This window comes from Pseudomonas sp. WC2 (assembly GCF_050586545.1).
In the GTDB taxonomy this organism is placed as follows: domain Bacteria; phylum Pseudomonadota; class Gammaproteobacteria; order Pseudomonadales; family Pseudomonadaceae; genus Aquipseudomonas.
Genome location: NZ_JBOBDR010000029.1, coordinates 1 through 54,499 on the forward strand (window position 1 = coordinate 1; position 54,499 = coordinate 54,499).

General features: G+C 59.8%; 59 protein-coding genes (1 of these 59 cut by a window edge). 22 read left to right on the forward strand and 37 right to left on the reverse strand.

What is annotated here, in order from left to right; all coding sequences use genetic code 11:
• Positions 1–46: 46 nt before the first annotated feature.
• The gene (locus ACQ4OE_RS25645) at positions 47–1,930 is read left to right on the forward strand and encodes a TonB-dependent receptor domain-containing protein (RefSeq protein ID WP_430948347.1); all 1,884 of its coding nucleotides are present in this window, start codon (positions 47–49) and stop codon (positions 1,928–1,930) included.
• Between the two features lie 110 nt (positions 1,931–2,040).
• On the opposite strand, the gene ACQ4OE_RS25650 is transcribed toward ACQ4OE_RS25645, so the two are convergent.
• The 12 genes from ACQ4OE_RS25650 to nrdR form a co-directional block, all read right to left on the reverse strand.
• On the reverse strand, positions 2,041–2,841 hold the full coding sequence (locus tag ACQ4OE_RS25650) for a cobalamin-binding protein (protein WP_430948348.1): 801 nt from the start codon (positions 2,839–2,841) through the stop codon (positions 2,041–2,043).
• Positions 2,841–3,260, reverse strand: a complete 420-nt coding sequence (locus ACQ4OE_RS25655; protein ID WP_430948349.1) for an MFS transporter — start codon at positions 3,258–3,260, stop codon at positions 2,841–2,843. Before ACQ4OE_RS25655 ends, ACQ4OE_RS25650 begins: the two co-directional genes overlap by 1 nt.
• Entirely contained in the window at positions 3,257–3,874 is a 618-nt protein-coding gene (gene ribA, locus ACQ4OE_RS25660) for a GTP cyclohydrolase II (protein ID WP_122592660.1), read from the reverse strand. The genes ACQ4OE_RS25655 and ribA overlap by 4 nt, the downstream gene beginning before the upstream one ends.
• A 222-nt stretch (positions 3,875–4,096) precedes the next feature.
• Positions 4,097–4,849, reverse strand: coding sequence for a substrate-binding periplasmic protein (locus ACQ4OE_RS25665; protein WP_430948350.1), 753 nt, complete (start codon positions 4,847–4,849; stop codon positions 4,097–4,099).
• Positions 4,850–4,886: 37 nt separating this feature from the next.
• Positions 4,887–5,390, reverse strand: a complete 504-nt coding sequence (locus tag ACQ4OE_RS25670; protein WP_007910933.1) for a phosphatidylglycerophosphatase A family protein — start codon at positions 5,388–5,390, stop codon at positions 4,887–4,889.
• The gene (gene thiL / locus ACQ4OE_RS25675) at positions 5,387–6,352 is read right to left on the reverse strand and encodes a thiamine-phosphate kinase (protein ID WP_430948351.1); all 966 of its coding nucleotides are present in this window, start codon (positions 6,350–6,352) and stop codon (positions 5,387–5,389) included. Before thiL ends, ACQ4OE_RS25670 begins: the two co-directional genes overlap by 4 nt.
• A gap of 27 nt (positions 6,353–6,379) precedes the next feature.
• Positions 6,380–6,880: a transcription antitermination factor NusB gene (nusB, locus tag ACQ4OE_RS25680; protein ID WP_122592657.1), complete on the reverse strand. Its 501-nt coding sequence runs from the start codon at positions 6,878–6,880 to the stop codon at positions 6,380–6,382.
• A complete protein-coding gene (ribH, locus tag ACQ4OE_RS25685) occupies positions 6,877–7,353 on the reverse strand; it encodes a 6,7-dimethyl-8-ribityllumazine synthase (protein ID WP_003228649.1) in 477 nt (158 codons plus the stop codon). Before ribH ends, nusB begins: the two co-directional genes overlap by 4 nt.
• Positions 7,354–7,444: 91 nt before the next feature.
• A complete protein-coding gene (gene ribBA / locus ACQ4OE_RS25690; RefSeq protein WP_008081846.1) occupies positions 7,445–8,536 on the reverse strand; it encodes a bifunctional 3,4-dihydroxy-2-butanone-4-phosphate synthase/GTP cyclohydrolase II in 1,092 nt (363 codons plus the stop codon).
• Between the two features lie 16 nt (positions 8,537–8,552).
• Positions 8,553–9,218 (reverse strand): riboflavin synthase, encoded by a 666-nt coding sequence (locus ACQ4OE_RS25695; protein ID WP_122592656.1) that lies wholly within the window; start codon positions 9,216–9,218, stop codon positions 8,553–8,555.
• Positions 9,219–9,265: 47 nt separating this feature from the next.
• Positions 9,266–10,399, reverse strand: coding sequence for a bifunctional diaminohydroxyphosphoribosylaminopyrimidine deaminase/5-amino-6-(5-phosphoribosylamino)uracil reductase RibD (ribD, locus tag ACQ4OE_RS25700; protein ID WP_430948352.1), 1,134 nt, complete (start codon positions 10,397–10,399; stop codon positions 9,266–9,268).
• A complete protein-coding gene (nrdR, locus tag ACQ4OE_RS25705; RefSeq protein WP_007910946.1) occupies positions 10,396–10,860 on the reverse strand; it encodes a transcriptional regulator NrdR in 465 nt (154 codons plus the stop codon). The genes ribD and nrdR overlap by 4 nt, the downstream gene beginning before the upstream one ends.
• A 128-nt stretch (positions 10,861–10,988) precedes the next feature.
• Here nrdR and ACQ4OE_RS25710 point away from each other — a divergent pair, with 128 nt between their 5' ends.
• The 3 genes from ACQ4OE_RS25710 to trxA all read left to right on the forward strand — a co-directional run bounded on the left by ACQ4OE_RS25710 (position 10,989) and on the right by trxA (position 13,138).
• The gene (locus ACQ4OE_RS25710; RefSeq protein ID WP_122592817.1) at positions 10,989–11,453 is read left to right on the forward strand and encodes a YbaY family lipoprotein; all 465 of its coding nucleotides are present in this window, start codon (positions 10,989–10,991) and stop codon (positions 11,451–11,453) included.
• Positions 11,450–12,103: a class I SAM-dependent methyltransferase gene (locus tag ACQ4OE_RS25715; protein ID WP_430948353.1), complete on the forward strand. Its 654-nt coding sequence runs from the start codon at positions 11,450–11,452 to the stop codon at positions 12,101–12,103. The genes ACQ4OE_RS25710 and ACQ4OE_RS25715 overlap by 4 nt, the downstream gene beginning before the upstream one ends.
• Before the next feature lie 162 nt (positions 12,104–12,265).
• Positions 12,266–13,138 (forward strand): thioredoxin, encoded by an 873-nt coding sequence (trxA, locus tag ACQ4OE_RS25720; RefSeq protein WP_430948354.1) that lies wholly within the window; start codon positions 12,266–12,268, stop codon positions 13,136–13,138.
• A 4-nt stretch (positions 13,139–13,142) separates the two neighbouring features.
• Here the strand turns inward: trxA and ACQ4OE_RS25725 are convergent, their stop codons facing one another.
• Positions 13,143–13,502: a hypothetical protein gene (locus ACQ4OE_RS25725; protein WP_430948355.1), complete on the reverse strand. Its 360-nt coding sequence runs from the start codon at positions 13,500–13,502 to the stop codon at positions 13,143–13,145.
• 135 nt (positions 13,503–13,637) lie between these two features.
• Between ACQ4OE_RS25725 and ACQ4OE_RS25730 the strand changes: the two genes are divergently transcribed.
• The 5 genes from ACQ4OE_RS25730 to ACQ4OE_RS25750 all read left to right on the forward strand — a co-directional run bounded on the left by ACQ4OE_RS25730 (position 13,638) and on the right by ACQ4OE_RS25750 (position 17,805).
• On the forward strand, positions 13,638–14,237 hold the full coding sequence (locus tag ACQ4OE_RS25730; RefSeq protein ID WP_430948356.1) for a DUF2796 domain-containing protein: 600 nt from the start codon (positions 13,638–13,640) through the stop codon (positions 14,235–14,237).
• Between the two features lie 139 nt (positions 14,238–14,376).
• A complete protein-coding gene (locus ACQ4OE_RS25735; protein WP_430948357.1) occupies positions 14,377–15,087 on the forward strand; it encodes an ABC transporter ATP-binding protein in 711 nt (236 codons plus the stop codon).
• Between the two features lies 1 nt (position 15,088).
• Complete coding sequence (locus ACQ4OE_RS25740) at positions 15,089–16,354, forward strand: ABC transporter permease (RefSeq protein WP_122592648.1); 1,266 nt, start codon at positions 15,089–15,091, stop codon at positions 16,352–16,354.
• A gap of 11 nt (positions 16,355–16,365) precedes the next feature.
• A complete protein-coding gene (locus ACQ4OE_RS25745) occupies positions 16,366–16,884 on the forward strand; it encodes a DUF3299 domain-containing protein (RefSeq protein WP_430948358.1) in 519 nt (172 codons plus the stop codon).
• A gap of 222 nt (positions 16,885–17,106) precedes the next feature.
• Positions 17,107–17,805, forward strand: coding sequence for an OmpW family outer membrane protein (locus tag ACQ4OE_RS25750; protein WP_122592647.1), 699 nt, complete (start codon positions 17,107–17,109; stop codon positions 17,803–17,805).
• Positions 17,806–18,191: 386 nt separating this feature from the next.
• Here ACQ4OE_RS25750 and ACQ4OE_RS25755 read toward each other — a convergent pair whose 3' ends face one another.
• Together ACQ4OE_RS25755 and ACQ4OE_RS25760 are read right to left on the reverse strand one after the other, a co-directional pair.
• Positions 18,192–19,124, reverse strand: a complete 933-nt coding sequence (locus ACQ4OE_RS25755; RefSeq protein ID WP_430948359.1) for an NAD-dependent epimerase/dehydratase family protein — start codon at positions 19,122–19,124, stop codon at positions 18,192–18,194.
• On the reverse strand, positions 19,117–20,001 hold the full coding sequence (locus ACQ4OE_RS25760; protein ID WP_045123148.1) for a sugar nucleotide-binding protein: 885 nt from the start codon (positions 19,999–20,001) through the stop codon (positions 19,117–19,119). Before ACQ4OE_RS25760 ends, ACQ4OE_RS25755 begins: the two co-directional genes overlap by 8 nt.
• A 308-nt stretch (positions 20,002–20,309) precedes the next feature.
• Between ACQ4OE_RS25760 and ACQ4OE_RS25765 the strand changes: the two genes are divergently transcribed.
• Complete coding sequence (locus ACQ4OE_RS25765) at positions 20,310–24,596, forward strand: DEAD/DEAH box helicase (protein WP_430948360.1); 4,287 nt, start codon at positions 20,310–20,312, stop codon at positions 24,594–24,596.
• Positions 24,597–24,710: 114 nt separating this feature from the next.
• On the opposite strand, the gene ACQ4OE_RS25770 is transcribed toward ACQ4OE_RS25765, so the two are convergent.
• Entirely contained in the window at positions 24,711–26,804 is a 2,094-nt protein-coding gene (locus ACQ4OE_RS25770) for a mechanosensitive ion channel family protein (protein ID WP_430948361.1), read from the reverse strand.
• A gap of 221 nt (positions 26,805–27,025) precedes the next feature.
• On the opposite strand from ACQ4OE_RS25770, the gene ACQ4OE_RS25775 reads away from it, so the two are divergent.
• Genes ACQ4OE_RS25775 through ACQ4OE_RS25790 form a run of 4 tightly spaced genes read left to right on the forward strand, consistent with a single transcriptional unit; the run spans position 27,026 to position 31,000 of the window.
• Complete coding sequence (locus ACQ4OE_RS25775) at positions 27,026–27,952, forward strand: DUF72 domain-containing protein (protein ID WP_430948362.1); 927 nt, start codon at positions 27,026–27,028, stop codon at positions 27,950–27,952.
• On the forward strand, positions 27,949–28,746 hold the full coding sequence (locus tag ACQ4OE_RS25780) for an endonuclease/exonuclease/phosphatase family protein (RefSeq protein WP_122592641.1): 798 nt from the start codon (positions 27,949–27,951) through the stop codon (positions 28,744–28,746). The genes ACQ4OE_RS25775 and ACQ4OE_RS25780 overlap by 4 nt, the downstream gene beginning before the upstream one ends.
• On the forward strand, positions 28,743–30,017 hold the full coding sequence (gene clsB, locus ACQ4OE_RS25785) for a cardiolipin synthase ClsB (protein WP_430948363.1): 1,275 nt from the start codon (positions 28,743–28,745) through the stop codon (positions 30,015–30,017). Before ACQ4OE_RS25780 ends, clsB begins: the two co-directional genes overlap by 4 nt.
• The gene (locus ACQ4OE_RS25790) at positions 30,014–31,000 is read left to right on the forward strand and encodes a lysylphosphatidylglycerol synthase domain-containing protein (protein ID WP_122592639.1); all 987 of its coding nucleotides are present in this window, start codon (positions 30,014–30,016) and stop codon (positions 30,998–31,000) included. The genes clsB and ACQ4OE_RS25790 overlap by 4 nt, the downstream gene beginning before the upstream one ends.
• Positions 31,001–31,114: 114 nt before the next feature.
• Here ACQ4OE_RS25790 and ACQ4OE_RS25795 read toward each other — a convergent pair whose 3' ends face one another.
• From ACQ4OE_RS25795 to ACQ4OE_RS25805, 3 genes are all read right to left on the reverse strand, one after another.
• Positions 31,115–31,873, reverse strand: a complete 759-nt coding sequence (locus ACQ4OE_RS25795; protein ID WP_064118866.1) for an alpha/beta hydrolase family protein — start codon at positions 31,871–31,873, stop codon at positions 31,115–31,117.
• Positions 31,863–32,972, reverse strand: coding sequence for a DUF3182 family protein (locus ACQ4OE_RS25800; protein ID WP_430948364.1), 1,110 nt, complete (start codon positions 32,970–32,972; stop codon positions 31,863–31,865). Before ACQ4OE_RS25800 ends, ACQ4OE_RS25795 begins: the two co-directional genes overlap by 11 nt.
• A gap of 280 nt (positions 32,973–33,252) precedes the next feature.
• Complete coding sequence (locus tag ACQ4OE_RS25805; protein WP_430948365.1) at positions 33,253–34,254, reverse strand: GlxA family transcriptional regulator; 1,002 nt, start codon at positions 34,252–34,254, stop codon at positions 33,253–33,255.
• Between the two features lie 101 nt (positions 34,255–34,355).
• On the opposite strand from ACQ4OE_RS25805, the gene ACQ4OE_RS25810 reads away from it, so the two are divergent.
• From ACQ4OE_RS25810 to ACQ4OE_RS25840, 7 genes are all read left to right on the forward strand, one after another.
• Entirely contained in the window at positions 34,356–34,910 is a 555-nt protein-coding gene (locus ACQ4OE_RS25810; RefSeq protein WP_430948366.1) for a cysteine hydrolase family protein, read from the forward strand.
• Positions 34,911–35,142: 232 nt separating this feature from the next.
• Complete coding sequence (locus tag ACQ4OE_RS25815; protein WP_240999193.1) at positions 35,143–35,724, forward strand: YjfI family protein; 582 nt, start codon at positions 35,143–35,145, stop codon at positions 35,722–35,724.
• Between the two features lie 17 nt (positions 35,725–35,741).
• Positions 35,742–36,440: a PspA/IM30 family protein gene (locus ACQ4OE_RS25820; protein ID WP_122592634.1), complete on the forward strand. Its 699-nt coding sequence runs from the start codon at positions 35,742–35,744 to the stop codon at positions 36,438–36,440.
• Between the two features lie 199 nt (positions 36,441–36,639).
• The gene (locus ACQ4OE_RS25825; RefSeq protein WP_122592633.1) at positions 36,640–37,290 is read left to right on the forward strand and encodes a DUF2491 family protein; all 651 of its coding nucleotides are present in this window, start codon (positions 36,640–36,642) and stop codon (positions 37,288–37,290) included.
• A 15-nt stretch (positions 37,291–37,305) separates the two neighbouring features.
• A complete protein-coding gene (locus tag ACQ4OE_RS25830) occupies positions 37,306–37,731 on the forward strand; it encodes a DUF350 domain-containing protein (protein WP_122592632.1) in 426 nt (141 codons plus the stop codon).
• Positions 37,732–37,748: 17 nt separating this feature from the next.
• Positions 37,749–38,438 (forward strand): DUF1190 domain-containing protein, encoded by a 690-nt coding sequence (locus tag ACQ4OE_RS25835; protein WP_430948367.1) that lies wholly within the window; start codon positions 37,749–37,751, stop codon positions 38,436–38,438.
• A 2-nt stretch (positions 38,439–38,440) separates the two neighbouring features.
• Positions 38,441–39,598, forward strand: coding sequence for a glutathionylspermidine synthase family protein (locus tag ACQ4OE_RS25840; RefSeq protein ID WP_430948368.1), 1,158 nt, complete (start codon positions 38,441–38,443; stop codon positions 39,596–39,598).
• Positions 39,599–39,775: 177 nt separating this feature from the next.
• On the opposite strand, the gene ACQ4OE_RS25845 is transcribed toward ACQ4OE_RS25840, so the two are convergent.
• Complete coding sequence (locus ACQ4OE_RS25845; protein WP_008081898.1) at positions 39,776–40,300, reverse strand: single-stranded DNA-binding protein; 525 nt, start codon at positions 40,298–40,300, stop codon at positions 39,776–39,778.
• A 9-nt stretch (positions 40,301–40,309) separates the two neighbouring features.
• Positions 40,310–41,707: an MFS transporter gene (locus ACQ4OE_RS25850; protein ID WP_430948369.1), complete on the reverse strand. Its 1,398-nt coding sequence runs from the start codon at positions 41,705–41,707 to the stop codon at positions 40,310–40,312.
• 191 nt (positions 41,708–41,898) lie between these two features.
• Here ACQ4OE_RS25850 and uvrA point away from each other — a divergent pair, with 191 nt between their 5' ends.
• Positions 41,899–44,733 (forward strand): excinuclease ABC subunit UvrA, encoded by a 2,835-nt coding sequence (gene uvrA, locus ACQ4OE_RS25855; protein WP_430948370.1) that lies wholly within the window; start codon positions 41,899–41,901, stop codon positions 44,731–44,733.
• A 65-nt stretch (positions 44,734–44,798) separates the two neighbouring features.
• On the opposite strand, the gene bfr is transcribed toward uvrA, so the two are convergent.
• From bfr to rpsN, 16 genes are all read right to left on the reverse strand, one after another.
• Positions 44,799–45,266: a bacterioferritin gene (gene bfr, locus ACQ4OE_RS25860; RefSeq protein ID WP_016983567.1), complete on the reverse strand. Its 468-nt coding sequence runs from the start codon at positions 45,264–45,266 to the stop codon at positions 44,799–44,801.
• Positions 45,267–45,415: 149 nt separating this feature from the next.
• Positions 45,416–46,870 (reverse strand): catalase, encoded by a 1,455-nt coding sequence (locus tag ACQ4OE_RS25865; RefSeq protein WP_430948371.1) that lies wholly within the window; start codon positions 46,868–46,870, stop codon positions 45,416–45,418.
• A 240-nt stretch (positions 46,871–47,110) separates the two neighbouring features.
• Positions 47,111–47,497 (reverse strand): 50S ribosomal protein L17, encoded by a 387-nt coding sequence (gene rplQ, locus ACQ4OE_RS25870; RefSeq protein WP_007918448.1) that lies wholly within the window; start codon positions 47,495–47,497, stop codon positions 47,111–47,113.
• A gap of 42 nt (positions 47,498–47,539) precedes the next feature.
• Entirely contained in the window at positions 47,540–48,541 is a 1,002-nt protein-coding gene (locus ACQ4OE_RS25875) for a DNA-directed RNA polymerase subunit alpha (RefSeq protein ID WP_003186012.1), read from the reverse strand.
• 22 nt (positions 48,542–48,563) lie between these two features.
• Positions 48,564–49,184, reverse strand: a complete 621-nt coding sequence (gene rpsD, locus ACQ4OE_RS25880) for a 30S ribosomal protein S4 (RefSeq protein ID WP_003176404.1) — start codon at positions 49,182–49,184, stop codon at positions 48,564–48,566.
• 18 nt (positions 49,185–49,202) lie between these two features.
• Complete coding sequence (rpsK, locus tag ACQ4OE_RS25885) at positions 49,203–49,592, reverse strand: 30S ribosomal protein S11 (protein WP_002555466.1); 390 nt, start codon at positions 49,590–49,592, stop codon at positions 49,203–49,205.
• A 30-nt stretch (positions 49,593–49,622) separates the two neighbouring features.
• On the reverse strand, positions 49,623–49,979 hold the full coding sequence (rpsM, locus tag ACQ4OE_RS25890) for a 30S ribosomal protein S13 (RefSeq protein WP_009045849.1): 357 nt from the start codon (positions 49,977–49,979) through the stop codon (positions 49,623–49,625).
• Positions 49,980–50,108: 129 nt separating this feature from the next.
• The gene (rpmJ, locus tag ACQ4OE_RS25895; RefSeq protein WP_002555468.1) at positions 50,109–50,225 is read right to left on the reverse strand and encodes a 50S ribosomal protein L36; all 117 of its coding nucleotides are present in this window, start codon (positions 50,223–50,225) and stop codon (positions 50,109–50,111) included.
• 27 nt (positions 50,226–50,252) lie between these two features.
• Positions 50,253–51,581, reverse strand: a complete 1,329-nt coding sequence (gene secY, locus ACQ4OE_RS25900; RefSeq protein ID WP_077574735.1) for a preprotein translocase subunit SecY — start codon at positions 51,579–51,581, stop codon at positions 50,253–50,255.
• Positions 51,582–52,019, reverse strand: a complete 438-nt coding sequence (rplO, locus tag ACQ4OE_RS25905) for a 50S ribosomal protein L15 (protein ID WP_003228720.1) — start codon at positions 52,017–52,019, stop codon at positions 51,582–51,584.
• Positions 52,020–52,022: 3 nt separating this feature from the next.
• Complete coding sequence (gene rpmD, locus ACQ4OE_RS25910) at positions 52,023–52,199, reverse strand: 50S ribosomal protein L30 (RefSeq protein WP_003176408.1); 177 nt, start codon at positions 52,197–52,199, stop codon at positions 52,023–52,025.
• A 2-nt stretch (positions 52,200–52,201) separates the two neighbouring features.
• Positions 52,202–52,702, reverse strand: coding sequence for a 30S ribosomal protein S5 (rpsE, locus tag ACQ4OE_RS25915; protein ID WP_064392263.1), 501 nt, complete (start codon positions 52,700–52,702; stop codon positions 52,202–52,204).
• 3 nt (positions 52,703–52,705) lie between these two features.
• The gene (gene rplR, locus ACQ4OE_RS25920; RefSeq protein WP_003186037.1) at positions 52,706–53,056 is read right to left on the reverse strand and encodes a 50S ribosomal protein L18; all 351 of its coding nucleotides are present in this window, start codon (positions 53,054–53,056) and stop codon (positions 52,706–52,708) included.
• A 10-nt stretch (positions 53,057–53,066) separates the two neighbouring features.
• Entirely contained in the window at positions 53,067–53,600 is a 534-nt protein-coding gene (gene rplF, locus ACQ4OE_RS25925; protein WP_003176412.1) for a 50S ribosomal protein L6, read from the reverse strand.
• A 12-nt stretch (positions 53,601–53,612) separates the two neighbouring features.
• Positions 53,613–54,005 (reverse strand): 30S ribosomal protein S8, encoded by a 393-nt coding sequence (rpsH, locus tag ACQ4OE_RS25930; protein WP_016772944.1) that lies wholly within the window; start codon positions 54,003–54,005, stop codon positions 53,613–53,615.
• Between the two features lie 209 nt (positions 54,006–54,214).
• Positions 54,215–54,499, reverse strand: the 3' portion of a protein-coding gene (gene rpsN, locus ACQ4OE_RS25935; RefSeq protein ID WP_003228726.1) for a 30S ribosomal protein S14. 21 nt of this gene lie beyond the right edge of the window; 285 of the gene's 306 nt are visible here — the last part of the coding sequence; its start codon lies off the right edge, out of view — the gene reads right to left on this strand; the stop codon is at positions 54,215–54,217.

Below are 54,499 nucleotides of genomic sequence, written 5' to 3' on the forward strand. Positions count from 1 at the left end.
TCCCACATTTGATTTGTGTACACCCGATATTCCCCGATGGATTGCCATGAAACTCTCGCGCCTCGCCCTGCCCTTCTTCCTGCTGCCATCCGCCAACGCCTTCGCCGACACTTTCGAGCGAGACCAAGCGCTGAAGCTGCCTGACGTGCTGATCTCCGCCAACCGTCAGGTCGAAGCCCGTAACGACAGCAGCGCCGCCAACACCGTGTTCACCCGCGAAGACATTGATCGCCTGCAACCGAGCGACGTGCCGGACCTGCTGCGGCGCGTGCCGGGCGTGCAAGTGGCGCAGACTGGCGGGCGCGGCAGTCTGCCGGGCATTTACATTCGCGGAACGCAATCGGCGCAGAGTCTGGTGTTGGTCGATGGCCAGCGCATCGGCAACTCGACGTCGGGCGACAGCAATCTGCAGCATCTGAATATCGAGCAGATCGAGCGCGTCGAAGTGCTGCGCGGCTCGCGCTCAGTGATTTATGGCAGCGATGCGATTGGCGGGGTGATTCAGATCTTCACTCGCCGCGGCAGCGAACAGGGCCTGCAGCCGCGCATGCACGTCGGCTTCGGCAGCAACCAGACCTGGGAGCGCAGCCTCGGTGTGTCCGGCGGCGATGAGAAAACCCGTTTCAATCTTGGCGCCAGCCTGGATGAAACTGCCGGGATTGATCGTACGCATGAGTCGTATCCAAGCGATGGCGATCATGATGCCTACCGCAACAAATCCGTCAGCCTGAGCCTCAGTCATGCCCTGACCGGTGACATCGAAGTCGGCGCCAACCTGCTGGATAACCGTGGCAAGAGCGAGTTCGACAACCCGTTCGGCCGCTTCGACATGAATACGTTCGAATCCGTGCAACAGCAGCCCTACAGCGACTTCAATGTCAGCAGCGTCAGCAGTTATTTCGATGCGCGGGTCAATGAAACCTGGAAAACCCGCGTCGAATTCGGCCACAGCGAAAACCGCGAGAAGACCTTCGACAAGCTCAGTGACGAGCGCACCGTGTTCAATACCTACCGCAATTCGGTGAACTGGCAAAATGACCTGACCCTGGATGCGCGCAACAGCCTGATCCTCGGCGGCGACTGGTACGAAGACCGGGTCAACAGCAGCACCGCGTTTGACGAGGACAGCCGCTGGAACCGCGCAGCGTTCATCCAGCATCGTTATCAGGCCGACAGTTTCTCCACTGAACTTGGTCTGCGTCACGACGACAATCAGCAGTTCGGCAGCCAGAACACCTGGAGCGGCACGCTCACCCTGCCGCTGAACCCGGACAACGATCTTTTGCTGAGCTACAGCGAAGGCTTCCGCGCGCCGACCTTCAACGACCTGTACTACCCGGATTTCAGCAACCCCGATCTGAAGCCAGAAACGTCGAAAAGTTATGAGCTGCAGTGGCGCAGCCAGTTGACCGATACCAGCCGTCTCGAAGCCTCGATCTACCGTACGGATCTGGAAGACGCGATTATTTTCGGTAGCAATTCACGCCCAGAGAACGTCGCTTCGGCACGTATCAACGGCTTTGAAGCAGCGCTCAAGCAGGAGCTGTTCGAATGGCAGAGCAATCTGGGCGTCGCGATCATTGATCCGCGTGATCGTGATTCCGGACATACCCTGGCGCGTCGCGCACGGCGCACGTTGAGTTGGGATCTGGATCGACAGTTCGAGCAGATCGGCGTCGGTGCGAGTTGGCAAGCGGTGAGCAGCAGTTACGACGACCGGGACAATCAGCAACCCTTGGGCGGCTATGCGTTGTTCGGCCTACGCAGCAGCTGGGCGGTGAACCGTGAGATCAAGCTGGATCTGAAGGTCGATAACGTTTTCGACAAGGGTTACAGCCGGGCGAATTACAGCTATGACGGCAGCCAGTATGGGTATCGCGAGGAAGGTCGGGTGTGGATGTTTGGGGTGACCTGGACTCCAGAGCTTTGACCTGAATCTTCGGTGATCTGACTTCCCCCTTCGCGAGCAGGCTCGCTCCCACAATTTGAAATGCAATCCCCTGTGGGAGCGAGCCTGCTCGCGAAGAAGCCACCTCGGTTTCAGCGCTCAGGCGCAATCAACTGGCAGAGCTTGGCGGTGGCGCTGATCATCTGCCCGCTTGGGCGCTCAAGCCCTTTGTCAGTCACCAGCAACAGATTCCCTCGCTTCACCGCTGCCACTTGCGGCCAGGCTTTCCACGCATCGAGCTGCGCTTGATCTCCCGCCAGAATCACCTCAGGATCGCGCTGCAACACCGCCTCGATACTCACCTGCGGCGCCGGCAGACTCAGATCGCCGAAGACATTGCGCGCCCCGCACACCTCAAGCGCATCGCTGATGATCTGCCCGCCACCGACGGTGTACAGCGGTTTGTCCCAGACTTGATAAAACACACTCAGCGGCACATCCCGGCGATAGCGATGGCGTAATTCTGCGAGCTGCTCACGCAACGCCGCCGCCCGCTTCACTCCACGTTCAGGTCGGCCCAGGTGCGCGGCAATGGCTTCGATCTGGGTGGTGAGTTGTTCGAAGGAATGCGGTTCGGCGACGAAAGTCGGGATGCCCAGACGCTTGAGCTGATCGCGCTGCGCAGGTCCCACACTGCCGGGCCAGAGCAACAACAAATCCGGTTTAAGGCTCAGCAACTGTTCCATGTCGAGTTGGCCATAACGCCCAACTGACGGCACGTTGACGATCTCGGCAGGACGCTCACCGGCATCCAGCACCCCGACCAGCAGGTCAGCCGAATCCAGCTCAATGACGATTTCAGAAAGGGAAGGTGCGAGGCTCACGACCCGCAGGTTTGCCAGCACCGGAGCGGAAACGACCAGCAGCAGAACCGCCAGCCACAGACGGCGCATCAGCCGAGTTGACGCGGGATGCGGTAGAGGTAGAACAGCACTGCCGTGGACAGCGCCAGCAACATCAGCGGTACGGCTTCGAGACCGACAAACACTGCCAGCGCGCCGATCCACGCCGGCAAAGCGGCTGCAAGGAAAGCACTGCGACGACGTGCCGCGAGGGCGATCCATGCTGCTGGCTCATCAGGGGTATCGAGGGATTTTTGCGTAGCGATCAGCGCATGTTTGTAGCGGCCGAAAAACTTCAGGCTGACAAACATCGATGCCACACCGGCAATGAAGAACGGCATCGCCAGCACCGGCAAAAGCCCTTCGTCCTGGCCGAACAGAGCGTTGAGGACAAACAACGGCACCAGCGCCAGCGCCAGGTATTTCCACCAATCGACGGACAGTCGGCGCCGCACCTGACCGCGTGTCACGCCCGGTCGACCTCGCCCTGGTGCTCGTTGCCCATCATGTGGTCGAGCTTGCTGGCCTTGGTCGCCAGATAGAGTTTGTTGTGCGGGTTGTGGCCGGTGTGCAGCGGCACGCGCTCGGCGACGGTGATGCCCATGTCGGTCAAGGCTTTGACCTTGCGCGGGTTGTTGGTCATCAGGCGCAAGGATGTAACGCCCAAGTGCTCAAGCATCGGCAGGCACATGGCGTAGTCGCGCTGGTCGGCGGCAAAGCCCAGGCGCTCGTTGGCTTCAACGGTGTCGGCGCCGCCGTCCTGCAATTCATAAGCGCGGATCTTGTTGAGCAGCCCGATACCGCGACCTTCCTGGCGCAGATACAGCAACACGCCACGGCCTTCACGGGCGATGGCCTTGAGCGCGCCCTCAAGTTGCGAGCCGCAGTCGCAGCGCTGGCTGAACAAGGCATCGCCGGTCAGGCATTCGGAGTGCAACCGGCCGAGTACCGGGGCACCGTCGGCAATTTCACCCAGGCTCAACACGACGTGCTCGCGGCCGGTGGCTTCATCGAGAAAACCGTGCATGGTGAATTGCGCAAAAGGTGTTGGCAGCTTGGAAGCGGCGACAAAGACGACAGGCACCGGTGTGCTCCTGATCTAAAGAGTCTGAAAATTCGCAGGCGGGCATTGTAACAGCAGGTTCCTGCAGACGCTTAGGCTGAATTATCGGGCATAACGATCAAAAAGTTTGATAACAACCACACAGACGCTGCGGTTCCCTTGTAGGAGTGAGCCTGCTCGCGATAGCGGTCTAACTCAAACATTGATGTGGCTGACACACCGCTATCGCGAGCAGGCTCAGTCCTACAGGGGATTCGTCGCGCCCGTAGTGAAGGGATACGGCTGCTGCCACTTCTCGAAGATCGGTTTCAACTCACCACTCTTCACCAATTGCTCCATGCGCTGGTCATACAGCGCCATCAGCGCGCGCGCCTGCGGGGTGTCGGCAAAGCCAAGGTACAGCGGCAACTCGGCCAGATGCGAATAGCGATATTGCGTCGGATCCGCTGCGGTTTTCACCACGGCTTCAATCTCGGTCAGCGCATCGATGTAGTAATCCGCACGCCCCTGCTTGAGCATCGACAGAATGCCGTTACGTCGCTCGATCTGGTTGTAGCGTTTGATGTTCGGCAGGTAGTTTTCGTACCGATAGCCACGCACCCAGGCCAGTCGATACTTGCCCAGCGTCGCCTGCGTTGGCGTAGGGTTGCTGGCCAGACCCAGCGCGTAAATATGGTCGGAATCAAAATTCCACTGCGGATACAGGACCTGCCCGACTTCGTCGCGATAGGAGCCGACCAGTGCGTCGACTTCCTTCAACTGCACCAGACCGATCGAACGGGTGTACGGCACCGTGCGAATGTCCAGCTTCACGCCGGCCGGTTCGAACACCTTGCGCAACACGTCCCAACCCAGGCCATGGCCGTCGGCGGCGGTGTAGTCTTCCCAGTCTTCGCTGGCCAGGTGGATGACCGCAGGCGTCGGCGCAGCTTCCTGCGCACTGGCGACAGTGCTCAGCAAAGCAAAAACCACGAGCGCCAACCAGCGTCGAGCCATCCCTAGTCCCCTCACTTGACCCTGATATCCCTTGGAATCAGGCGAAAATCCACACCAGTCCCTGCATTGCCAGCCAAGCGAATACACCGGCCAGCACGTCGTCGAGCATGATGCCGACGCCGCCGTGAACGTGCCGGTCGATCCAGCGAATCGGCCACGGCTTGAGAATGTCGAAGAAGCGGAACACCAGGAAACCCGCGAGCAACCAGTACCAGCCTTCCGGCACCAGCCAGAGGGTGATCCACATCCCGACCATTTCGTCCCAGACGATGCCTTCGTGGTCGTGTACCCGCAGATCATCGGCGACTTTTCCGCACAGCCAGAAGCCGAACAGCATGGTGATCCCGAGCATCAGCCAGTAACCCCAGTCGGGCAGCATCTGCCACAACGGGATAAAGGGTAGCGCAACTAACGAGCCCCACGTGCCCGGCGCTTTCGGTAACGTGCCGGAGCCGAAGCCGAAGGCGAGGAAATGCCAGGGATTGCGCCAGACCGACGGCGGAACGAACTCGGCCGGTACCTGTTTCGGGTGATCTGTCACGGTGTCTCCTGAAAATGTTGATAGCCCCGGATTTGCGGGGTGATGTCGTGCCCTTCGCGATCCAGCAGCACCACGCCTTGGCCTTCGGCCACGCGACCGATCACATGGATCAGCCAGCTACTGGCCAGCAAAGCCGGCAACTCGACGGACGGTAGCGTGAACGCCAGCACGTAATCATCGCCACCGCTCAACGCCGCACGTTCGGCACCGCGCTGGCCGAGGAACGCCACTAAAGCATCCGACAGCGGTACGCGCTCGCGTTCAATTTCAAGTCGCACCTTTGAGGCCAGCGCGATGTGGCCGCAGTCAGCGAGCAGGCCATCGGAGATGTCCAGCGCCGAGGTGGCTTTGCCGCGCAGGGCCTGACCGAGAGCCAGTTGCGGCTGCGGCGACCAGTAATGAGCGAGCAGCGGTTGGGCAACATGCGCGTCAGCCTCACGCTGACCCAGCACCAGTGCTAAGGCGCCGGCGGCATTGCCCAACTCACCACCGACACAGAGCAAGTCGCCCGGTTGCGCGCCGCTGCGGGTCAACGCTTGCCCTTTAGGCACGCGACCGAACACGGTTACCGTCAGGCTCAACGGCCCGCGCGTGGTATCGCCGCCCACCAGCGCAACGCCGCAGCTCTGCGCCATGCGGTTCAGTCCACGGGCATAGGCTTGCAGCCAATCAGCGGTCACCGTCGGCACAGTCAGGGCAAGGGTAAAGGCAACGGGCGTAGCGCCCATGGCGGCCAGATCGCTGACCGCGACGGCCAGCGAGCGCTGACCGAGCAGAAACGGATCGCAGGGGTCGGCGAAATGCACACCGGCCACCAGCGTATCGGTAGAGATCGCCAACTGTTCCCCGGAAGGAACAGCGAGCAAGGCGCAGTCATCGCCGATCCCCAGAGCAACGCCCTCGCCGCCCTGCGCACAAGGCGCGGCGGCGAAGAAATTGCGGATCAGCTCAAACTCACCCATGGCTGAGACAAAGAGTTCAAGCGCCAATCAGCGCTTGAACGCCTTCACTTCAGCTTCACGCAGGCGCGGAGCCAGCTTGTCGAGTACGCCGTTGACGAACTTGTGGCCGTCGGTCGAACCGAAGACTTTCGCCAGCTCGATACCTTCGTTGATCACCACGCGGTACGGCACATCAACACGCTTGAGCAATTCCCAGGTCGACAGGCGCAGAACGGCCAGTTCAACCGGGTCCAGCTCTTCAATCGCCAGATCCAGGCATGGCGACAGGGCGTTGTCGATTTCGGTCTTGAACTGCGGAACCCCGTGAAGGATCTCGCGGAAGTAAGCACCGTCGACATCGGTGAAATCGTTATCAACGCGGAACTGCGCTTCGATCTCGTTCAGCGATTGCTTGGCCATGTGCCACTGGTACAGCGCTTGAGTCGCGAGCTGACGGGCTTCGCGACGCTTGACGCTTTTCGAGGGCTTGCCGGCATCCGCAGGTTTCGGATCGCGCGGGTTGAAACGATCGCTATCGTCGGTAATCACTTGGCCTCCAACTGCGCCAGCAGGCTGACCATTTCCAGAGCGGACAGGGCAGCTTCGGCACCTTTGTTACCGGCCTTGGTGCCGGAACGTTCGATGGCTTGCTCAATGGAATCAACGGTCAGAACGCCGAAAGCAACCGGCACGCCGAACTCCATGGACACTTGGGCCAGGCCTTTGGTGCATTCGCCAGCCACGTATTCGAAGTGCGGGGTGCCGCCACGAATGACTGCGCCCAGGGCGATGATTGCTGCGAACTCGCCTTTCTGAGCGACTTTCTGCGCAACCAGCGGGATTTCGAAGGCGCCAGGTGCGCGGATGATGGTGATGTCGCTTTCGCTCACGCCGTGGCGAACCAGGGCATCAACTGCACCGCTGACCAGGCTTTCAACCACGAAACTGTTGAAGCGGCCCACTACCAGAGCGTAGCGGCCTTTAGGGGCGATGAAGGTACCTTCGATGGTCTTCAGGGTCATTCGTCAGATCTCTTAAAGAGCCGGGACGCGTCTGCTACGCGTCCCTCAGTGATTTATTTGCCGCGAATTGAAGTCCGGAAACGACCGGTCATTATTCGGAGGGCACGTATTCTACAACTTCCAGATCGAAACCGGATATCGCATTAAATTTCATTGGCGCAGACATCAAGCGCATTTTGCGTACACCAAGGTCACGCAGGATCTGCGAACCGGCACCGACGATGCTATAAGTCGTCGGTTTTTTCGGCGCTGGCTGATCACCGGTTTCACGGATATGCGCCAGCAGTACGTCGCCATCGAGCGGGTGACCGAGCAGCAACACCACGCCGCTGCCCGCCTCGGCAACCGCAGCCATGGCGGCGCGCAGGCTCCAGCGCCCCGGTTGCTTGACCATCAGCAGGTCGCGCAGCGGGTCCATGTTGTGCACGCGAACCAGCGTCGGCTCTTCGGCGCAAACAGTGCCCAGGGTCAGCGCCATGTGCACGTCGCCTTCCACCGAATCACGATAGGTCACCAGGTTGAATTGGCCCAGTTCGCTGTCCAGTGGCTGCTCGGCAATCCGCTGAACGGTACGTTCGTGGATCATCCGGTAGTGAATCAGGTCGGCGATGGTGCCGATCTTGATGTTGTGTTCAGCGGCGAACGCTTCCAGCTCGGCGCGACGGGACATGGTGCCGTCGTCGTTCATCACTTCGCAGATCACGCCGCTCGGTTCGAAACCGGCCATGCGCGCGAGGTCGCAGGCGGCTTCGGTGTGGCCAGCGCGAGCGAGGGTGCCGCCGGCCTGAGCCATCAGCGGGAAGATGTGGCCCGGGCTGACGATGTCTTCAGCCTTGGCGTCTTTGGCGGCCGCCGCTTGCACGGTACGCGCGCGGTCGGCGGCGGAGATGCCGGTGGTCACGCCTTCGGCCGCTTCGATCGACACGGTGAACTTGGTGCCGAACCCGGAGCCGTTGCGTGGTGCCATCAGCGGCAGCTTCAACAGTTCGCAGCGCTCGCGGCTCATCGGCATGCAGATCAGGCCACGGGCGTGCTTGGCCATGAAGTTGATGTGTTCGGCCTGGCAGCATTCGGCGGCCATGATCAGGTCGCCTTCGTTCTCGCGGTCTTCGTCATCCATGAGGATGACCATCTTGCCTTGGCGGATGTCTTCAACCAGTTCTTCGATGCTATTGAGCGCCACAAGGCACCCCCTTCAGTCAGGATTTGAGATAGCCATTGGCGGCTAGAAAGCTTTCAGTGATCGTGCCGCCGGATGCCGATTCTGCAGCCTTGTCGCCAAGCAGCAGACGCTCCAGATAACGCGCCAGCAAGTCGACTTCCAGATTCACCCGGCGACCTGGCGTGTACGACGCCATGATGGTTTCGCTCAGGGTGTGCGGGATGATCGTCAGCATGAACTCGGCGCCATCGACTTCGTTCACGGTGAGGCTGGTGCCATCGACAGTGATCGAGCCTTTGTGGGCGATGTACTTGGCCAGCTCTTTCGGCGCGCGGATACGAAATTCCACGGCGCGGGCATTGTCACTGCGCGAAACGATTTCGCCGACGCCGTCGACGTGGCCGCTGACCAGATGCCCGCCGAGGCGGGTGGTCGGGGTCAGGGCTTTTTCCAGATTGACCGGGCTGCCGCTTTTCAGGTCATTCATGGCGGTGCAGTCGAGGGTTTCGCGGCTGACGTCGGCGGCAAAACCGTCGCCCGGCAGCTCAACAGCAGTCAGGCAGACGCCGTTGACCGCGATGCTGTCGCCGAGTTTGACGTCGCTCAGGTCGAGCTTGCCGGTGGCGACGTGGACCCGCACATCACCGCCCTTTGGGGTCAGTGCGCGGATACTGCCGATGGATTCGATGATGCCGGTAAACATGGGGTTCTCCTTGAGAACTAAGCCAGCGTAATAACGATGGCCGGGAATTATACGCTCGCCGAAAGGACAGGGATGGCGGTGACTCGCCAGTCATCGCCCACCGCACGAATTTCAGTGATTTTCAGCTCTGGAGCATCCTTCATATGGGCCAGCGGCCAGTCCAGCAATGGACGCGCCGTGGAACCGAGAAACTTGCCGGCGATGAAGATGACGAACTCGTCGACCAGACCGAGCTGAGCAAAAGCGCCCGCCAATCGTGGGCCAGCCTCGACCAGCACTTCGTTAACGCCGCGATTAGCCAGTTGGATCAGCAACTGCTGCAGATCGACCTGACCGTCATCACCCGGGACGATCAGGCATTCAGGGCCGTGAGCGTATTGCTCTTCGATCGCCACACACGTCGCAACCAACGCCGGGCCAGCCTTGAAGAACGGCGCATCGAGCGGCACCCGCAGACGACCGTCGATCAACACGCGCAGCGGCAGTCGGCTCATGGCCAGTGCGGTTTGCTCGCTGTCCAGACCGAGTTCGTCAGCGCGAACAGTCAAACGCGCGCCGTCGGCCAGCACGGTGTCGGCACCGGTCAGCACCACGGCGGCCTGAGCGCGCAAACGCTGAACGGCTGAACGCGCGGCCGGGCCGGTGATCCATTGGCTCTCGCCGCTTTCCATCGCCGTGCGCCCGTCGAGGCTCATGGCCAACTTGACCCGCACGAACGGCAAGCCGTGTTCCATGCGCTTCAGAAAACCTTGATTGAGCTTGCGTGCCTCAGCTTCGAGCACACCACTTTCAGTGGCGATGCCGGCATCAGCCAGACGCTGCAGACCACGACCGGCGACTTGCGGGTTCGGATCACGCATCGCCGCGACGACCCGGCTTACGCCAGCATTCACCAGGGCATCGGCGCACGGCGGCGTGCGGCCATGATGGCTGCACGGTTCGAGGGTGACATAGGCGGTGGCGCCCCGGGCGAGTTCACCGGCGGCGCGCAGGGCGTGGACTTCGGCGTGGGGTTCGCCGGCGCGCTCGTGCCAGCCTTCGCCGACAATCTGCCCGTCGCGCACCACCACGCAGCCAACCCGAGGATTGGGGTGCGTGGTGTAGTGACCTTTGCGCGCCAGTTCCAGCGCGCGGGCCATGAAGTGGGCGTCGAGGATGGCCTGCTCGGCGGCGGTGGTCATTCTTTCACCGGTTCGCGGGCGAGGCGGTCGATTTCTTCGCGGAATTCGTTGAGGTCCTGGAAGCGCTTGTACACCGACGCGAAGCGGATGTAGGCGACTTCATCAAGCTTCTGCAATTCGGCCATGACCAGTTCGCCGACGACGAGGGATTTGACCTCGCGTTCGCCGGTGGCGCGCAGCTTGTGCTTGATGTGGACCAGAGAGGATTCGAGGCGCTCGACGCTCACCGGACGTTTCTCCAGGGCGCGTTGCATGCCGGCGCGGAGTTTTTCTTCGTCGAACGGTTGGCGGCTGCCGTCGGTTTTGATCAGGCGCGGCAACACCAGTTCGGCCGTCTCGAACGTCGTGAAACGCTCGCCGCAGGCCAGGCATTCACGCCGGCGGCGCACCTGTTCGCCCTCGGCGACCAGACGCGAGTCGATGACCTTGGTGTCGTTGGCACCGCAGAAGGGACAGTGCATGGTGGCTGGCAACAAAAAAAGGGAGGGCCATGGTAGCGCATCCCGGTGGCAAGACAAGCCATAGGGTTTGCGGTATACAGAACGGCATGATCGTTTGATCCATGGATTTCATTTTGCCGGAGCATCCAATGCCGTTACGTCCGCTCGTTTTGCTCAGTCTTTTCAGCCTGCTGGTGGCCTGTGGCAGCGATGCGCCCAAGCCCCAGCCGCCGACACCCGGCCCTGCGCCACAACAGGCGCAGAAAAAAGCCAAGGAAGCCGCTGACCTCGGCCCGCTGCCGGCCTATCAAAGAGAATTGAGCGGCACCCTGCAAGGCGTGCCGGCCGGTGCCGAAGTCGAGCTGGCGCTGCTGGTGATCGATGAGAAAGATCGCCCGCAACAATTGCTCGCCAGTTCCAGCCTGATCGGCAACAACCAGGTCCTGCCGTTCCGCCTGCGCTTCAACCCCGACGCCTTCCCCGCCGGTGCGCGGGTTGAATTGCGTGGCCGCGCCAGCCAGTCCGGCCAGTTGATCCTGCACCTGCCGTCGCAAACCATCACCCAGCCGACCACTCAGGCGCTGGGCCAGCTGCAGTTTGTCAAAGCACCATGACTGCACCGCTCGACCTGCAACAGGCGTTAGGTGAGTTGCTCGGCGACGCCAGACTCAAGGTCTGTGCGTTGCCGGACACCGATTTAAAGTTGTGGCTGATCGATGGCGACAACATGGATCGCGAGTTCAGTCAGGAAGAAATTCAGCGAATCCTGCATGAGCCACCCTATTGGGGTTTCTGCTGGGCCAGTGGTCTGGCGGTGGCGCGCTATCTGGCGGAGTTTCCTGAATGGGTGCGCGGTAAACGCGTGCTGGATTTCGGCGCAGGTTCGGGGATTGCCGGGATTGCGGCGCTGAAGGCCGGGGCGCTGGAGGTGGTGGCCTGCGATCTCGATCCGCTGGCGATTGCCGCGTGTCGGGCAAATGCTGCGTTGAATAATGTCGAGATGAGTTATTCGACGGATTTCTTTGCCGAGGCGGATCGGTTCGATCTGATTCTGGTGGCGGACGTGTTGTATGACCGGGCGAATCTGCCATTGCTCGATGGGTTTTTAAGCCGTGGACGCGAGGCGTTGGTGGCGGATTCGCGGGTTCGGGATTTTCGCCATCCGTTGTATGAGCGGATTGAAATGCTTGAGGCGATGACGTTGCCGGATCTGGCAGAGCCGGAAGAATTCAGACATGTAAGCCTCTACCATGCGCGGCGCTGATTAAAAGCTTCGCGAGCAGGCTCGCTCCCACATTTGGAATGCGTTCCCCTGTGGGAGCGAGCCTGCTCGCGAAGGCGTCCTGCCAGACAACACATCTCTGCCTTCCGGCCACCCCCCGCCACGCCGTATAGTTGCCCCATCCACGCTTTGACGAGATCCCCCATGAGTGAGCAAACGCCGTACATCTTCGACGCCACGACGGCTGATTTCGACCAGTCGGTGATCGAGGCTTCTTTCAACAAACCGGTGCTGGTGGATTTCTGGGCCGAATGGTGTGCGCCGTGCAAAGCGCTGATGCCGATGCTGCAAGGCATTGCCGAGAGCTATCAGGGCGAGTTGCTGCTGGCCAAGGTCAATTGCGATATCGAACAGGACATCGTTGCCCGTTTCGGCATTCGCAGCCTGCCGACCGTGGTGCTGTTCAAGGACGGTCAACCGGTCGACGGCTTTGCCGGTGCGCAACCGGAATCCGCCGTGCGCGCCCTGCTTGAGCCGCATGTGCAAATGCCGCCGCCGGCCGCTGCCGATCCGTTCGAACAGGCGCAGACGTTGTTCGATGACGGTCGCTACGCCGATGCCGAAGCGGCGCTGGTGGTGATGCTCAATGAAGACAACACCAATGCGAAAGCGCTGATTCTGTATGCGCGCTGCCTGACAGAACGCGGCGAGTTGGGCGAAGCGCAGACCGTGCTGGATGCGGTCAAAAGCGACGAACACAAAGCCGCGCTGGCCGGGGCCAAGGCGCAGATTCAGTTCCTCGGTCTGGCGCGCGATCTGCCGGATGCTGCCGATTTGAAAAGCCGTCTGGCGCAGAATCCGCAGGACGATGAGGCGGTGTATCAACTGGCGATCCAGCAACTGGCGCGTCAGCAATACGAGGCCGCGCTCGAGGCGATGCTCAAGCTGTTCATCCGCAACCGCAGTTATGGCGAAGGCTTGCCGCACAAGACGTTGCTGCAGGTGTTTGAGCTGCTGGGCAACGATCATCCGCTGGTGACGGTGTACCGCCGCAAGATGTTTGCAGCGCTGTACTAAGCCTTCATTCGATCCAGCTGTAGAGCGGCGTATCCCCGCCGCTCACCACTTTCACGTCCGAACTGTGGCGCAAGCGCACCAGCAAACGCTTGCCTGCCACTGCGCTGCCGGTCAGCCCTTCGAGCTGATCGAGCAGATCCGGCCCGCTGAGTTGCCCGGCCTTGCGCAACAGATCCTTCGCCACCTGCCACAACGCATCGTCCTGATTCAGCGGTTTCGCCGCTGGCACCGACGTGGCCGCTTCAGGCTGGGCGACCGGAGCCTGCCCATTCAGCGCCGAACCGAGCTTCGCCCAGTCGCTGTCATCCAGTTCCACTGTCAAATCCACCGGCACGTCGCCGACGGTTCCACGTATCCGCAACATTACGTTCGCTCCCGCACATTTCTGACCTGCATGCTCCCACGGGACTTGTGCAACGCCAAGCGCACGGGCAAACTCTGCGGACTTTCGTTATAAGATTACATAACAAACTCTTCATTTTACTTTTCGGAGACCACCATGCGTCGTCTGCTGCTCGCTTTGCCGTTTGCCCTGTTGCCGCTGGCCATCGCCCACGCTGCCGATGAACATGACCACGATCACGACCATGAACACGGTAGCCTCGGCGCGCATGAACACGGCGTCGGTCGTCTGAATGCAGCGCTGGATGGTCAGACCCTGGAACTGGAGCTGGAAAGCCCGGCGATGAACCTGGTCGGTTTCGAACACGTCGCGACCACGGATGCCGACAAGGCCAAGGTTGCTGCCGCCCGCGCGCAGTTGGAAAACCCGCTGGCCCTGTTCAGCCTCCCGGCCGCCGCCGGTTGCAAGGTCGCCAGCCAGGAACTGGAAAGCCCGCTGTTCGGCGACAAGCCGGATGCCGATGATCATGACGAAGATGAAGCCGACAAGGACGGTCACGAGCATCATCACGACCACAGCGAAATCCACGCGCACTATCAATTCACCTGCGCCGCCCCGGGCGCGCTGAAGACTCTGGATCTGGCGAATGTGTTCAAAACCTTCCCGGCGACGCAGAAGATTCAGGTACAACTGATCAGCGCGAACGGCCAGCAAGGCACTGAAGTGACGGCCAAGGCTGCTGCCCTTAAATTCTGATAACAGCGAAAATCCCCTGTGGGAGCGAGCCTGCTCGCGATAGCGGTGCATCAGTCGATATCGGTGTCGACTGTCAGATTGCATTCGCGAGCAGGCTCGCTCCCACAAGGGTTCAGCGTCCAACCATGAAACTGGTGCCATGACCCAAGCACTCATCGAACTGTCCGACCTGGGCTTCAGCTGGCCCGGCCATCCTCCGCTACTGGACATCCCGGCGTTTCGTCTGGAAGCCGGCGAAACGCTGTTTCTCAAAGGCCCCAGCGGCAGCGGCAAGACCACCCTGCTCGGTTTGCTCGGCGGCGTGCAGAGACCAGATCGCGGCAGCATTCGCTTGCTTGGCCAGGAGCTGACCGAACTTTCCGCCGGCGCCCGCGACACCTTCCGCGTTGATCACACCGGCTACATCTTTCAGCAGTTCAACTTGCTGCCGTTTCTCTCGGTACGCGAGAACGTCGAGCTGCCGTGTCACTTCTCCAAGCTGCGCGCGCAACGGGCGAAGCAACGCCATGGCAGCGTTGATCAAGCCGCCGCCACTCTGCTCGCGCATTTAGGTTTGAAGGATGAAAGCCTCCTCAGTCGTCGCGCCGATTCGCTGTCGATTGGTCAGCAGCAACGCGTCGCCGCCGCCCGCGCCTTGATCGGTCAGCCAGAGTTGGTGATCGCCGACGAACCCACCTCGGCGCTGGATTATGACGCCCGGGAAAACTTCATTCGCCTGTTGTTCGCCGAATGCCGCGAGGCCGGTTCGAGTCTGTTGTTCGTTAGCCACGACCAGAGCCTGGCGCCGCTGTTCGACCGTCACCTGTCCCTGGCCGAACTCAATCGCGCCGCCACGTCTGCCGAGGTCTGAGATGTATCTGTTTCGTCTGGCCATGGCCAGCCTGGCCAACCGCCGCTTCACCGCGCTACTCACCGCTTTCGCCATCGCCCTGTCGGTGTGCCTGCTGCTCGCCGTCGAGCGAGTGCGCACCGAAGCCAAAGCCAGTTTCGCCAGCACCATCAGCGGCACCGACCTGATTGTCGGCGCGCGCTCGGGCTCGGTGAACTTGTTGCTGTATTCGGTATTCCGCATCGGCAACGCCACCAACAACATTCGCTGGGACAGTTTCGAACACTTCGCCAACAACCCGAAAGTGAAGTGGGCAATCCCGATGTCCCTCGGCGATTCCCATCGCGGCTACCGCGTGATGGGCACCACCGAAGCCTATTTCGAGCATTACCAGTACGGTCGCCAGCAGCATCTGCAACTGGCCGACGGTCGTGCGTTTGCTACCGATCCGTTTGAAGTGGTGCTCGGTGCAGAAGTCGCCGATGCGCTGCATTACAAGCTCGGCGACAAACTGGTGCTGGCCCACGGCGTGGCGGCGATCAGCCTGGTCAAGCACGACGACAAACCGTTCACCGTGGTCGGCATTCTCAAACGCACCGGCACCCCGGTCGACCGCACGTTGCACATCAGCCTCGGTGGCATGGAAGCGATTCACATCGACTGGCACAACGGCGTGCCTGCGCGGGGCAATGGGCGGATCAGCGCCGATCAGGCACGCAATATGGACCTGACACCGCAAGCGATCACCGCGTTTATGCTCGGCCTCAACAGCAAGATTTCCACGTTTGCGCTGCAACGCGAGATCAACGAATTCCGTGGCGAACCAATGCTGGCGATTTTGCCGGGCGTAGCGTTGCAGGAACTATGGAGCCTGATGAGCACCGCCGAAAAAGCCTTGTTCGTGGTTTCGTTGTTCGTGGTGCTGACCGGGCTGATCGGCATGCTCACGGCAATTCTCACCAGCCTCAACGAACGTCGGCGCGAGATGGCGATTCTGCGTTCGGTCGGCGCGCGGCCCTGGCACATCGCGAGTCTGTTGGTGCTGGAAGCATTCGCTTTGGCGCTGACCGGAGTGATCGCCGGGGTTGCATTGCTGTACATCGGTATCGCCGCTGCGCAAGGTTACGTGCAGGCCAATTACGGCCTGTACCTGCCGCTGGCGTGGCCGAGTGAGTATGAATGGACGCTGCTCGGTGGCATTCTGGCGGCCGCGCTGCTGATGGGCAGCGTGCCGGCCTGGCGTGCGTATCGCCAATCGTTGGCCGATGGTCTGTCGATCCGTCTATGAGGATGTTCACCATGCCCCGCGCCTTGCTTGCGCTGCTGTTGCTGGTTGCCCTGCCCGTGTGGGCCGCGGCGCCGAAAGACCTGACGTGGTCGGAAATGATCCCGCCGGACGCCGCGCCGGAAGTGCCGAATATGACCCCGCTGCACGACCTGTCGAAGATGGGCGATGCGTTGTCCGCCGAGTCCGCGCCAGCGGCGAAGCAGGACCTGCCGAACGCGCCGGTGGTGCAATCACTAGACGGTCAGAACATCCGTTTGCCGGGCTATATCGTGCCGCTGGAAGTCAATGAAGAGGGGCGTACCACGGACTTCTTGCTGGTGCCGTACTTCGGCGCCTGCATCCACGTACCGCCACCGCCGTCGAACCAGATCGTCCATGTGAAGAGCGAGTTGGGTGTGAAGCTCGATGAGCTGTATCAGCCCTACTGGATCGAGGGGCCGTTACAGGTCAAGGCGTCGAGCAGCGAGCTGGCGGATGCCGGGTATCAGATGGAGGCGGACAAGATTTATGTGTATGAGCTGCCGGAGTAAACCCGGCGGAGTTGTGTTGATTGATCCATCGTCTTCGCGAGCAGGCTCGCTCCCACAGGTGATCACATTCCAGGGTGGGAGCGAGCCTGCTCGCGAATAGGCCCTCGAAGGTTCCACAAAAACCCGCCCCTTCACTGTTTCATTGAGCTGCGTCAAAAGACCGTATCAGTGGGCTTCGTACCATAGGACATCAGACACTTTTAACGTCCTTTTGGAGCCCCCATGAACAAGTCCTTGCTCAGCGCCTCGCTGTTTGCCCTCGCGCTCGCAGCCCCGCTCGCCCACGCCCACGAAGCCGGTGACATCCTCATCCGCGCCGGCGCGATCACCGTCAACCCGAAGGCCGACAGCTCCAGCGTCAAGGTCGATCAGGGTCCGTTGAGCGGCACCAATCTGGGCGGCAAGGCGACCATGAGCAGCGACACTCAACTGGGTCTCAACTTCGCCTACATGCTCACCAACAACATCGGTATCGAGTTGCTCGCGGCCACCCCGTTCGAGCATGACGTCAAGCTCAAGGGCACTGCCCTGCCTGCGGCCAACGGCAAGCTCGGCACCCTGAAGCACTTGCCGCCGACCCTCAGCGTTGTCTACTACCCGCTGGACTCGAAGTCGGCGTTCCAGCCGTATGTCGGCGGCGGCATCAACTACACCTGGATCTATGACGAACACGTCGGCAGCGAAGCGCAGACTGCAGGCTTCAGCAACTTCAAAGCGAAAAATTCCTGGGGTCTGGCCTGGCAGGTCGGCGCGGATTACATGCTGACCGACAACATCATGCTCAACGCCCAAGTGCGTTACATCGACATCGATACCCGCGCCACTGTCGAAAACAACGCCGTCGCACCGGGCACTCGCGCACGGGTGAACGTGGATGTCGATCCGTTCATTTACATGGTCGGTTTGGGCTATAAGTTCTAAGCTGATTTTTACCGAACGTTCACGTGGTGGTGAATGAGGCTTGGTGGTGAGCAGGCAGAGAACTGACGGCGACCGTACGCAGTTGATCGGGGGATAACCTCCCCTCGCCACAGGAAGGCGACAAATTCCGGCCGTGAAAAAGGCGCCTGTCAAAGGGCGCCTTTTTCATGTCTGCCTGGAATGCGTGGTGAGTTTGTGATCCATCCCCCTCACCCCAGCCCTCTCCCCCAAGGGGGCGAGGGGGAAAGGGAGCCGATTTGTGTGTTCTTCAAAATCTCAGCTCGACTCGGTATTTCACGTCGGCGCAACTCGAAAGTACACCTCGATCAGTCCCCTCTCCCTTGGGGAGAGGGTTAGGCGGGCGGCGTTCCGATGAGGGGCTCTTTTCAGGAACGACCGAGCAACCGCGCCAAACCCACGCTCATCGGCGTCTGCTCAGGCAACTTGAACCGCTCCAGCAAGCGCGCATTGTTCGCCCGCGAATGACGGATATCACCGGAACGCGCCGGACCGTAGCTGACCGGAGGCAATTCACCCACGACCGTCTCCAGCGCCGCGAGCATTTGCTTGAGGTTCATCGACTCATTCCAGCCAACGTTGACCGCGCCCACTTCTACTTCAGGCTTTTCGATCGCCTGTACCAGCACATGGACCAGATCTTCAACATAGAGGAAATCCCGCGTTTGCTCACCGTCACCAAACACGGTGATCGGCAAGCCTTTCTGCGCGCGCTCGCTGAAGATGCTGATCACCCCGGAATACGGCGAGGACGGATCCTGACGCGGGCCGAAGATGTTGAAGAAACGGAAGATCGCCGGCTCCAGGCCGTGCTGGCGGCGATAGAAATCGAGGTAATACTCGCCGGCCAGTTTGTCCGAGGCATACGGCGTCAGCGGCGCTTTCGGCGTGTCTTCGTCAATCGACTGGCCTTCGCCGTTGTTGCCATACACCGCCGCGCTGGAGGCGTACAACACGCGCTTGACGCCGGCCTGACGCATGGCTTCGCAGACATTCAGCGTGCCGATGAAATTGCTCTGGTGAGTCTTCACTGGCTCATCTACCGAGGCCTGCACTGAAGCCACTGCAGCCAAGTGCGCTACGGCGCTGCAACCCTGCATCGCTTGCGCCACCAGCGCAGCATCGGCAACGTCGCCGACGATCAGCTCGACCTTGGAATTGTCCAGCGGCAGATTGGCGCGTTTGCCGGTCGACAGGTCATCAAGGATTCGCACCGAATGGCCCTTGGCGAGCAAGGCATCGGTCAGGTGCGAGCCGATGAAACCGGCGCCGCCGGTGATTAAAACAGGGCCTTCAGCCATGGCGATAAAACCTATCCAGTAATGCCGGGAGCGCGGCACGCCAAGCGCGCGGCTTGATCCCGAAAGTGTGCAGAATTTTCTTGCAGGCCAGCACCGCGTGTTGCGGTTCTTCGGCAGCGTCCGGACGCGCGGCGTGAGCCTGGGCGGTCGGGGCCTCGATGGCCAGGGCGTGCAGGCTGCGCGCTTCGGTCAGAATCGCCTGACCCAGCGCCAGCGGCGTGGTCGCCTCGTGGCCGGCGTAGTGATAAGTGCCCCACAGCGGCGCCGCGCAATCGAGTTGCTTGAGCACCGAAATGATCACCCGTGCAGCATCGTCGACCGGGGTCGGATTGCCACGGCGATCATCGGCCAGCAGCAATTCTTCCGGTTGCTCGGCGCGGGCGAGGAAACGCCCAAGGGTGCCGTCGGCGCTGTCATCGAGCAGCCAGCCGAAACGCAACAACACATGCTGCGGGCACGTTGCGCGGACGCTTTGCTCGATCCGCCACAGCGCCTGACCGCGCAGACCCAGCGGCACCGGTTCGTCTTTTTCGCTGTAAGCAGTCGCACGCGAGCCGTCAAACACCCGATAACTGGAGGGCTGCACGAGGACGATGTTGTGGTGCTGGCACAGTTCGGCCAAACGCTCGATCGCGCGCTCTTGCCCGGCCATCCGGGTTTCGCTGACGGCCTCGGCCTGGAACCAGTCGAAATAATAGGCGAGGTTGATCAACGCATCGGGACGGGTGTCGTCGAGCAATTGGGTCAGGCTCGCGGCATCCCAGCCGTTTTCGGGCGGGCGGGGGGCGAGGAAACCGATGTCTTCCTCTGCACCGAGGCGAATCAGCGCCTGCCCAAGGGCATTTCCGCCGCCCAGTAACATAAGGCGCATTCGCATAGAGTCAGCAGGCCCAGTCTGATTGGAACGATGGCTTGAGCGACGGATCTTGTGGAAGCGTCGCCGATAATTGCCGGAATCGTTGCATTTTGCGGGTTTAGTGCGCAACCGTCATCCGTAAAGTGTTCATCCCAAGGATTTGTGCTGTGGCATCTGGCCCCTTCGCGAGCAGGCTCGCTCCCACAAGGGATGCGCGGCGCACATAAATCCACTGTGGGAGCGAGCCTGCTCGCGAAGGGGCCCTGCCAGACACTGAAGATCATGAGCGGTACTTGCATCTTCCCCCCTGCGACCGCATAACTTAAGCCATGAATCTGCCCCTCCCCGCCGACAGCGCTCTGGCAGGCTTTCACCCCGCCGTCAGCGCTTGGTTCAGCAAGACCTTCCCGACGGTCACCGCCGCCCAGGCCCGCGCATGGCCGTTGATTCGCCAGCGCCGCTCGACACTGATCGCCGCGCCCACCGGCTCGGGCAAAACCCTGACCGCGTTCCTCGCGGTGCTCGACGACCTCGTCCACCGAGGCCTGCAAAACCCCGAAGGTTTGGCCGATGAAACGCTCGTCGTGTATGTCTCACCGCTAAAAGCACTGTCGAACGACATCCGCATCAACCTGCAAAACCCTCTGGCCGGGATTACCGAACAGCTGCGGCAGATGAACCTGCCGGAAGTCCACATCACCACCGCCGTGCGCACCGGCGACACGCCGCAGAAAGAACGCGCGGCCATGCGCAAGACCGCGCCGCACATTCTGGTGACCACCCCGGAATCGCTTTACGTGCTGCTCGGCTCGGAATCGGGGCGAAAAATGCTCGGTACCACGCGCACGGTGATCATCGACGAAATCCATGCGATGGCCGCCGGCAAGCGTGGCAGTCACTTGGCCCTGAGCCTGGAGCGCCTGCAAGCGCTGTGCGCCGAACCGCTGACCCGCATCGGCCTGTCCGCCACACAGAAACCGGTCGAAGCCGTGGCGCAATTCCTCGTCGGCCATGATCGCCCCTGCGAAATCATCGACATCGGCCACGCCCGGCCACGGGATCTCGGCATCGAAGTACCGCCGGTGCCGTTGTCGGCGGTGATGGCCAACGACGTCTGGGAACTGGTTTACGACCGCCTCGCCGAACTTGCCCGCGAGCACCGCACCACGCTGATCTTCGTCAACACCCGGCGGTTGGCCGAGCGCCTGAGCCGACATCTCAGCGAACGCCTCGGTAAGCACGCGGTGGCGGCGCACCATGGCAGTCTGGCGAAAGAGTTTCGCCTCGACGCCGAACAACGCCTCAAGCGCGGCGAGCTGCAGGTGTTGATCGCCACTGCATCGCTGGAGTTGGGCATCGATATCGGCGAAGTCGATCTGGTCTGTCAGATTGCCTCGCCACGCTCCATCGCCGGGTTTCTGCAACGGGTCGGCCGCTCCGGTCACCAAGTGGGCGGCACGCCCAAGGGCCGGTTGTTCGCCACCACTCGCGACGACCTGATCGAATGCGCCGCCCTGCTCGACTGCGTGCGCCGTGGCGAACTCGATACCCTGCATATCCCCGTTGCGCCACTGGATGTTTTGGCGCAGCAGATCATCGCTGAAGTCAGCTGTCAGGAATGGCCGGAGGACGATTTGCTGGCGATGTTCCGCCAAGCGTCGCCCTATCGCGATCTTGACGAAAAACACTATCAGGCCCTGTTGAGCATGCTCGCCGAAGGCTACAACGGCCGTCAGGGCATCCGCAGCGCTTACCTACACCGCGACGCCGTCAGCCGCACCTTGCGTGGGCGCCGTGGCGCGAAACTCGCTGCCGTGACCAGCGGCGGCACCATCCCCGACAACGCCGATTACAGCGTGATGCTCGAGCCGCAAGGCCTGAACATCGGCAGCGTCAATGAAGACTTCGCCGTGGAAAGCATTGCCGGCGATGTGTTCCAGCTCGGCAATACGTCTTACCGCATCCTGCGTGTGGAAACCGGCAAGGTGCGGGTCGAGGATGCCCACGGCCAGCCGCCGACCATTCCGTTCTGGCTCGGCGAAGCGCCGGGGCGCAGCGATGAATTGTCCTTTGCAGTGGCGCGTCTGCAGGCACAGCTTGACGGGTTACTCGGCGCCAGCCCCGGCGATCTGCAACCGGCGCTGGACTGGCTGACGCAAACCCTCGGCCTCAACCTCGCCAGCGCCGAACAACTGGTGGAATACCTCGCCCGCGCCCGGCAAACCCTCGGCGCCCTGCCCTCGCAAGACACGCTGCTGATGGAACGGTTTTTCGACGAATCCGGCGGCACCCAACTGATCATCCATTCGCCGTTCGGCAGTCGCGTCAACCGCGCTTGGGGTTTGGCCCTGCGCAAGCGTTTCTGCCGCACGTTCAATTTCGAGTTGCAGGCAGCGGCCAGCGAAGACGCGATAGTGCTGTCGCTGTCCACCAGCCACAGTTTTGAACTCGATGAGATCTGGCGTTACCTGCACAGCAACAGCGCGGAGCAGATCCTCATTCAAGCGGTGCTCGATGCGCCGCTGTTCGGCGTGCGCTGGCGCTGGAATGCCGGGGTGGCACTGGCGTTGCCGCGCTTCACCGGTGGACGCAAAGTCGCCCCGCAGTTGCAGCGGATGAAAAGCGAAGACCTGATTGCCAGCGTGTTTCCCGATCAGATTGCCTGTCTGGAAAACCTCGCCGGCGAGCGGGACATCCCAGAGCATCCACTGATCGAACAAACCCTCGACGACTGCCTGCACGAGGCGATGGACAGCGAAGGCTGGCTCAATCTGCTGCGGCGCATGGAGCGTGGCGAGGTGCGCTTGATCAGCCGCGATCTGCCGGCACCCTCACCGCTCGCCGCAGAAATCCTCAATGCGCGTCCGTACGCCTTTCTCGACGATGCACCGCTGGAAGAACGCCGTACTCAAGCCGTGTTGAACCGGCGCTGGAGCGATCCGCAGTCGACCGATGATCTCGGCGCTTTGGATGCCGACGCCATTAAAGCTGTACGCGAAGAGGCCTGGCCGACGCCCAACGCTGTGGATGAAATGCATGAGGCGCTGATGAGTCTGGCGTGTATCAGCGATTCGGAAGTGCAAGCGAACGAGGGCTGGCGGGGATGGCTGGAAACTCTCGCCAGCGGCGGTCGCGCCTGTCGTTTGCAGGTCGATCCGCAGCATGGCTTATGGCTGGCCCGCGAACGCCTGACCTGTCTGCAAGCGCTTTATCCACAGGCCAAATTGCAGCCCGTTCTGGAGGCATTGCCGGGATTTGATGAAACCTGGACGTTCGCTGAGGCGCTGGTCGAAGTGCTTCGCGCGCGCCTCGGTGCGTTCGGCCCACTGCCGCTGACCGCCATCGCCGAACCACTGGCGCTGCCGGTCACTGAAATCCATCAAGCCCTCGCTCAACTTGAGCGCGAAGGCTATGTGCTGCGCGGCCAGTTCACGCCCAAGATCAACCTTGAGGAATGGTGCGAACGGCATCTGCTCGCGCGCATTCATCGCTACACGGTCAAGCGTTTGCGCCGGGAAATCGAACCGGTGGCCTTGCAGGATTTCATGCGTTTTCTGTTCGACTGGCAGCATCTGTCGCCCGCAACGCGCGGTCAGGGCAGCGCCGTGCTGCCGGCGATTGTCGGCCAGTTCGAAGGTTACGCAGCAGCGGCTTCGGCGTGGGACAGCGACATCCTCCCGGCGCGGCTCAAGGACTATTCGCCAAGCTGGCTGGATGACCTGTGCCGTAACGGCAAACTGGTGTGGATGCGCCTCAGCGCCCGCCAAAAAATCAGCGGCACGGCGTTGCGCAGCACGCCGATCGTGTTGCTGCCGCGCAGTCAGGTCGGCTTGTGGAGTGCGATGGCGGAACAGACGCCTGTGGATGAGCTATCCCCGAAAACCCAAAAGGTGTTTGAGGCTTTGAGTCAGCACGGCGCGTTGTTTTTCGATGAGCTGATTCATGAAGCGCATCTGCTGCGCACCGAGCTGGAAATCGCTTTGCAGGAACTGGTCGGCGCCGGGTTGGTGAACGCCGACAGCTTCGCCGGCCTGCGCGCGCTGATTACCCCGGCGAGCAAGCGCCAGCAGCGCAGCAGTCGGCGTGGGCGCGGGGCGTTTGTTGGCGGCATGGACGATGCCGGGCGCTGGGCATTGCTGCGGCGCGGGTCAACTGTGGATACCAGCGAAACGCTCGAACACGTGGCCATGACCTTGCTGCGCCGCTATGGCGTGGTGTTCTGGCGTTTGCTGGAACGCGAGGCGGACTGGTTGCCGAGTTGGCGTGAATTGCTGCGCACCTTTCATCGGCTGGAAGCGCGCGGCGAGATTCGTGGCGGGCGCTTTGTCAGCGGTTTGGCGGGGGAGCAGTTTGCCTTGCCCGAGGCGATTCCGTTGTTGCGCGAAGTCCGGCGGCGACCGCATGACGGCAGTCTGGTGGCGGTCTGCGGCGTGGACCCGCTGAACCTGGCCGGGACGTTGTTGCCAGGGGTGAAAGTGCCGGCGCTGGTGAGTAATCGGCTGGTGTATCGCGATGGGTTGCCGGCGGCGGCGGAGATTGGCGGCAAGCAGCAGTTTTGGCTGGAGCTGGATCAGGAAAACCTGATCGAGCTACAGCGCGTGCTGATCCGGCATTGATAGTGTCTGCGCTGACATCTTCGCGAGCGAGCTCGCTCCCACAGGGGAACGCGATCAAATTGTGGGAGCGAGCCTGCTCGCGAAGACGTCAACAGCCCTACAGCAGAACCTGCTCTATGTGCGAGATTCCTGTGGCACCTCGCTCACCACCACCTCACTCCCCTGCGAACGCTTCGGCAACAAAACCTGCTGTGGATAAGTCTGCGCGAAATGCACCGTCTCGGTGTTATCCACAAGCTTCTTCAAACGCTGATTGAATGCTCGGCTAACCGCATACTGCCCGCCCGACACCGTGCGGAACTGCGCCGTCAGCACCACGCCGTTCAAGTCCATCCGGTCCACACCAAACACGTCCAGCGGCCCTTGCAGGTTGTATTTGAGGAACGGATCTTCGCGGATCGAATCGCCGGTCTCGCGGATCAGCTCGATGGCCTTGTCCACGTCGGTGTCGTAAGTGAACTGCACCGAGAAAAACGCAAAGGCAAACTGCCGCGATTGGTTGGTCACAGCCTTGATCTGGCCGAACGGCACAGAGTGTACGAAGCCTTTCCCGTCACGCAACCGCAGGGTGCGAATGGTCAGCCCTTCAACCGTGCCGGCATGCCCGGAATCGAGCACCACCCAATCGCCAATCGACAGGGTGTCTTCGATGATGATGAACAACCCGGTGATCACGTCCTGCACCAGTTGCTGCGAGCCGAAACCGATGGCCAGACCGACCACCCCGGCACCGGCCAGCAGCGGCGCGACGTTGATGCCAAGGTTGGCCATGGTGGTGATTGCGCAGATCACCACGAGGATGATTTTGATCGCGTTGCGCAGCAGCGGCAGGATGGTTTTCACCCGCGTGCTCGGCTGGCGCGCCGCGCGTTTGCTGACCGGTGGCTTCAACGCTTCCTGAATCGCCGTGTCGAGTACCACCCACAGCAACCACGTCACCAGAAAGATCAGGCCAATGCTGCTCAGCGCGTTACTGATTGCTCGCCCGACCGTGCTGCTCTGGGCGAAATCGAGCAGCGACACGCCCCAGATCCGCCCAAGGATATCGATGAAGGCAATGGCGATGACGATCCGCAGCAAAGCATGCAACAGGCTGAGAAAGCGTTCCTTGTAAGCGCTGCTGCGCTGCAGCGCTTCGGCTTTTCGTGACTTGAACAAGTGCTGCAGGATCGTGCTCAGGAACACCGTGCCAATCAGCAGCACCGTGGTAAACAACGCGCAGCGCAGGGCTTTTTGATTGTCCTCGCCGATACCGATCAGATTGACCGCCGAAACCAGCACCATCAACACAATCGGCCAGTACCATAGCCCGGAAAAGATCCGCAGCGACTCCTGCAGCGATGGCTGTTTCAACCGTTGGCTCAGCGGACGGTTGCGAATCAAATGCGCCACCGGACGGCGCAGACGAATCACCAGCAAACCAAAAATCACCGAAGCAATCAGACCGGTGAACACCGCGACGCTGCTGGTGATATTGCCGCCCAGTTGGCGGGCGATCTGCGGACTGGTCAGCGCATCGCTGAGGGCGGCGAGAAAGCCGATGAGGAACAGCGGTCGCGGGCAATAATTGCGGATAATCCGCGCCGCCGGGCGTTTGTGCCCGACGTTGAACATCACCACCACGCACAACAACATCGAGGTGGAGAAGATGCCGCTGCTGGTGGCATAGGCCAGACACAGCGCCAGCGCTCGTCCGACTGAAGCTTGCAGAAAGTGGCTGACATACAGGGTCAACGGCAGGCAAATCAGTGCCGGGAGGGTGTAGGGCAGCAGATAGCCGACCAGATCCTGGCTGCGCTGGCGGGTGCGCAGCCAGCGACCTTCGCGCAGGCGTTTGGCCAACAGACTGCCGAGCACGGTGAGCAGCGCAAAACTGCCGAGCCAGGTGCCGGACAGCGAGAGGAAATCTCCGGCGACGCTCCAGCCCGAGCGATTCGAAGGGTGGTTGACCAGTTTATCGACTTCATTGGCTGCACGGTCGGCGCGCAGGCGCCAGGCATCGACCAGATTTTCATTGAGATCGAGTTTGTCTTGTACATCGTCGATGCTCGAACTGATTGCGCCGAGCAGGCCGCCCTGCACCAACGGCTCGGGTTTGGCCGGTTCTTCGGCAGCGGCCGGAACGCCTGGCAGCGTGGCGGCATCGATTTGACTGGCACCGAGAAACAACAATGCTCCCAGCAGAATGGCGATCCTGAACTTGACCAAAACTCCGATCTCCCGTGGCTGAACCTGTAAGGAACTGATCGAAATTTGTCCGGCAAGTTCAAGAGCCTCTGGCCGAGCACCGCAGCCGCACTGATCGCTCCCGCAGGGAATTAGCAGCGGTCGTAAGCAAGTACCGTCCGTAACGTCGCCGAAACTTTCCCGATCCGCCCGCAGTCATCAAAAGATAACGGCAACACGAGGGCTATCAACGGGAGGGTGGCATGGCGACGATTCACATCGGTATTTCTGGCTGGCGCTACGAACCGTGGCGCGGGGATTTTTACCCAAAGGGACTGGCACAGAAGCGCGAGTTGCAGTTCGCCTCGCGGGCGGTCAACAGCATCGAAATCAATGGATCGTTTTACGCCCTGCAGCGACCCGAGCGTTATGCGCAGTGGTACGCCGAAACGCCCGACGACTTCGTTTTCAGCGTCAAGGCGCCGCGTTTCATCACCCATATCCGCCGCTTGCGCGAGATTGAAAAACCGCTGGCGAACTTCTTTGCCTCGGGGATTCTGGAACTCAAAGAGAAACTCGGGCCGATCCTTTGGCAATTCCCGCCGAACTTCAAATTCGAGCCTGAGCGCTTCGAACATTTCCTCGCGCTATTGCCCCACGACACCGAAGCAGCCGCCGTCCTCGCCCACCAACACGATGCCCATCTGCACGGTCACGCGAGCCTGAAAGCCTGGCGCAAAAAGCCGTTGCGCCATGCGGTGGAAATTCGCAATGACAGCTTCCTCGATCCCGAATTTGTGCGGCTGTTGAAGCGTTACAACACTGCGCTGGTCATTGCCGACACCGCTGACAAATGGCCGTACCGCGAAGACCTCACCAGCGACTTCGTTTACCTGCGCCTGCACGGTGCCGAAGAACTCTACGCCAGCGGCTACACCGCGCCAGCCCTCAAGCGCTGGGCCGAGCGCATCGACGCGTGGCACCACGGCGAGCAACCGAAAGATGCCCACCTGATCGCGCCACGCTTGAAGCCACGCGCGCGCAAGTCCCGCGAAGTGTTCTGCTATTTCGACAACGACATCAAAGTCCGCGCGCCCTACGACGCTCGTGATCTGCTGCACCGTTTCGAGCTGGATAAAGACCTTGCCACTACGCCCGGTGAACCCGCTGGCGAAGGAGTGCTGGCATGAGCATTTCAGAACCGGTCGGCTTCACCGACGAAGGCTCGGTGGTCGCGCCGTCGGTGCGCACCTTCACTGTGCTGACGGTCAACACCCACAAGGGGTTCACCGCGCTGAATCGGCGATTCATTCTCCCGGAATTGCGCGAAGCGGTGCGCAGTGTCGCCGCCGACGTGGTGTTTTTGCAGGAAGTCCACGGCACCCACGAGCATCATCACAAGCGCTACAGCAATTGGCCGACGATGCCGCAGTACGAATTCCTCGCCGACAGCCTCTGGCCGCAGTTCGCTTACGGGCGCAACGCGGTGTACCCGGACGGCGATCACGGCAATGCGTTGCTGTCGAAATTCCAGATCATCCGTCACGACAACCTTGACGTGTCGATCAGTGGCCACGAGAACCGTGGCCTGCTGCATTGCGTGCTGCGCTTGCCCGGCGACGGTGTCGAGATCCACGCGATCTGCGTGCATCTGGGCCTGCGCGAAAGCCATCGTAACGCGCAGTTGAAGCTGCTCGGCGAACGCCTTGCCGAACTACCGGATGACGCGCCGGTAATCGTCGCCGGTGATTTCAACGACTGGCGCCAGCGCGCCGATGCGCTGCTCAAACCTTGCGGCTTGCGCGAAGTCTTCGCCGAGCACCAAGGCAAACCGGCGCGCAGTTTCCCCGCACGTCTGCCGACGCTGCGCCTCGACCGTATTTATGTCCGCAACCTCAAAGCCAGTCAGCCGAAGGTCCTCGCCAATCGGCCCTGGTCTCACCTTTCCGACCACGCACCGTTATCGGTGGAGATCGAACTATGAACAGCGCGCCGCTGGAGAAATCCGCCGTGGAACCCATCAGCATCAACCCGCCGGTGCGCGAGCCCGGCCAGGTCGACGTCGAGTACCGTTGGCAGGGCGGCAATCATGTGCAATTGCTGGAAAACGGCGAAGAGTATTTCCCGCGCGTGTTTGAAGCGATGCGCGCAGCGAAAAGTGAAATCCTGCTGGAGACCTTCATCGTTTTCGAAGACAAGGTCGGCGCCGAGTTGCAGGAGATTCTGATTGATGCGGCCAAGCGCGGCGTGCGCACCACCGTCAGCCTCGACGGCTTCGGCTGCGGCGAGTTGACCACCGGTTATCTCGCGGCGCTGAGCGAGGCCGGCGTGCATTTGCAGATCTTCGATCCGGCGCCAAAACGTCTCGGTATTCGTACGAACTGGTTTCGCCGTTTGCACCGCAAAATCGTCGTGGTCGACGGCCTGATCGCGTTCATCGGCGGGATCAATTTTTCCGGCGATCATCTGGCCGATTTCGGCCCCGAGGCCAAGCAGGATTATTCGGTGGAAATTCAGGGCCCGGCGGTCGCTGACATCCATCACTTCGCCCTGTTGCAAAGTGGTCGCCCGGGCCGCGCGCGGTTCTGGTGGCAACGCCGGCGCCAGCGTCGTGCGGAAATGGCCTTCGATGATCATGACGGTCAGGTACGCCTGGTGTTCCGCGACAACGACCAGCACAGCACTGATATCGAAGACGTTTATCTGCAAGTGCTGCGCGGCGCCAAACGCCGGGTGGTGATTGCCAACGCCTATTTCTTCCCCGGTTACCGTTTGCTGCGGGAAATGCGCAATGCCGCGCGCCGTGGCGTCGATGTTCGGCTGATTCTGCAAGGTCAACCAGACATGCTGGTGGCGAAACTCGCTGCGCGCATGACCTACGATTATTTGCTCAAGGCCGGCGTGCAGATTCACGAATATTGCCAGCGGCCGCTGCACGGCAAAGTCGCGCTGGTCGACGAAGAATGGAGCACCGTCGGTTCGAGCAACCTCGACCCGCTGAGTCTGTCGCTGAACCTGGAAGCCAACGTGCTGATCCGTGACCGCGCCTTCAATCAGCACCTGTTCGAGCGCCTCGAAGACCTCAGTCAAAATCATTGCAAAGCCATGGACCCGAGCAAGTCGCCACGCGGACGCATCTGGCACATGACGGTCGGGTTTCTGGTGTTCCACTTTCTGCGGCATTTCCCGGCCATGGCCGGTTGGCTGCCAGCGCACAAACCACGCCTGAAGCCATTTCGAGGTGACCGCTCATGAGCCATACCGAAGCGCACCCGAGCGCTCATTCGGCACCTGCGGCTCACTCGAAATGGAGTCGCTGGAAACGTCCGCTGACGTTGCTGTTTTTCCTCGCGCTGATCGCATTGCTGACGATGTTTGCCATGCGCATCGAATGGACCGAAGTGCTGCAGACCCTCGCCGACTTCAAGGTGCGCACGCTGATCATCGCCGCCAGCCTGACCTTGCTGAGCTTTCTGGTGTACGCCAGTTTCGACCTGATCGGCCGCACCTATATTCGTCAGGATTTGACCTGGAAACAGATTCTGCCGGTGGGGATCATCAGCTACGCCTTCAACTTGAACCTGAGCGCGTGGGTCGGCGGGATCGCCATGCGCTATCGGCTGTATTCGCGGCTCGGTGTGAGCAAAGGCAACATCGCCAAGATCCTCGGTTTGAGTCTGGCGACCAACTGGTTCGGCTACATGACCATTGCCGGCGTGGTGTTCAGCAGCGGTCTGGTGAGCATGCCGCCGGGATGGAAAGTCAGTACCGTCGCGCTGCAGGGCATCGGCGTTTTACTGCTGCTGATCAGCGCCGGGTACCTCGCGGCCTGCCAGTTTTCCAAGCGCCGTGAATGGTCGATCCGCGGCGTGGAAATCAACCTGCCGTCGCTGCGCATGGCGGTGTTGCAACTGTTGCTGGGCGCGTTGAACTGGTCGCTGATGGCGGCGGTGATTTTCACTCTGCTGCCGAGCAAACTCGATTATCCGTTGGTGTTGGGCGTGCTGTTGATCAGTGCGATTGCCGGGGTCATCACTCACATTCCGGCGGGGCTTGGGGTGTTGGAAGCGGTGTTTGTCGCGCTGCTGCAACACGAGGCTTCGCGAGGCAGTCTGGTGGCGGGATTACTGGCGTATCGGGCGATTTATTTCCTGTTGCCTTTGTTGATCACGGTGGTGATGTATCTGGTGGTTGAGGCGAAGGCGAAGGCGCTGCGGATAGAGAAGAAACCTTCCTGAGATAGTGATCGAGGCTGATGACCTCTTCGCGAGCAGGCTCGCTCCCACAGGTTGAAAGCATTCCAAATGTGGGAGCGAGCTTGCTCGCGAAGGCGCCCGGGAGAACAACACAGCTCATGCAGACTGAATAATGCTCAACCGCTCACCGACCACCATCTCGGTTATCCAGTCCACCAATATCGAGGTGTACGCCTGCTGCGACACCGGTTCGCTCAACGCGTGATCGGCGCCATCAATAATCCGGTGCGTCAACGAATGCGTCTGCTGGCACGCCGCGCGGTAACTCATGATCGCCGCGTGCGGTACATAGTCATCGGTTTCCGATTCCACCAGCAACACATCCCCGGTGAACTGCGAGCACGCGTGCAGTGCGCGATTGCTGTCCGCGCGCACCAGCGTGCTGCGGTAATCGCGCAAATCCGCCTTGTCCAGATCACGCTTGGGCGTGTGCCATTGCTCGTCGCGATATAGCGCCGGCACGCGCAGCGCCAGCCAGCGCACCGGGCGCAGCGAGGTCAGGATGGCCGCCAGGTAACCGCCATAACTGGTGCCGACCACGGCAATCGCCGAGGTATCGAGCGCCGGATGCGCCAGCAAGCGGTCATATGCCGCGAGCAGGTCGCGCAGATTGTCTTCGCGGGTGACGCGGGTCAGCGGAATGCCAGTGCCGCCGGTGTGCCCGCGCAAGTCGAACGTCAGGCACACACAACCAAGACCGGCGATGCCTTTGGCGCGCTCGAGATCGCGCTCCTGGCTGCCGCCCCAACCGTGCACAAACAACACCCCCGGCACCTTCGATTTGGGACTGAGAAAGGTCCCGCTCATCTGTTCATCATCAATGTCGATTTGAATGCTTTCGCTTCTAGCCGTCATAAGATTTGACCGTTACGTATTTGAGGAGAAATTCACTGTTTTCCGCCGGCCCGCGATACACCTCGATGGCGTCCGCCGGCAGCGGCTGATCAATGTAGGTTTCCACCGACGACACGCGGATCGCGCGCATCGCCGGATCGTTGACGAAGCTTTGCAGCGCGGCGACCTCAGCGCTGCTGGCACCGCCCATGCGCCACGACTGCTCGAGCACGCCGCTGCGGGTTTTGCCGTTGCTGTCGAGACCCTGAGCGATGTCGTAGTTGCGGCGCGAGGCGTAGAAACGCGGGTAGGCCTCATCGGCAGCGCGGTCGAAAATCTGCGCCTGTTCGATGGCCAGTCGCACATCATCCGGCAGCTCCAGCGCCAGCAGATCGTCGTAACCGCCCTGCACCACCAGCAGGTTCGAACCACCGTACACGTCTTCGCCGTGGGCGTCTTTGGTCAAATATTGATCACCGCAGTAGCTCAGCACTTTGTCGCCGATAAATGACTGGCCGACGCTGTGGGTGACGACATCGCTCAAGTCCTGTTCCAGCACGACGCCGTCGCTGAACTGCTTTTCAATGTCGGGGCGGGCGAGGATTTCGTCGAAGGCGTCGAGGCTTTTGATCACTTCCTGACCGCGACCGGCGCAGGCGTGAATCGGCTTCAGACGGATCGGCCCGTTGTACAGCAGATGCTCGGCAGCGGGCCGCGCATCCTCCAGCGCAAACACACTGAGACCGTCGAGCACGACGGCGCGCGTGCGTTCGCTGAACAGCGGCGACCAGCCTTGTGGCGCTGCGGCCAGATGACTGCGCAAACCGTGGCTGATGGCTTTGGTGCAGATGAAGTCGTGTTCGACGAAGCCACCCCACAGATCCTCGGGGCCTTTGATGCCCAAAGCGTGGGCCTGGGCAGCGCCAACAATGGTTTGCGTGGGCAGCAGGTAAAGATCTCGACCGCGATGTTTTTCCGGGTCGTAACTGCCACCGAACTTGAATCCGAGAATCTGCGCCAGCCAGCGGGCCAGCGCCTTGTTGGTTTGTACTTCATGCTGGGGCGCGTCGGCACGCACCGAGTGAGCGACGACGATTTTCCTGCGGGGTGTCGGGGTCATGCGTCCCCCTTCCATCGGTTCGGTGACTGTAGCGGTGAGAGGTGCAGAGATCAGGCCAACGGCTGCTCCAGGAAAATCATAGACCAATCAGAAACTTGCCAGAAAGGTGCTGGCATCACGCCTGTTTCAAACTGCACGACCCTCAATAAATCCCCGGCAATTTGCACGATTCAAGGTTCAGCACAGATCAATGTGGGAGCGAGCCTGCTCGCGAAGGCGTAGTGTCAGTCAATATCAATTCCCCAGAACCACCGCTTTCGCGAGCAGGCTCGCTCCCACATTAGGAATTTGTCGCCTTGAGGGTCGGCATCACCCCAAACCGCGCCCGGTAATCACTCGGCGCCAGCCCGGTAATCTTCTTGAACGTCGCCCGAAACGCCCCGGGATCCTGATACCCGACCGTCCACGCAATATGGTCGATGGTGCCATTGCTGAACTCGAGCATCTCCCGCGCCTTGCCCACCCGAAGATGCTGACAATACTCGGTCGGCTTCAGCCCAGTCGCCGCGCGAAACCGGCGCAGAAACGTGCGCTCCTCCAGCCCCGCCCGCTCAGCCATTGCCGCTAGCGAAACATCCGTTGCGCCGGTGCTTTGCAACCAATGCTGAACCTTGAGAATAGCCGCATCACCGTGATTCAGAATCGGCGCGAAATTGCTTCCGCACTCGCTGGCACTGTCGCTGTGCTCCACGACCAGGAATCGCGCAGTGGCAGTGGCGATGCTCGGACCGAGCAGACGATCGACCAGACGCAAACCCAGCTCCGACCACGCCATCAGTCCAGCGGTGGTGATCAGGTCGCCGTCATCGACAATCGGCGTATCGGCTTTGAGTTTGATGTTCGGATAGCGCTCGGCGAAGACCTTGGCCGAGGTCCAGTGGGTGGTGGCGCTGCGACCATCGAGCAGACCGCTTTCCGCCAGCATCAGCGAGCCGACGCAGACACCGCCGAGGGTCGCGCCATGGGCATGCTGATCGCGCAGCCACGGCAATAAGCCGCTTGGCATTTGCGCTGCAGAAAAGCCTCCGATGGACGGCGGAATCAGCACCGCGAGCAACTGGCTCTCGGTGCCCGGATGGCTGTCATAAACCCGCACGGGCGACTGATCTGCGTCAACCTGCCAATGACTGACCCGCAGCAGCGGCAATCGCGCAGTCCGATGCTCAGCGGCGATCCCGTTGGCCACCGCGAACAGATCGGTCAAGCCATGCACCGCCGCCATCTGCGCGCCGGGATAGATCAACACGCCCAGGTCAGCGGTGGCGGTCCTTTCTGCGCCCATTGTCAGTTTTCCCCTGTCTATTGTCGGTGCGGCCAATCCTCGAAGTGCCGTGGCGGGTCAATACTGACGCCACTTCCAGCCAATCCATCGAGGACACACCCATGGCCAAGCAAGCGCTCATCGTAGTCGATATCCAGAACGACTACTTCCCTCAAGGCAAATGGCCGCTGGCCGGTGCCGACGCCGCCGCCGACAACGCCGCACGACTGATCGCAGCGTTTCGCGAGCAAGGCGATTCGGTGGTGCATATTCGCCACGAATTCACCTCGCCTGACGCACCGTTTTTCACCCCGGGTTCGGAAGGCGCCAAACTGCATCCGAAAGTCCTTAACCACGCCGATGAACCGGTGGTGCTCAAGCACTTCGTCAACTCGTTCCGCGAAACCGAATTGCAAGCCATCCTCGACGAACAAGGCATCAAGGAACTGGTGGTGGTCGGCAGCATGAGCCACATGTGCGTCGACGGCATCACCCGCGCGGCGGCAGATCTGGGCTATACCGTCACAGTGATTCACGATGCCTGCGCCAGCCGTGACCTGGAGTTCAATGGCCTCACCGTGCCGGCGGCGCATGTTCACGCAGCGTTCATGTCAGCCTTGGGTTTCGCCTACGCCAGCGTAGTCTCCACTGACGAATTCCTCGCGAAACCTCACTGAGTCATACCTTGCAAACTATCCGGGCCCGCCTTGCAGCGGGCCTTTTTTCGTCTGTCATAAAAATCTCACGCGTGAGCCATTGATGGCACTTTGATTTGGTTGTAGTGTGGCTCACGCGTGAGATGTTCATAACCGAGCCACTGCCATGAAAAGCCGTTCCCCCACCGCGAAATCAGAAAGCCCGAAGGGAGAGCGCGGCAAAGTGTCCGCGAAAAAACCGTCGAGCTTTTATATGAAGCAGATGCGCGCGGGCCTGGCGGCCGCCGGTTATGTGAAACACGAAACTTGGGTGCTTCCCGAAAACCGAAGCTTGCTCAAGCAAATGGAGCAACAGCTACGCCAACCGATTCTGGCTGGCTCTTTCATGTCGGAGAATTACATGAGCGCAGGCAACAACTGGAATATCGATAGCCTCTTCAACGCCCTCAAGGCTCTGGACGAGGTGGCTTCGCAAGAGATCACGCTGTCTCTGATCCAGAGCTCCGAACCCAGCATCAAGCTGGAAATGAACGAATTCGGCGGTCTGCCGATTCACGTTGCCGTGGCCGGCCAGCAGATCATCGTCGACACCGTGCTGGTGGACATCGAGTCGATCACCGATGTGCGCGCCTTCAACGATGCCGTGTTGCGCAGCCGGGAAATGTTCCCGCTGTCGTCGATTGGTATCGAGTCGATGCCGAACGGCCAGACCGTTTACAACATGTTTGGCGCCCTCAGCGCCGACTCGAGCCTGACCAACGTGGTCACCGAGGTGAAAACCCTGGTCGACAACGTGCAGCGCGCGAGTGAAGCCTTCGAACACTTCTTCAAGTAATCAACAGGGAATATCCAATGACTCAGTCCATCTGGAGCAAGTTGTTCACCGCACTGCGCGGCGGCGCCAATGAAGTCGGCGAAGCGATCGTCGACCAACAGGCCCTGCGCATCCTCGATCAGGAAATCCGCGACGCCGACACCGCGCTGTCGAACGCCCGTCGTGAGCTGGTCACCATCATGGCCAAGCACAAACTGGCTGCCGACCGCGTGAGCGAGTACGACGCCAAGATCAAGGATCTCGAAGCCAAGGCTGTGTCGGCTCTGAACGCTGGCCGTGAAGACCTGGCGCTGGAAGTGGCCGAAGCGATTTCGACCCTGACCAACGACCTGACCGCCGAAAAAGCCCAGAGCGACGAGTTTGGCACCTACGCCGAAAACATGCGCAAAGACATCGGCAAGGCCGAGTCGCGCATCAAGAGCCTGCGCCAGCAAGTGGACATGGCCAAGGCCCGCGAAAGCGTGCAGAAAGCTCAGGTCAGTGCGTCCATCGCCAGCGGCGGCGCCAACGGCAAACTGGAAACCGCAGTGGGCACTCTGAACCGTCTGCAGGCCAAGCAGCAGCAACGCGCCGCCGAGCTGAGTGCAGCGGATGAGCTGGCTGATGCATCGACCGGCAATGACCTGGATCGCAAACTGCGCGACGCCGGCATCACGCCGAACGAAGGCAGCGCCAATGCGATTCTTGAGCGTCTGAAGCAGAAGTCCGCTCAGTAAGCAGTTGCACAAAACCTGTGGGAGCGAGCTTGCTCGCGAAAGCGTCCTCTCAGTCGACATCAATGTTGAATGACACGACCTCTTCGCGAGCAAGCTCGCTCCCACATGGTTTGCGGCGTGTCGTTCACCGCTCAGCCCGGTACACTAGCCACGCTTTTTTCGCCGACGAACACTTCCACCCGCCTCAAGGAACGTACCCATGGGATGGTTTAAAGATTTGCTGGGCACCAGCAACTGGCAGACCGCTGCGCCAACACCGACCGTTGCCAGTGGCCCACTCGGTATGGCCCAAGGCAAAGCTGTCAGGTTCGATACGACCCTGGCGCTGTTGCTCGACGGCTCGACCACGGTACGCGTGCCCTTCGATCAAGCGATCTGGAGCGCCGGTTGGGTCGACCTCGGCCAGTCCAACAAACTGCACCGTTATTACATGAATGACGAGGATTTCTGGCTACAGATCCACGTCACCGGCGACGACCAGATCGAATCCGTCACGCTGTTCAATTACCTCAGTTACGTGACCGTCAACAGTGACGCCGAACTGCAGCGCCTGGCCGGCCCAAGCAGCCCGATTGGCATGCCGACCTACTCCCACGACGGTGTCGAGTACACCCGCGAATGGGGCACGGAACAAGGCCAGACCGAACTCGTGCCGATGACCGAGCAAGTGGTCAACCCGGACGAGTCCTACACCATCGAACACCATTCGATGCTTTACGCACGCGACACCGGCCTGACCGATCGCCGCGAATTGCTGCTGTTCTCCGTCGAACAGGACGAAGAAGGCACCGTCAGCCTGAGCACCTCACTGGGTATCTCGCTGTACACGACTGACCTGAGCACCATTTAAAAAAGGAAGCTTTTCATGCTGGAAGTGCTGGCCGTTTCCCTGAACAAGACCGCGCTGGTCGGTTTCGTCGTCTACCTGATCGGCGCCGTGCTGCTGTTCATGCTGTTTCAGTTCGTCTACACGCGCATCACCCCGCACAAAGAATTCGAGCTGATTCGCGCCGGCAACACTGCCGCCGCCATTGCGCTGTCAGGGGCGATCATCGGCTTCGCGATCCCGGCCAGTAACGTGATCGCCTTTTCGGTCAACGTCCTTGATTTCGTCCTGTGGGCGGTAATTGCTGCGGTTGTGCAGCTGCTGGCGTTTCTCGCCACGGGCCTGGTCCTCAAAGGCACGTCCCAGCGCATCGCCAACGGCGAAATCGCCTCGGGTATCTATGTCGCTGCGGTGGCGATCAGCGTCGGCATGCTCAATGCCGCGTGCATGACACCGTCCAACTGATCGGCAGGAAGCCCTCGATGAAACGCAGTACATACGTTCAGTTGTCCCTCGCCGCTTCGGTGGCCATGGCCATCTCCGGCGAAGTGGCAGCCGTCGATCAGCAACGCAGTTTCCAGAGCGTTGAGCAGTGCGTCGATGCCGAAGTAGCCGCCGATGTCTGCTCGAATGCTTACGTCGCCGCGCTCAGCGAACACCGCCGCATCGCGCCGGCGTACGACGACAAGGCCAAGTGCGACGCGGATTTCGCCGCCGACTGGTGTCAGAAAAATTCCGACGGCCGCTTCGTGCCGAAACTCGGCGGCTTCAAGGTGCCGCAGAACGGCGAGCCGGCGCAGAACCTCGACGCCATCGCCGACGCGCAGATGCCCGCAGGTGAAGCGGTGGCAGCGCAGAATGTGCAGAACACTTCGCACACCTCCAGTGGTGGCGGCAGTGGCTGGCTGACCGGTTGGTTGATCGGCAACGCGATGAGCAACAACGCCAATCGCACGGTTTACCGCGATCGCGATACGCGCCAGCCCTACAACACTTCGACGCAATACCGCAGGGCCGAAACGACGACACGCAGCCAACCGGACTACGAAAGCAGCAAGAGCAAACCGGTCAACGTCGCGTCCTCGACGTCGCGCGGCGGCTTCGGCAGCCAGTCCAGCGCCCGCAGCGGTTGGGGTGGTTGGGGCAGCAGTTCCGGTCGTTCGAGCAGCTGACGATGAAGAAGATTCTCTGCGCCGAGCGCCCCGACTGGAAACAGACCGCCGAGAGCCTCGGCTTTATGTTTCACACTATCGACGACGAGCCCTACTGGGACGAAAGCGCGTATTACCAGTTCACGCTCGCGCAGATCGAAAACGATCTTGAGGATCCGACCACCGAACTGCACGAGATGTGCATGGATCTGGTCGACCGCGTGGTCAACAGCGAAGAACTGCTGGATCGCCTGAGCATCCCGCCGGCGTACTACGACCTGATCCGCACGTCCTGGCGCGAAGGTCATCCGCATCTGTACGGACGCATGGACTTTTCCTACAGCGGCAACGGCCCGGCGACACTGCTGGAGCTCAACTACGACACGCCCACCAGTCTGTACGAAGCGGCGGCGTTTCAGTGGGGTTGGCTGGAGCAATGCATTGAACGCGGGACGCTGCCGCCGCAGGCGGACCAGTTCAACAGCATCGACACCAAACTGCATCAGGCCTTTGCCGAACTGAAGCTGAAGCGGCCTTTCTACTTTGCCTCGATGAAAGACTCGGTCGAGGACAAAGGCACCACGGATTACCTGCGTTTGATCGCGGAAAAAGTCGGCATCGAATCGCGGCACATCGATATTGAAGACATCGGTCTGACCAGCGAGGGTCGTTTTGTCGACCTGGAAGATCGCTGGATCCCGCACCTGTTCAAGCTGCACGCCTGGGAGTTCATCTTCCAAGAACCGTTTGGCGCAGCGATTGCCGAATGTGATACGCAGTTTTTCGAGCCGGCGTGGAAAGCGATCCTCTCGAACAAAGGCGTATTGCCGTTGCTTTGGGAACTGCATAAGGGCCATCCGAACTTGCTCGCGGCGCACCTTGATCCAAACCCGGCCACTGCGGTACCCAAGGGCTGGGTGCGCAAACCGTACTTCTCCCGGGAAGGCGCCAACATTGAATTGCAAACGACTGAGGGGCTGATCGTCAAAGAGGACGGGCCTTACACCGACGCGCCGTTTATCTTGCAGGAGTTAGCGCCGTTGCCGAAGTTTGGCGACAGCTACACGCTGATCGGTTCGTGGGTGATTGGCGATCAGGCGGCGGGGATTGGGGTGCGGGAGGACAACAGCCTGATCACCAAAGACTCCAGCCGATTCCTGCCGCACCTGATTCTCGACTGAAACACAAATCCCCCTGTAGGAGCTGCGGCACGCTGCGATCTTTTGACTCTATTTTTCAAGATCAAAAGATCACAGCGTGCCGCAGCTCCTACGGTTGATCGCGGTGTTTTGCAGGCACAAAAAAGGCCCGTCGTATAAGCGACGGGCCTTTTTATTTGCAGCGGTTACAACAGCGAATCAGAACGGAATGTCGTCATCAAAGCTGTCGAAATCCGGAGCCGGTTGCGGTGCGGCCTGCTGTGGAGCCGGGGCCGAACGCTGCTGTGGAGCCGACTGCTGCGGACGCGGAGCCTGCTGGCGTGGAGCCGGAGCCGACTGCTGGTAGTTGTTGCCACCGCCTTGTTGGTCGCCCTGCTGGGGACGGCCGCCGAGCAGTTGCATGGTGCCTTGCATGTCGACCACGATTTCGGTGGTGTAACGCTTGATACCGTCTTTTTCCCACTCGCGGGTCTGCAGCTTGCCTTCGATGTAAACCTGCGAACCCTTGCGCAGGTATTCACCGGCGATTTCGGCGACTTTGCCGAACATCGAAACACGGTGCCACTCGGTCTTCTCGACCTTCTGACCGGTTTGCTTGTCGGTCCACTGTTCGCTGGTTGCCAGACTCAGGTTGGTCACGGCGTTACCGTTAGGCAGGTAGCGAACTTCGGGATCCTGGCCGCAAGTGCCGACCAATATGACTTTGTTAACCCCACGGGCCATAACGTTCTCCTAAGCGCCGCAAGCAGCCTCGGCCGGGTTGTTCACCAGGCGTTCGAGGGTGTCGCGATCCACTAATTCTTTGTCCAGTTTGATGTAAACAGCCGCTTCGTCAGCAACTATCACTGCATCGGTTACCCCCACGAGGGCCTTGAGACGCTCGACCAGACCCGCTTCGCGGATCGCCTCGGGCGACAACGGCAAGCGCAGGCTCGTCACGTAGGGAGGTTCGCGCATGGTAACAGCAAAGGCCAGCCAAAGTGCAGCCAGCCCGGCACATCCAAGGAACACAACCGACAGACCGCCATGCTGAAACAACCAGCCGCCGAGTATCCCGCCGAGAGCCGAACCGAGGAACTGGCTGGTGGAATACACGCCCATGGCCGTGCCCTTCCCGCCCGCCGGTGAAACCTTGCTGATCAGCGACGGCAATGAAGCCTCCAGCAGATTGAACGCGGTGAAGAACACCACCGTGCCGATCACCAGAGCCCGCAGACTGTCGCCGAACTGCCAGAAGAATAGCTCAGTCAGCATCAACGTCATGACGGCGCCGAGCAAAACTCGTTTCATTTTGCGTTTCTTCTCGCCATAGATGATGAACGGGATCATGGCGAAGAACGAAATCAGCAGCGCGGTAAGGTAGACCCACCAGTGCTGTTCCTTGGGCAAACCGGCTTTTTCCACCAGCGCCAGAGGCAGCGCGACGAAGCTCGACATCAACATGGCATGTAACACAAAGATGCCCAGATCGAGGCGCAGCAGGTCAGGATGCTTGAGCGTCGGCATCAACGCCTGACGCGCCACACCGGATTCGCGGTGAGTCAGCGGTCCAGTGGATTTCGGCACCATGAACATGACGATGACGATGCCCACCAGCGCCATTCCACCGGTCGCGAGAAACAGGCCCGACAGGCCAAACGCGCTTGTCAGCAAAGGCCCGATGACCATGGCCACGGCGAACGACAGGCCAATGGTCATGCCGATCATCGCCATGGCTTTAGTGCGGTGTTGCTCGCGGGTGAGGTCGGACAGCAGTGCCATGACCGCCGCAGAAATGGCGCCGGCACCTTGCAGGATCCGGCCGGCAATCACGCCCCAGATCGAATCGGCCTGAGAGGCCAGCACACTGCCGAGGGCGAAGACGATCAGTCCGAGGTAAATCACCGGACGCCGACCGATACGGTCAGAAATGACCCCGAACGGAATCTGGAAAATCGCTTGGGTCAAACCGTAAGCGCCGATAGCCAACCCGATCAGGGCCGGGGTCGCTCCCGCCAGATCCATGCCATAGGTCGCCAGTACCGGCAACACCATGAACATGCCAAGCATACGGAACGCGAACACCAAGGCCAGACCGCTCGCCGCGCGGGTCTCGCTGCCACTCATGCGTTCGCTGTGGGGATCGTGCATGGAAAAACCTCGTGTGAACCGGCGGCGATTCTACCAGTCCCATCGAAAGACAGGGTAGATCGCGACGCTTTGACGCGTACAGATGAAACACTCTTCATTCAGGGCAAACAACGCTACGCTTGATAGTGTGCATCCATCCAGTATTTGCCCGTATACTCTCACGCTTTCGACGCCCGCCGAGCGAGGCCACTTTGGACAAGATCCTGATACGTGGGGCCCGTACCCACAACCTGAAGAACATCGACCTGACCCTGCCACGGGACAAACTGATCGTCATCACCGGCCTGTCCGGATCCGGCAAGTCGTCCCTGGCATTCGACACACTGTACGCCGAAGGTCAGCGCCGCTATGTCGAATCGCTGTCGGCCTATGCCCGTCAGTTCCTGTCGATGATGGAAAAACCCGACGTCGACACCATCGAAGGCCTGTCGCCGGCGATCTCCATCGAACAGAAGTCGACCTCGCACAACCCGCGCTCCACGGTCGGCACCATCACTGAAATCTACGACTACCTGCGCTTGCTGTATGCGCGAGTAGGTACGCCGCGCTGCCCGGATCACGATATTCCGCTGGAGGCGCAGACCGTCAGCCAAATGGTCGACCTGGTCCTGGCGCAGCCTGAAGGCAGCAAACTGATGCTGCTGGCCCCGGTGATCCGCGAGCGTAAAGGCGAACACCTGTCGGTCTTCGAAGAACTGCGTGCGCAAGGTTTTGTCCGGGCCCGGGTCAATGGCCGCATCTGCGAGCTCGACGAACTGCCGAAACTTGATAAACAGAAGAAGCACTCGATTGACGTGATCGTCGACCGCTTCAAGGTGCGGGCCGATCTGCAGCAACGTCTGGCCGAGTCCTTCGAAACCGCACTGAAACTGGCGGACGGCATTGCCCTGGTCGCGCCGATGGACGACGAGCCGGGCGAAGAGATGATCTTCTCCGCGCGCTTCGCCTGTCCGATCTGCGGCCACGCGATCAGCGAGCTTGAACCCAAGCTGTTTTCCTTCAACAACCCGGCTGGCGCCTGCCCGACCTGCGATGGTCTGGGGGTGAAGCAATTCTTCGACATCAAGCGACTGGTCAACGGTGAACTGACCCTGGCCGAGGGTGCGATACGTGGCTGGGACAGGCGTAACGTCTATTACTTCCAGATGCTCGGCTCGCTGGCTTCGCACTACAAGTTCAGCCTGGAAAAGCCCTTCAACGAACTGACCGCCGAACAGCAGAAACAAATCCTCCACGGCAGCGGCTCGCAGAACGTCGACTTCAAGTATTTGAACGACCGTGGCGATATCGTCAAACGTTCACACCCGTTTGAAGGCATCGTGCCGAATCTGGAACGTCGCTACCGCGAAACCGAATCGGCGAGTGTGCGCGAAGAGCTGGCCAAGTTCCTCAGCACCCAGTCCTGCCCGGATTGCCGTGGCACAAGACTGCGTCGCGAGGCACGGCATGTCTGGGTCGGCGAGAAAACCTTGCCAGCAGTGACCAACCTGCCGATCGGCGATGCGTGCGTTTACTTCGGCGAGCTGAAGATGACTGGCCGGCGCGGCGAAATCGCTGACAAGATTCTCAAGGAAATCCGCGAGCGTCTGCAATTCCTCGTCAACGTCGGCTTGGATTACCTGTCACTGGATCGCAGTGCTGACACGCTGTCTGGTGGCGAGGCGCAGCGGATTCGTCTGGCCAGCCAGATCGGTGCGGGTCTCGTCGGTGTCTTGTACATCCTTGACGAGCCGTCCATTGGCTTGCACCAACGTGACAATGACCGGTTGCTCGGCACGCTCAAGCATCTGCGCGACATCGGCAACACGGTGATCGTGGTCGAGCACGACGAAGATGCGATTCGTCTGGCCGACTATGTCGTCGACATCGGCCCGGGCGCCGGTGTGCATGGTGGCCAAGTTGTTGCTGAAGGCACGCCGGCCGAAGTCATGGCGCATCCGGATTCCCTGACCGGTAAATACCTGTCGGGCCGGGTGAAGATCGAAGTGCCGGCCAAACGCACGCCACGCAACAAAAAGCTCAATCTGTCGCTCAGAGGGGCGCGTGGCAACAATCTGCGCAATGTTGATCTGGATATTCCGATTGGCCTGCTGACTTGCGTCACCGGCGTGTCCGGATCGGGCAAGTCGACGCTGATCAACAATACGCTGTTCCCGCTGAGCGCCACTGCACTCAACGGCGCGACGACCCTGGAAGCCGCCGCGCACGACAGCATCAAAGGCCTTGAACATCTCGATAAAGTCGTCGACATCGACCAGAGCCCGATCGGTCGTACACCGCGCTCCAACCCGGCAACTTACACCGGGCTGTTCACGCCGATCCGTGAGCTGTTCGCTGGCGTTCCCGAGTCACGCTCTCGCGGTTACGGCCCGGGGCGTTTCTCGTTCAACGTCAAGGGCGGTCGCTGCGAAGCGTGCCAGGGCGATGGCCTGATCAAGGTGGAGATGCACTTCCTGCCGGACATCTACGTGCCGTGCGACGTGTGCAAAAGCAAGCGCTACAACCGCGAAACCCTTGAGATCAAATACAAGGGCAAGAGCATCCACGAAACTCTCGAAATGACTATCGAGGAAGCCCGGGTGTTCTTCGATGCGGTGCCAGCATTGGCGCGCAAACTGCAAACATTGATGGATGTCGGCCTGTCGTACATCAAGCTCGGCCAGTCAGCGACCACGCTGTCTGGCGGTGAAGCGCAGCGGGTCAAGCTGTCTCGGGAACTGTCCAAGCGTGATACCGGCAAGACGCTGTACATCCTCGATGAGCCGACCACCGGCCTGCACTTCGCGGATATCCAGCAATTGCTCGATGTCTTGCATCGCCTGCGCGACCACGGCAATACCGTGGTGGTGATCGAACACAACCTCGACGTGATCAAGACCGCCGACTGGCTGGTGGATCTCGGTCCTGAGGGCGGTTCCAAGGGTGGGCAAATCATCGCGACGGGTACACCAGAGGAAGTGGCCGAGATGAAGCAATCTCACACGGGGCATTACCTCAAGCCGCTGTTGATCCGCGATCGGGCTTAAACGCCGGAGATGAAAAAGCCCCTGTCACTTCATCAGTGACAGGGGCTTTTTTGTATCGACTGCAATCAGGAAGCGTGGGACTGCAAGTAGTTCTCGAGACCGATCAGCTTGATCAGGCCCAACTGCTTTTCCAGCCAGTAGGTGTGATCTTCTTCAGTGTCGTTGAGCTGAACCCGCAGGATCTCGCGGCTGACATAGTCTTTGTGCTGTTCACAGAGTTCGATGCCCTTGCACAGCGCAGCGCGAACTTTGTACTCAAGGCGCAGATCCGCTTCGAGCATCTCCGGTACCGTGGTGCCGACATCAAGATCATCCGGACGCATGCGCGGCGTACCTTCGAGCATCAGAATCCGACGCATCAACGCATCAGCGTGACCCGCTTCTTCTTCCATCTCGTGGTTGATTCGCTCGTAGAGCTTGGTGAACCCCCAGTCCTCATACATCCGCGAATGAACGAAATATTGATCACGCGCGGCCAGTTCGCCGGTCAGCAACGTGTTGAGGTAATCGATTACGTCTGGGTGGCCTTGCATCGCCCTACATCTCCCTACTTGAAAGTCTGTAGTTTGAACCAACCTGACTGGAAGGTCACCCGTCACGCGCAATAAAAGCGAAGATATTCTTAGAAAAGCAGCCTAAATAACGCAAAAACCGCCCAAATGAGGGCGGTTCTGCTTCTCGTTTAGACTTCGTTAAGCTGTACGTTGAGCAGCTTTGCGATTGCTTCTCCATACGCCGGATCGGCTTTGTAGAAATGCTGCAACTGACGGTCGACGACATCACTGGAAACGCCAGACATTGCACCGGCGATGTTGCTCACCAGCAGCGCTTTCTGCTCGTCGCTCATCAAGCGGAAGAGCGCGCCGGCGTGGCTGTAGTAATCGGTGTCTTCGCGGTGATCGTAGCGATCAGCGGCACCGCTCAGCGCCAGCGCAGGCTCAGCGTAATGCGGAGCTTGTTTCGGAGATTCGATGTAGCTGTTGGGTTCGTAATTAGGCGCGGCCCCACCGTTGCTGCCGAATGCCATCGAGCCATCACGCTGATAAGTGTTCACCGGGCTGCGTGGCGCATTCACCGGCAATTGCTGGTGGTTGGTGCCAACGCGGTAGCGGTGCGCATCGGCGTAAGCGAAGACGCGACCTTGCAGCATGCGGTCCGGCGAAAGGCCAACGCCTGGCACCATGTTGCTCGGGCCAAAGGCAGCTTGCTCGACTTCAGCGAAGTAGTTGAGCGGATTGCGGTTCAGCTCCAGCTCGCCGACTTCGATCAACGGGAATTCCTTCTGCGACCAGGTTTTGGTCACATCGAACGGGTTCTCGTAGTGCGCTGCTGCTTGGGCTTCGGTCATGATCTGAATGCACACGCGCCATTTCGGGAAGTCACCGCGCTCGATCGCTTCGAACAGATCGCGCTGCGCGTAGTCCGGGTCAGTACCCGCCAAGCGTGCAGCATCGGCCGGCGCAAGGTTTTTGATCCCTTGCTTGGTCTTGTAGTGCCACTTCACCCAGTGACGCTCACCCTTTGCGCTGATCAGGCTATAGGTGTGGCTGCCGAAGCCGTGCATGTGCCGATAGCCGTCAGGAATACCGCGGTCGGAGAACAGAATGGTGACTTGGTGCAGTGCCTCTGGCGAGTGCGACCAGAAATCCCACATCATCTGCGCACTTTTCAAGTTGCTTTGCGGCAAACGTTTCTGGGTATGGATGAAGTCGGGGAATTTCAATGGATCGCGGATGAAGAACACCGGCGTGTTGTTGCCGACGATGTCCCAGTTTCCTTCTTCGGTGTAGAACTTCAGAGCGAAACCGCGCGGATCACGTTCAGTGTCAGCCGAACCCCGCTCACCACCGACCGTGGAGAAGCGCAGGAAGGTTGGGGTTTGTTTACCAACCGTTTCGAACAGCTGGGCGCTGGTGTACTCAGTGATATCACGTGTAACAGTGAAAGTACCGTACGCGCCCGAGCCTTTGGCATGTACACGACGCTCAGGAATATTTTCACGGTTGAAGTGAGCGAGCTTCTCGATCAGGTGAAAATCGTCGAGCAGCAGCGGGCCGCGCGGGCCGGCGGAGCGAGAATTCTGGTTGTCAGCGACAGGAGCGCCACTGGCGGTTGTAAGCGTTTTGATCTGGCTCATACGGTCTTCTTCCTCTGTCAGTCTTGAAACTGCCGGCTAATCGGCTTGCTGGGAAGTATTAATCAACAATGCGACAGCCACAAATTCATTAACTTGCGCACATCGATAGATAATTACTAATTATGATTCCCGGCACATGGTGACAACAGAATGGGGTCAGATACTTGTACGAACAGCGCATTTTGTTTCGGGCACAAAAAACCGGGCACTAGGCCCGGTTCTTCGTTTCAGACTGACGTCTTACTCGGCGGATACAGCTTCGCCAGCAGTAGCACGATCAACCAACTCGACGTACGCCATAGGCGCGTTGTCGCCAGTGCGGAAACCGCACTTGAGGATGCGCAGGTAGCCACCCTCACGGGTAGCGTAACGCTTGCCCAGGTCGTTGAAGAGCTTACCAACGATAGCTTTCGAACGAGTACGGTCGAAAGCCAGACGGCGGTTAGCCAGGCTGTCTGTCTTGGCCAGAGTGATCAGCGGCTCAGCAACGCGACGCAGTTCTTTGGCTTTTGGCAGAGTAGTTTTGATCAGCTCGTGCTCGAACAGCGACACTGCCATGTTTTGGAACATGGCCTTGCGGTGCGAGCTGGTGCGGCTCAGGTGACGACCACTTTTACGATGACGCATGGTTCATTCCTTACCAAACACTACGTTCGGTGATTACGACGATCAGGCAGTCGCCTTGTCGTCCTTCTTAAGACTTGCAGGCGGCCAGTTGTCGAGGCGCATGCCGAGGGACAGACCGCGGGAGGCCAGAACGTCCTTGATTTCAGTCAAGGATTTCTTGCCCAGGTTCGGAGTCTTCAACAGCTCTACTTCGGTACGCTGAATCAGGTCACCGATGTAGTAGATGTTTTCCGCCTTAAGGCAGTTAGCCGAACGTACAGTCAGTTCCAGATCGTCAACCGGGCGAAGCAGGATCGGATCGATCTCGTCTTCCTGCTCGACAACCACTGGCTCACTGTCACCTTTGAGGTCGACGAACGCAGCCAACTGCTGTTGCAGGATGGTTGCAGCGCGGCGAATAGCCTCTTCAGGATCCAGAGTACCGTTGGTTTCCAGATCAATAACCAGCTTGTCCAGGTTAGTACGCTGCTCGACACGGGCGTTTTCCACCACGTATGCGATACGGCGAACCGGGCTGAACGAAGAGTCAAGCTGCAAGCGACCGATGCTGCGGCTTTCGTCTTCATCGCTCTGACGCGAGTCGGCTGGTTCATAACCACGACCACGAGCTACGGTGAGCTTCATGTTCAGGGCGCCGTTAGACGCCAGGTTAGCGATTACGTGATCGGGGTTAACGATCTCGACATCATGATCCAGCTGAATATCGGCAGCGGTAACCACCCCCGAACCCTTCTTCGACAAGGTCAGCGTAACTTCGTCACGACCGTGCAGCTTGATGGCCAGACCTTTAAGGTTCAACAGGATTTCAATTACGTCTTCCTGTACACCTTCGATGGCGCTGTACTCGTGGAGCACACCGTCAATCTCGGCCTCGACTACTGCGCAGCCGGGCATTGAGGACAACAGGATGCGTCGCAGCGCGTTGCCCAGGGTGTGGCCAAAACCACGCTCGAGAGGCTCGAGAGTGATCTTGGCGCGGGTTGGACTGACAACCTGCACATCAATGTGGCGGGGTGTCAGGAACTCATTTACCGAAATCTGCATGGATGCACCTATTTTCTAGCCCTTACTTGGAGTAGAGCTCGACAATCAGGCTTTCGTTGATGTCGGCGGACAGATCACTGCGAGCAGGAACGTTCTTGAAAACGCCCGACTTCTTCTCAGTGTCTACTTCTACCCATTCTACGCGGCCACGTTGGGCACACAGATCGAGAGCTTGGACAATGCGAAGTTGGTTTTTTGCTTTTTCGCGAACTGCAACCACGTCACCAGCACGAACCTGATACGACGGAACGTTTACGGTCTGACCGTTAACGCTGATCGACTTGTGCGATACCAGCTGGCGGGATTCGGCACGAGTCGAACCAAAGCCCATACGGTATACAACGTTGTCCAGACGGCATTCGAGCAGTTGCAGCAGGTTTTCACCGGTTGCACCTTTCTTGCCAGCAGCTTCTTTGTAGTAGCCGCTGAACTGACGCTCGAGAACGCCGTAGATACGACGGACCTTCTGCTTTTCACGCAGTTGGGTGCCGTAGTCGGACTGGCGACCGCGGCGTTGGCCGTGGATACCAGGTGCTGCTTCAATGTTGCACTTCGATTCGATCGCGCGCACGCCGCTCTTCAGGAAGAGATCGGTGCCTTCGCGACGAGCGAGTTTGCATTTTGGACCAATGTAACGAGCCATTCTTTACAATCTCCTGGATTACACGCGGCGCTTCTTCGGCGGACGGCACCCGTTGTGCGGGATTGGCGTCACGTCGGTGATGCTGGCGATCTTATAGCCACAGCCGTTCAATGCACGGACAGCGGACTCACGACCTGGACCTGGACCTTTAACGTTTACGTCGAGGTTTTTCAGGCCATATTCCAGCGCAGCTTGACCAGCACGTTCAGCAGCTACTTGAGCAGCAAACGGGGTGGACTTGCGGGAACCGCGGAAACCCGAACCACCGGAGGTAGCCCAAGAAAGCGCGTTACCTTGACGGTCGGTGATGGTCACGATGGTGTTGTTAAAAGAAGCATGGATGTGGGCGATGCCATCAACCACTGTCTTTTTAACTTTTTTACGAGGACGAGCAGCAGGTTTTGCCATGATTAATTTCCTGTCGATTCGCGTGGGCGATTACTTGCGGATCGGCTTACGCGGACCTTTACGGGTACGCGCGTTAGTCTTGGTACGCTGACCGCGTACTGGAAGACCACGACGATGACGCAGACCACGGTAGCAACCGAGGTCCATCAAACGCTTGATTTTCATGTTGATTTCGCGACGCAGGTCACCTTCAGTGGTGAACTTCGCCACTTCGCCACGCAATTGCTCAATCTGCTCGTCGCTCAGATCTTTGATCTTTGCGGCTGGGTTTACCCCAGTCTCTGCGCAAATTTTCTGCGCAGTAGTGCGACCAACACCATAGATGTAGGTCAGCGAGATAACAGTGTGCTTGTTATCTGGAATGTTAACGCCTGCAATACGGGCCATTCAGTGGGACTCCAATTGACAGCTACCTACGCCCCGGAAGCCAAGAAATAGGGCGCGAGATAATATCGCTGTAATAACAAATAATCAACCCGGCAGCGCACTAGCTGCCGGGCTTCAAGCGGATCACACTCAGCCTTGGCGCTGTTTGTGACGCGGTTCCGCGCTGCAAATTACTCGAACAACACCTTCGCGGCGAATAATCTTGCAGTTACGGCACAGCTTTTTCACCGATGCACGAACTTTCATCACCAACTCCTCGAACCTTATGGGTACTCAGCGCAACATGCCGCTGCCGTAACCCTTCAGGTTGGCTTTCTTCATCAGGGATTCGTACTGGTGCGAAACGAGGTGCGATTGTACTTGGGACATGAAGTCCATCACAACCACGACCACGATCAGCAACGAGGTCCCGCCAAGGTAGAACGGTACGTTTGCTGCAACCACCAGGAACTGGGGCAACAGGCAGACGGCCGTCATGTAAAGAGCACCGAACATGGTCAAGCGGGTCAGAACGCCATCAATATAGCGCGCAGACTGCTCACCTGGACGGATGCCCGGAATAAAGGCACCGGACTTCTTCAGGTTTTCCGCTACGTCTTTCGGATTGAACATCAACGCCGTATAGAAGAAGCAGAAGAAAATAATCCCTGCACTAAACAGCAGAATATTCAACGGCTGACCAGGAGCGATCGACTGCGAGATGTCCTGCAACCAGCCCATACCTTCAGACTGACCGAACCAGGCACCCAACGAAGCCGGGAACAGCAAAATGCTGCTCGCGAAAATAGCCGGAATAACACCGGCCATGTTCACCTTCAACGGCAAGTGGCTAGTCTGCGCCGCGAAGACCTTGCGGCCCTGCTGACGCTTGGCGTAGTGAACAGCAATACGACGCTGACCACGCTCAATGAACACCACGAAACCGATAATCGCTACTGCCAGCAAACCGATGGCAACCAAAGCGAAAATGTTGATATCGCCCTGACGCGCAGACTCGAAAGACTGCCCGATTGCTCTCGGAAGACCGGCGACGATACCCGAAAAAATCAACATCGAGATACCGTTGCCTACACCACGCTCAGTAATCTGCTCACCCAGCCACATCATGAACATCGCACCAGCCACAAAAGTGGATACCGCGACGAAATGGAAGCCAAAGTCACCAGTGAACGCAACACCCTGCCCCGCCAGACCAATGGACATGCCAATAGCCTGAACGAGAGCGAGGATGACGGTGCCGTAGCGGGTGTACTGGCTGATCTTGCGACGGCCAGCTTCACCTTCCTTCTTCAACTGCTCCAGCTGCGGGCTGACGGCTGTCATCAGTTGCATGATGATCGATGCCGAAATGTACGGCATGATCCCCAATGCAAAGATGCTCATCCGTTCCAGCGCGCCGCCGGAGAACATGTTGAACAAGCTAAGAATGGTCCCCTCATTCTGTCGAAACAGGTCTGCGAGTCGGTCCGGGTTGATACCTGGAACCGGGATGTGTGCGCCTATTCGGTAGACGATAATCGCCAGGAACAGAAAACGCAGACGAGCCCAAAGTTCAGACATACCGCCTTTGCCGAGCGCAGAGAGAGCACCTTGCTTAGCCATTTATTCCTCGAACTTGCCGCCAGCTGCTTCGATAGCCGCACGCGCACCTTTGGTGGCGCCGATTCCCTTGCCGATAGTGACAGCGCGAGTCACTTCACCGGACAGCATGATTTTCACACGCTGTACGTTGACGTTGATCACGTTGGCATCTTTCAGGGACTGCACGGTGACGATGTCGCCTTCCACTTTAGCCAGCTCGGACAGACGCACTTCTGCGCGATCCATGGCTTTCAGGGAAACGAAACCGAACTTCGGCAGGCGACGATGCAGCGGCTGTTGACCGCCTTCAAAGCCTGGAGCAATGGTGCCACCGGAGCGGGAGGTCTGACCTTTGTGGCCACGGCCACCAGTCTTACCCAAACCGCTACCGATACCACGGCCCGGACGATGCTTTTCACGACGGGAACCCGGCGCTGGACTCAGATCATTGAGTTTCATCGATTAACCCTCGACACGCAGCATGTAGTAAGCCTTGTTGATCATCCCGCGATTCTCGGGAGTATCCTGGACTTCTACAGTGTGACCGATGCGACGCAGACCCAGACCCTTAACGCACAATTTGTGGTTAGGGATGCGGCCGGTCATGCTTTTGATCAGCGTTACTTTAACGGTAGCCATGATCAGAAGATCTCCTTGACAGTCAGACCACGCTTGGCAGCGATGGACTCAGGAGATTGCATAGCTTTCAGACCCTTGAAGGTGGCGTGAACCACGTTTACCGGGTTAGTCGAGCCATAGCACTTGGCCAGAACGTTCTGAACGCCAGCAACTTCGAGGACAGCACGCATAGCGCCGCCAGCGATGATACCGGTACCTTCAGAAGCAGGCTGCATGTACACCTTCGAAGCGCCGTGACCGGACTTCATTGCGTACTGCAGGGTGGTGCCGTTCAGGTCAACTTGAATCATGTTACGGCGAGCAGCTTCCATTGCCTTCTGGATCGCAGCAGGCACTTCACGTGACTTGCCACGGCCGAAGCCAACACGCCCTTTACCATCACCAACCACGGTCAACGCGGTGAAAGTGAAGATACGGCCGCCTTTAACGGTTTTGGCTACGCGGTTAACTTGAACCAGCTTCTCAATGTAGCCTTCGTCGCGCTTTTGGTCGTTATTTGACATAACTTAGAACTCCAGCCCAGCTTCACGAGCAGCATCAGCCAGCGCTTTAACGCGGCCGTGGTACTTGAAGCCAGAGCGGTCGAAAGCCACTTGCGAGACGCCAGCGGCCTTAGCACGCGTAGCGACCAGCTGGCCAACCTTTGTGGCCGCGTCGATGTTGCCAGTGGCACCATCACGCAGTTCTTTATCCAAAGTCGAGGCACTTGCCAGGACCTTGTTGCCGTCGGCCGAGATGACCTGGGCGTAGATGTGCTGCGACGAGCGGAACACGCAGAGACGCACGACTTCGAGTTCGTGCATTTTCAGGCGTGCTTTGCGAGCGCGACGCAGTCGAGTAACTTTTTTGTCGGTCATTTGCTATGCCCTACTTCTTCTTGGCTTCTTTACGACGGACGACTTCGTCCGCGTAGCGCACACCTTTGCCTTTGTACGGCTCTGGTGGACGGAAGTCGCGGATCTCAGCGGCCACTTGACCTACCAGCTGCTTGTCGATGCCCTTGATCAGGATATCGGTCTGGCTAGGAGTCTCAGCGGTGATGCCTTCCGGCAGTTCGTAATCCACTGGGTGCGAGAAGCCAAGGGCAAGGTTCAGAACCGTGCCTTTTGCTTGCGCTTTGTAACCAACACCGACCAGCTGGAGCTTGCGCTCGAAGCCTTGGCTTACGCCTTGGACCATGTTGTTTACCAACGCACGCGTGGTACCGGCCATTGCGCGAGTTTGTTGATCGCCATTGCGAGCAGCGAAACGCAGCTCACCAGCTTCTTCAACAATCTCAACGGACGAATGGATGTTCAGTTCGAGAGTGCCCTTGGCACCCTTCACCGAAAGCTGTTGGCCTGCGAATTTTACTTCGACACCGGCTGGCAGCTTAACGGGGTTCTTAGCGACGCGAGACATGCTTATCCCCCCTTAGAACACAGTGCAAAGAACTTCGCCGCCGACACCGGCAGCGCGCGCAGCACGATCCGTCATCACACCTTTGTTGGTGGAGACGATAGACACGCCAAGACCGCCACGAACTTTCGGCAGATCTTCAACGGACTTGTACTGACGCAGGCCTGGACGACTAACGCGCTTCACTTCTTCGATAACCGGACGGCCTTCGAAGTACTTCAGCGAGATGGACAGCGACGGCTTAGCGTCGGTGGTGATCTGAAAATCCGCGATGTAACCTTCGTCCTTCAGGACTTTTGCTACAGCAGCCTTCAACGTGGAAGACGGCATGCTTACGACAGACTTTTCAGCCATCTGGGCATTACGGATTCGAGTTAGCATGTCCGCTAACGGGTCCTGCATACTCATGGGCTAGACGCTCCTAATACAGAAAAATTAGCCTTGCGGCTACTACTTGTCGCCGAGAACTTCCGGGCATGAAAAACACGGGCTCAGGCGAGCCGGTCATTCTAGACACACCCCAGAAATGAATCAAGCCCCAAAAGGGGCTTGATTCAGATTCAAGGCCACCGATGGTCAGGTTCTTGCGAACCCGAACATCGAGACTTTGATAGCAGTTACCAGCTGGCTTTAACCAGACCTGGTACGTCACCACGCATTGCAGCTTCACGCAGCTTGTTACGGCCAAGGCCGAACTTGCGGTAAACGCCGTGCGGACGACCAGTCAGGCGGCAACGGTTACGCATGCGCGAAGCGCTTGCGTCACGTGGTTGCTTCTGCAGAGCTACGGTAGCTTCCCAACGTGCTTCTGGACTTGCGTTCAGATCAACGATGATAGCTTTCAGCGCTGCACGCTTGGTGGCGTACTTGGCAACAGTGAGCTGACGCTTCAGCTCACGGTT

Excerpts from the sequence above, each read along its gene's own strand:
- ACQ4OE_RS25645 (WP_430948347.1), top strand. The coding sequence starts at position 47 with ATGAAACTCTCGCGCCTCGCCCTGCCCTTCTTCCTGCTGCCATCCGCC.
- ACQ4OE_RS25650 (WP_430948348.1), bottom strand. The coding sequence starts at position 2,841 with ATGCGCCGTCTGTGGCTGGCGGTTCTGCTGCTGGTCGTTTCCGCTCCG.
- ACQ4OE_RS25665 (WP_430948350.1), bottom strand. The coding sequence starts at position 4,849 with ATGGCTCGACGCTGGTTGGCGCTCGTGGTTTTTGCTTTGCTGAGCACT.
- thiL (WP_430948351.1), bottom strand. The coding sequence starts at position 6,352 with ATGGGTGAGTTTGAGCTGATCCGCAATTTCTTCGCCGCCGCGCCTTGT.
- ribH (WP_003228649.1), bottom strand. The coding sequence starts at position 7,353 with ATGACCCTGAAGACCATCGAAGGTACCTTCATCGCCCCTAAAGGCCGC.
- ACQ4OE_RS25695 (WP_122592656.1), bottom strand. The coding sequence starts at position 9,218 with ATGTTTACCGGCATCATCGAATCCATCGGCAGTATCCGCGCACTGACC.
- ribD (WP_430948352.1), bottom strand. The coding sequence starts at position 10,399 with ATGACCACCGCCGCCGAGCAGGCCATCCTCGACGCCCACTTCATGGCC.
- nrdR (WP_007910946.1), bottom strand. The coding sequence starts at position 10,860 with ATGCACTGTCCCTTCTGCGGTGCCAACGACACCAAGGTCATCGACTCG.
- ACQ4OE_RS25710 (WP_122592817.1), top strand. The coding sequence starts at position 10,989 with ATGCCGTTACGTCCGCTCGTTTTGCTCAGTCTTTTCAGCCTGCTGGTG.
- ACQ4OE_RS25715 (WP_430948353.1), top strand. The coding sequence starts at position 11,450 with ATGACTGCACCGCTCGACCTGCAACAGGCGTTAGGTGAGTTGCTCGGC.
- trxA (WP_430948354.1), top strand. The coding sequence starts at position 12,266 with ATGAGTGAGCAAACGCCGTACATCTTCGACGCCACGACGGCTGATTTC.
- ACQ4OE_RS25725 (WP_430948355.1), bottom strand. The coding sequence starts at position 13,502 with ATGTTGCGGATACGTGGAACCGTCGGCGACGTGCCGGTGGATTTGACA.
- ACQ4OE_RS25730 (WP_430948356.1), top strand. The coding sequence starts at position 13,638 with ATGCGTCGTCTGCTGCTCGCTTTGCCGTTTGCCCTGTTGCCGCTGGCC.
- ACQ4OE_RS25735 (WP_430948357.1), top strand. The coding sequence starts at position 14,377 with ATGACCCAAGCACTCATCGAACTGTCCGACCTGGGCTTCAGCTGGCCC.
- ACQ4OE_RS25740 (WP_122592648.1), top strand. The coding sequence starts at position 15,089 with ATGTATCTGTTTCGTCTGGCCATGGCCAGCCTGGCCAACCGCCGCTTC.
- ACQ4OE_RS25745 (WP_430948358.1), top strand. The coding sequence starts at position 16,366 with ATGCCCCGCGCCTTGCTTGCGCTGCTGTTGCTGGTTGCCCTGCCCGTG.
- ACQ4OE_RS25750 (WP_122592647.1), top strand. The coding sequence starts at position 17,107 with ATGAACAAGTCCTTGCTCAGCGCCTCGCTGTTTGCCCTCGCGCTCGCA.
- ACQ4OE_RS25755 (WP_430948359.1), bottom strand. The coding sequence starts at position 19,124 with ATGGCTGAAGGCCCTGTTTTAATCACCGGCGGCGCCGGTTTCATCGGC.
- ACQ4OE_RS25760 (WP_045123148.1), bottom strand. The coding sequence starts at position 20,001 with ATGCGAATGCGCCTTATGTTACTGGGCGGCGGAAATGCCCTTGGGCAG.
- ACQ4OE_RS25765 (WP_430948360.1), top strand. The coding sequence starts at position 20,310 with ATGAATCTGCCCCTCCCCGCCGACAGCGCTCTGGCAGGCTTTCACCCC.
- ACQ4OE_RS25775 (WP_430948362.1), top strand. The coding sequence starts at position 27,026 with ATGGCGACGATTCACATCGGTATTTCTGGCTGGCGCTACGAACCGTGG.
- ACQ4OE_RS25780 (WP_122592641.1), top strand. The coding sequence starts at position 27,949 with ATGAGCATTTCAGAACCGGTCGGCTTCACCGACGAAGGCTCGGTGGTC.
- clsB (WP_430948363.1), top strand. The coding sequence starts at position 28,743 with ATGAACAGCGCGCCGCTGGAGAAATCCGCCGTGGAACCCATCAGCATC.
- ACQ4OE_RS25790 (WP_122592639.1), top strand. The coding sequence starts at position 30,014 with ATGAGCCATACCGAAGCGCACCCGAGCGCTCATTCGGCACCTGCGGCT.
- ACQ4OE_RS25795 (WP_064118866.1), bottom strand. The coding sequence starts at position 31,873 with ATGACGGCTAGAAGCGAAAGCATTCAAATCGACATTGATGATGAACAG.
- ACQ4OE_RS25800 (WP_430948364.1), bottom strand. The coding sequence starts at position 32,972 with ATGACCCCGACACCCCGCAGGAAAATCGTCGTCGCTCACTCGGTGCGT.
- ACQ4OE_RS25805 (WP_430948365.1), bottom strand. The coding sequence starts at position 34,254 with ATGGGCGCAGAAAGGACCGCCACCGCTGACCTGGGCGTGTTGATCTAT.
- ACQ4OE_RS25810 (WP_430948366.1), top strand. The coding sequence starts at position 34,356 with ATGGCCAAGCAAGCGCTCATCGTAGTCGATATCCAGAACGACTACTTC.
- ACQ4OE_RS25815 (WP_240999193.1), top strand. The coding sequence starts at position 35,143 with ATGAAGCAGATGCGCGCGGGCCTGGCGGCCGCCGGTTATGTGAAACAC.
- ACQ4OE_RS25820 (WP_122592634.1), top strand. The coding sequence starts at position 35,742 with ATGACTCAGTCCATCTGGAGCAAGTTGTTCACCGCACTGCGCGGCGGC.
- ACQ4OE_RS25825 (WP_122592633.1), top strand. The coding sequence starts at position 36,640 with ATGGGATGGTTTAAAGATTTGCTGGGCACCAGCAACTGGCAGACCGCT.
- ACQ4OE_RS25830 (WP_122592632.1), top strand. The coding sequence starts at position 37,306 with ATGCTGGAAGTGCTGGCCGTTTCCCTGAACAAGACCGCGCTGGTCGGT.
- ACQ4OE_RS25835 (WP_430948367.1), top strand. The coding sequence starts at position 37,749 with ATGAAACGCAGTACATACGTTCAGTTGTCCCTCGCCGCTTCGGTGGCC.
- ACQ4OE_RS25840 (WP_430948368.1), top strand. The coding sequence starts at position 38,441 with ATGAAGAAGATTCTCTGCGCCGAGCGCCCCGACTGGAAACAGACCGCC.
- ACQ4OE_RS25845 (WP_008081898.1), bottom strand. The coding sequence starts at position 40,300 with ATGGCCCGTGGGGTTAACAAAGTCATATTGGTCGGCACTTGCGGCCAG.
- ACQ4OE_RS25850 (WP_430948369.1), bottom strand. The coding sequence starts at position 41,707 with ATGCACGATCCCCACAGCGAACGCATGAGTGGCAGCGAGACCCGCGCG.
- bfr (WP_016983567.1), bottom strand. The coding sequence starts at position 45,266 with ATGCAAGGCCACCCAGACGTAATCGATTACCTCAACACGTTGCTGACC.
- ACQ4OE_RS25865 (WP_430948371.1), bottom strand. The coding sequence starts at position 46,870 with ATGAGCCAGATCAAAACGCTTACAACCGCCAGTGGCGCTCCTGTCGCT.
- rplQ (WP_007918448.1), bottom strand. The coding sequence starts at position 47,497 with ATGCGTCATCGTAAAAGTGGTCGTCACCTGAGCCGCACCAGCTCGCAC.
- ACQ4OE_RS25875 (WP_003186012.1), bottom strand. The coding sequence starts at position 48,541 with ATGCAGATTTCGGTAAATGAGTTCCTGACACCCCGCCACATTGATGTG.
- rpsD (WP_003176404.1), bottom strand. The coding sequence starts at position 49,184 with ATGGCTCGTTACATTGGTCCAAAATGCAAACTCGCTCGTCGCGAAGGC.
- rpsK (WP_002555466.1), bottom strand. The coding sequence starts at position 49,592 with ATGGCAAAACCTGCTGCTCGTCCTCGTAAAAAAGTTAAAAAGACAGTG.
- rpsM (WP_009045849.1), bottom strand. The coding sequence starts at position 49,979 with ATGGCCCGTATTGCAGGCGTTAACATTCCAGATAACAAGCACACTGTT.
- rpmJ (WP_002555468.1), bottom strand. The coding sequence starts at position 50,225 with ATGAAAGTTCGTGCATCGGTGAAAAAGCTGTGCCGTAACTGCAAGATT.
- secY (WP_077574735.1), bottom strand. The coding sequence starts at position 51,581 with ATGGCTAAGCAAGGTGCTCTCTCTGCGCTCGGCAAAGGCGGTATGTCT.
- rplO (WP_003228720.1), bottom strand. The coding sequence starts at position 52,019 with ATGAAACTCAATGATCTGAGTCCAGCGCCGGGTTCCCGTCGTGAAAAG.
- rpmD (WP_003176408.1), bottom strand. The coding sequence starts at position 52,199 with ATGGCTACCGTTAAAGTAACGCTGATCAAAAGCATGACCGGCCGCATC.
- rpsE (WP_064392263.1), bottom strand. The coding sequence starts at position 52,702 with ATGTCAAATAACGACCAAAAGCGCGACGAAGGCTACATTGAGAAGCTG.
- rplR (WP_003186037.1), bottom strand. The coding sequence starts at position 53,056 with ATGACCGACAAAAAAGTTACTCGACTGCGTCGCGCTCGCAAAGCACGC.
- rplF (WP_003176412.1), bottom strand. The coding sequence starts at position 53,600 with ATGTCTCGCGTCGCTAAGAACCCCGTTAAGCTGCCAGCCGGTGTCGAA.
- rpsH (WP_016772944.1), bottom strand. The coding sequence starts at position 54,005 with ATGAGTATGCAGGACCCGTTAGCGGACATGCTAACTCGAATCCGTAAT.